The sequence below is a fragment of the Streptomyces sp. AK010 genome (genome assembly GCF_014207295.1).
GTDB classification, from domain to species: Bacteria; Actinomycetota; Actinomycetes; order Streptomycetales; family Streptomycetaceae; genus Streptomyces; species Streptomyces massasporeus.
Genome location: NZ_JACHCX010000035.1, coordinates 1 through 46,244 on the forward strand (window position 1 = coordinate 1; position 46,244 = coordinate 46,244).

42 protein-coding genes and 7 pseudogenes are annotated in these 46,244 nt (G+C 72.3%); 18 read left to right on the forward strand and 31 right to left on the reverse strand.

The genetic code is table 11. The features are described from left to right. Together HDC93_RS36060 and HDC93_RS36065 are read right to left on the reverse strand one after the other, a co-directional pair. Positions 1-624, reverse strand: a 624-nt coding sequence (locus tag HDC93_RS36060; protein ID WP_185015001.1) for a maltotransferase domain-containing protein, incomplete at its 3' end; no start/stop codon positions are given. Positions 625-698: 74 nt separating this feature from the next. Then, the gene (locus tag HDC93_RS36065; protein WP_185015002.1) at positions 699-1,067 is read right to left on the reverse strand and encodes a DUF5133 domain-containing protein; all 369 of its coding nucleotides are present in this window, start codon (positions 1,065-1,067) and stop codon (positions 699-701) included. 364 nt (positions 1,068-1,431) lie between these two features. On the opposite strand from HDC93_RS36065, the gene HDC93_RS36070 reads away from it, so the two are divergent. Continuing rightward, on the forward strand, positions 1,432-1,944 hold the full coding sequence (locus HDC93_RS36070; RefSeq protein WP_185015003.1) for a pep a2: 513 nt from the start codon (positions 1,432-1,434) through the stop codon (positions 1,942-1,944). Beyond that, complete coding sequence (glgX, locus tag HDC93_RS36075; protein WP_185015004.1) at positions 1,941-4,094, forward strand: glycogen debranching protein GlgX; 2,154 nt, start codon at positions 1,941-1,943, stop codon at positions 4,092-4,094. The genes HDC93_RS36070 and glgX overlap by 4 nt, the downstream gene beginning before the upstream one ends. Before the next feature lie 40 nt (positions 4,095-4,134). Here glgX and HDC93_RS36080 read toward each other — a convergent pair whose 3' ends face one another. Further along, a complete protein-coding gene (locus HDC93_RS36080; RefSeq protein ID WP_185015005.1) occupies positions 4,135-4,938 on the reverse strand; it encodes a VOC family protein in 804 nt (267 codons plus the stop codon). A gap of 246 nt (positions 4,939-5,184) precedes the next feature. On the opposite strand from HDC93_RS36080, the gene HDC93_RS36085 reads away from it, so the two are divergent. Then, on the forward strand, positions 5,185-5,505 hold the full coding sequence (locus HDC93_RS36085; RefSeq protein ID WP_185015006.1) for an ANTAR domain-containing protein: 321 nt from the start codon (positions 5,185-5,187) through the stop codon (positions 5,503-5,505). A gap of 18 nt (positions 5,506-5,523) precedes the next feature. Here HDC93_RS36085 and HDC93_RS36090 read toward each other — a convergent pair whose 3' ends face one another. After that, a complete protein-coding gene (locus HDC93_RS36090; RefSeq protein WP_185015007.1) occupies positions 5,524-6,315 on the reverse strand; it encodes an RNA polymerase sigma factor SigF in 792 nt (263 codons plus the stop codon). 254 nt (positions 6,316-6,569) lie between these two features. On the opposite strand from HDC93_RS36090, the pseudogene HDC93_RS36095 reads away from it, so the two are divergent. Together HDC93_RS36095 and HDC93_RS36100 are read left to right on the forward strand one after the other, a co-directional pair. After that, positions 6,570-6,934, forward strand: a pseudogene (locus HDC93_RS36095) (ABC transporter permease); the annotation flags it as partial. A 192-nt stretch (positions 6,935-7,126) separates the two neighbouring features. After that, positions 7,127-7,648, forward strand: coding sequence for a hypothetical protein (locus tag HDC93_RS36100; protein ID WP_185015008.1), 522 nt, complete (start codon positions 7,127-7,129; stop codon positions 7,646-7,648). A gap of 23 nt (positions 7,649-7,671) precedes the next feature. On the opposite strand, the gene hemC is transcribed toward HDC93_RS36100, so the two are convergent. The 3 genes from hemC to ligD form a co-directional block, all read right to left on the reverse strand. Further along, on the reverse strand, positions 7,672-8,607 hold the full coding sequence (hemC, locus tag HDC93_RS36105; protein WP_185015009.1) for a hydroxymethylbilane synthase: 936 nt from the start codon (positions 8,605-8,607) through the stop codon (positions 7,672-7,674). A gap of 139 nt (positions 8,608-8,746) precedes the next feature. After that, positions 8,747-9,520, reverse strand: coding sequence for an NPP1 family protein (locus HDC93_RS36110; protein ID WP_185015010.1), 774 nt, complete (start codon positions 9,518-9,520; stop codon positions 8,747-8,749). Positions 9,521-9,662: 142 nt separating this feature from the next. Next, positions 9,663-10,643: a non-homologous end-joining DNA ligase gene (gene ligD / locus HDC93_RS36115; RefSeq protein ID WP_185015038.1), complete on the reverse strand. Its 981-nt coding sequence runs from the start codon at positions 10,641-10,643 to the stop codon at positions 9,663-9,665. 116 nt (positions 10,644-10,759) lie between these two features. On the opposite strand from ligD, the gene HDC93_RS36120 reads away from it, so the two are divergent. After that, positions 10,760-11,275 carry a MarR family winged helix-turn-helix transcriptional regulator gene (locus HDC93_RS36120; RefSeq protein ID WP_185015011.1) on the forward strand — a complete coding sequence of 172 codons (516 nt, stop codon included), beginning with the start codon at positions 10,760-10,762 and terminating at the stop codon, positions 11,273-11,275. Positions 11,276-11,398: 123 nt separating this feature from the next. Here HDC93_RS36120 and HDC93_RS36125 read toward each other — a convergent pair. Next, positions 11,399-11,808 (reverse strand): annotated as a pseudogene (locus HDC93_RS36125) (MFS transporter); the annotation flags it as partial. Between the two features lies 1 nt (position 11,809). On the opposite strand from HDC93_RS36125, the pseudogene HDC93_RS36130 reads away from it, so the two are divergent. From HDC93_RS36130 to HDC93_RS36145, 4 genes and pseudogenes are all read left to right on the forward strand, one after another. After that, positions 11,810-12,064, forward strand: a pseudogene (locus tag HDC93_RS36130) (helix-turn-helix transcriptional regulator); the annotation flags it as partial. Positions 12,065-12,119: 55 nt separating this feature from the next. Next, positions 12,120-12,500, forward strand: coding sequence for a DoxX family protein (locus HDC93_RS36135; RefSeq protein ID WP_185015012.1), 381 nt, complete (start codon positions 12,120-12,122; stop codon positions 12,498-12,500). After that, positions 12,497-12,964, forward strand: a complete 468-nt coding sequence (locus HDC93_RS36140) for a peroxiredoxin (protein ID WP_311774724.1) — start codon at positions 12,497-12,499, stop codon at positions 12,962-12,964. Before HDC93_RS36135 ends, HDC93_RS36140 begins: the two co-directional genes overlap by 4 nt. Positions 12,965-12,977: 13 nt before the next feature. After that, positions 12,978-13,277, forward strand: a pseudogene (locus HDC93_RS36145) (ATP-binding protein); the annotation flags it as partial. 9 nt (positions 13,278-13,286) lie between these two features. Here the strand turns inward: HDC93_RS36145 and HDC93_RS36150 are convergent. Beyond that, positions 13,287-13,901: a DNA polymerase ligase N-terminal domain-containing protein gene (locus tag HDC93_RS36150; RefSeq protein WP_185015013.1), complete on the reverse strand. Its 615-nt coding sequence runs from the start codon at positions 13,899-13,901 to the stop codon at positions 13,287-13,289. A 38-nt stretch (positions 13,902-13,939) separates the two neighbouring features. Continuing rightward, complete coding sequence (locus HDC93_RS36155) at positions 13,940-14,770, reverse strand: aldo/keto reductase (protein ID WP_185015040.1); 831 nt, start codon at positions 14,768-14,770, stop codon at positions 13,940-13,942. Positions 14,771-14,866: 96 nt separating this feature from the next. Between HDC93_RS36155 and HDC93_RS36160 the strand changes: the two genes are divergently transcribed. Continuing rightward, on the forward strand, positions 14,867-15,931 hold the full coding sequence (locus HDC93_RS36160; RefSeq protein ID WP_185015014.1) for a LacI family DNA-binding transcriptional regulator: 1,065 nt from the start codon (positions 14,867-14,869) through the stop codon (positions 15,929-15,931). On the opposite strand, the gene HDC93_RS36165 is transcribed toward HDC93_RS36160, so the two are convergent. Genes HDC93_RS36165 through HDC93_RS36180 form a run of 4 tightly spaced genes read right to left on the reverse strand, consistent with a single transcriptional unit; the run spans position 15,894 to position 20,501 of the window. Further along, entirely contained in the window at positions 15,894-17,270 is a 1,377-nt protein-coding gene (locus HDC93_RS36165) for a glycoside hydrolase family 32 protein (RefSeq protein WP_185015015.1), read from the reverse strand. The two genes, HDC93_RS36160 and HDC93_RS36165, sit on opposite strands and share 38 nt — an antisense overlap. Then, positions 17,267-18,121 carry a carbohydrate ABC transporter permease gene (locus HDC93_RS36170; protein WP_185015016.1) on the reverse strand — a complete coding sequence of 285 codons (855 nt, stop codon included), beginning with the start codon at positions 18,119-18,121 and terminating at the stop codon, positions 17,267-17,269. Before HDC93_RS36170 ends, HDC93_RS36165 begins: the two co-directional genes overlap by 4 nt. Before the next feature lie 17 nt (positions 18,122-18,138). After that, a complete protein-coding gene (locus HDC93_RS36175; RefSeq protein ID WP_185015017.1) occupies positions 18,139-19,095 on the reverse strand; it encodes a carbohydrate ABC transporter permease in 957 nt (318 codons plus the stop codon). Further along, positions 19,092-20,501 carry an extracellular solute-binding protein gene (locus HDC93_RS36180; RefSeq protein WP_185015018.1) on the reverse strand — a complete coding sequence of 470 codons (1,410 nt, stop codon included), beginning with the start codon at positions 20,499-20,501 and terminating at the stop codon, positions 19,092-19,094. The genes HDC93_RS36175 and HDC93_RS36180 overlap by 4 nt, the downstream gene beginning before the upstream one ends. A 163-nt stretch (positions 20,502-20,664) precedes the next feature. Between HDC93_RS36180 and HDC93_RS36185 the strand changes: the two genes are divergently transcribed. After that, a complete protein-coding gene (locus tag HDC93_RS36185) occupies positions 20,665-22,206 on the forward strand; it encodes a glycoside hydrolase family 32 protein (protein WP_185015019.1) in 1,542 nt (513 codons plus the stop codon). Between the two features lie 239 nt (positions 22,207-22,445). Continuing rightward, positions 22,446-23,420, forward strand: a complete 975-nt coding sequence (locus HDC93_RS36190; protein ID WP_185015020.1) for a TauD/TfdA family dioxygenase — start codon at positions 22,446-22,448, stop codon at positions 23,418-23,420. 33 nt (positions 23,421-23,453) lie between these two features. On the opposite strand, the gene HDC93_RS36195 is transcribed toward HDC93_RS36190, so the two are convergent. From HDC93_RS36195 to HDC93_RS36215, 5 genes are all read right to left on the reverse strand, one after another. Beyond that, entirely contained in the window at positions 23,454-24,482 is a 1,029-nt protein-coding gene (locus tag HDC93_RS36195; protein WP_185015021.1) for an LLM class flavin-dependent oxidoreductase, read from the reverse strand. An 80-nt stretch (positions 24,483-24,562) separates the two neighbouring features. Continuing rightward, the gene (locus tag HDC93_RS36200; RefSeq protein WP_185015022.1) at positions 24,563-26,068 is read right to left on the reverse strand and encodes a metallophosphoesterase; all 1,506 of its coding nucleotides are present in this window, start codon (positions 26,066-26,068) and stop codon (positions 24,563-24,565) included. A gap of 47 nt (positions 26,069-26,115) precedes the next feature. Then, positions 26,116-26,949 (reverse strand): MHYT domain-containing protein, encoded by an 834-nt coding sequence (locus HDC93_RS36205; protein ID WP_185015023.1) that lies wholly within the window; start codon positions 26,947-26,949, stop codon positions 26,116-26,118. Positions 26,950-27,070: 121 nt separating this feature from the next. Beyond that, positions 27,071-27,826, reverse strand: coding sequence for a dienelactone hydrolase family protein (locus HDC93_RS36210; RefSeq protein ID WP_185015024.1), 756 nt, complete (start codon positions 27,824-27,826; stop codon positions 27,071-27,073). A 157-nt stretch (positions 27,827-27,983) separates the two neighbouring features. After that, the gene (locus HDC93_RS36215; protein WP_185015025.1) at positions 27,984-28,604 is read right to left on the reverse strand and encodes an L-threonylcarbamoyladenylate synthase; all 621 of its coding nucleotides are present in this window, start codon (positions 28,602-28,604) and stop codon (positions 27,984-27,986) included. Positions 28,605-28,776: 172 nt separating this feature from the next. Between HDC93_RS36215 and HDC93_RS36220 the strand changes: the two genes are divergently transcribed. Continuing rightward, positions 28,777-30,270, forward strand: a complete 1,494-nt coding sequence (locus tag HDC93_RS36220) for a helix-turn-helix domain-containing protein (RefSeq protein WP_185015026.1) — start codon at positions 28,777-28,779, stop codon at positions 30,268-30,270. A gap of 231 nt (positions 30,271-30,501) precedes the next feature. Here HDC93_RS36220 and HDC93_RS36225 read toward each other — a convergent pair whose 3' ends face one another. From HDC93_RS36225 to HDC93_RS36250, 6 genes are read right to left on the reverse strand one after another with little or no spacing between them, the layout of a single operon-like run. Beyond that, the gene (locus HDC93_RS36225) at positions 30,502-31,728 is read right to left on the reverse strand and encodes a cytochrome P450 (protein ID WP_185015027.1); all 1,227 of its coding nucleotides are present in this window, start codon (positions 31,726-31,728) and stop codon (positions 30,502-30,504) included. After that, positions 31,725-32,963 carry a cytochrome P450 gene (locus HDC93_RS36230; RefSeq protein ID WP_185015028.1) on the reverse strand — a complete coding sequence of 413 codons (1,239 nt, stop codon included), beginning with the start codon at positions 32,961-32,963 and terminating at the stop codon, positions 31,725-31,727. Before HDC93_RS36230 ends, HDC93_RS36225 begins: the two co-directional genes overlap by 4 nt. After that, positions 32,960-33,586 carry an ATP/GTP-binding protein gene (locus tag HDC93_RS36235; protein ID WP_185015029.1) on the reverse strand — a complete coding sequence of 209 codons (627 nt, stop codon included), beginning with the start codon at positions 33,584-33,586 and terminating at the stop codon, positions 32,960-32,962. The genes HDC93_RS36230 and HDC93_RS36235 overlap by 4 nt, the downstream gene beginning before the upstream one ends. Then, complete coding sequence (locus tag HDC93_RS36240; RefSeq protein ID WP_185015030.1) at positions 33,558-33,920, reverse strand: DUF742 domain-containing protein; 363 nt, start codon at positions 33,918-33,920, stop codon at positions 33,558-33,560. Before HDC93_RS36240 ends, HDC93_RS36235 begins: the two co-directional genes overlap by 29 nt. After that, on the reverse strand, positions 33,917-34,339 hold the full coding sequence (locus HDC93_RS36245; RefSeq protein ID WP_142166142.1) for a roadblock/LC7 domain-containing protein: 423 nt from the start codon (positions 34,337-34,339) through the stop codon (positions 33,917-33,919). The genes HDC93_RS36240 and HDC93_RS36245 overlap by 4 nt, the downstream gene beginning before the upstream one ends. Further along, entirely contained in the window at positions 34,336-36,036 is a 1,701-nt protein-coding gene (locus HDC93_RS36250; protein ID WP_185015031.1) for an ATP-binding protein, read from the reverse strand. Before HDC93_RS36250 ends, HDC93_RS36245 begins: the two co-directional genes overlap by 4 nt. 579 nt (positions 36,037-36,615) lie before the next feature. Here HDC93_RS36250 and HDC93_RS39080 point away from each other — a divergent pair. After that, entirely contained in the window at positions 36,616-37,260 is a 645-nt protein-coding gene (locus tag HDC93_RS39080) for a hypothetical protein (RefSeq protein ID WP_260419972.1), read from the forward strand. A gap of 204 nt (positions 37,261-37,464) precedes the next feature. Beyond that, positions 37,465-39,123 (forward strand): catalase, encoded by a 1,659-nt coding sequence (locus tag HDC93_RS36260; protein WP_185015032.1) that lies wholly within the window; start codon positions 37,465-37,467, stop codon positions 39,121-39,123. A gap of 4 nt (positions 39,124-39,127) precedes the next feature. Here the strand turns inward: HDC93_RS36260 and HDC93_RS36265 are convergent, their stop codons facing one another. Both HDC93_RS36265 and HDC93_RS36270 read right to left on the reverse strand, forming a co-directional pair. Beyond that, positions 39,128-39,982 (reverse strand): fructosamine kinase family protein, encoded by an 855-nt coding sequence (locus tag HDC93_RS36265; RefSeq protein ID WP_185015033.1) that lies wholly within the window; start codon positions 39,980-39,982, stop codon positions 39,128-39,130. A 56-nt stretch (positions 39,983-40,038) separates the two neighbouring features. After that, complete coding sequence (locus HDC93_RS36270; RefSeq protein WP_185015041.1) at positions 40,039-40,494, reverse strand: hypothetical protein; 456 nt, start codon at positions 40,492-40,494, stop codon at positions 40,039-40,041. A 215-nt stretch (positions 40,495-40,709) separates the two neighbouring features. On the opposite strand from HDC93_RS36270, the gene HDC93_RS36275 reads away from it, so the two are divergent. Next, the gene (locus HDC93_RS36275; RefSeq protein ID WP_185015034.1) at positions 40,710-41,033 is read left to right on the forward strand and encodes a hypothetical protein; all 324 of its coding nucleotides are present in this window, start codon (positions 40,710-40,712) and stop codon (positions 41,031-41,033) included. 15 nt (positions 41,034-41,048) lie between these two features. Here HDC93_RS36275 and HDC93_RS36280 read toward each other — a convergent pair. Together HDC93_RS36280 and HDC93_RS36285 are read right to left on the reverse strand one after the other, a co-directional pair. Further along, a pseudogene (locus HDC93_RS36280) lies at positions 41,049-41,582 on the reverse strand (hypothetical protein). After that, positions 41,579-42,211, reverse strand: a complete 633-nt coding sequence (locus tag HDC93_RS36285) for a hypothetical protein (RefSeq protein ID WP_185015035.1) — start codon at positions 42,209-42,211, stop codon at positions 41,579-41,581. Before HDC93_RS36285 ends, HDC93_RS36280 begins: the two are co-directional and overlap by 4 nt. 376 nt (positions 42,212-42,587) lie before the next feature. Between HDC93_RS36285 and HDC93_RS36290 the strand changes: the two are divergent. Then, a pseudogene (locus tag HDC93_RS36290) lies at positions 42,588-43,195 on the forward strand (serine hydrolase domain-containing protein); the annotation flags it as partial. Between the two features lie 61 nt (positions 43,196-43,256). Here the strand turns inward: HDC93_RS36290 and HDC93_RS36295 are convergent. Both HDC93_RS36295 and HDC93_RS36300 read right to left on the reverse strand, forming a co-directional pair. After that, complete coding sequence (locus HDC93_RS36295; RefSeq protein WP_185015037.1) at positions 43,257-44,624, reverse strand: alpha-lytic protease prodomain-containing protein; 1,368 nt, start codon at positions 44,622-44,624, stop codon at positions 43,257-43,259. 144 nt (positions 44,625-44,768) lie between these two features. Continuing rightward, positions 44,769-46,074 (reverse strand): annotated as a pseudogene (locus tag HDC93_RS36300) (alkaline phosphatase D family protein); the annotation flags it as partial. Between the last annotated feature and the right edge of the window lie 170 nt (positions 46,075-46,244).

The window sequence follows — 46,244 nt, forward strand, 5'->3', positions numbered from 1 at the left end:
CGGGAAGAACTCGTACCACGAGCCGTACAGCGCCCGCTCCCGCTCCACGAGAAGCGGCAGGGGCTCACTGCTGGTGACCAGATCCCGCAACGGATACCGCTCCAGGACCGCGTCCACCTCCGGCGTCAGCGCCGCCGCCAGACGAGCCGCCACGGGGCGGTCCTCGTCCCGCAGGGCCTCCGCGGCGGCGAGCAGCACATCGCGGCCGGCGTCCTTCGGCACGCCGGCCGCTGCCCGCTCGTGGAGTTCCGCGCCCTCCTCCAGGACCAGGCCCGGGTCGATGCCCGCCGGGATCTTTATGCCCGCCGTGTGGCGCCAGGTGGCCACCGGGTCGCTCCAGGCCTCCACCCGGTAAGACCAGCGGCCGACGGCGTTCGCGGTGACGTCGGCGCCCCAGCGGTCGCTGCCGGGGGCGAGCTCGCGCATCGGCGTCCACGGGCCCGGGCGGCCCTCGGGATCCTTCAGGACGACATTGGCGGCCACCGCGTCGTGCCCCTCCCGGAACACGGTGGCGGTGACCTCGAACGTCTCACCCACGACCGCCTTCGCCGGCCGGTTGCCGCTCTCCACGGCCGGGCGGACGTCCCGTACCGGGATACGGCCGATGGCCCGGGTCCTACTCATGGTCCTCACCTCCACCGTGCTCGAAAGCCGGGCGGCGGGGCCCGGTTCAGGGGACAAGAAGTGCGGGAAGGGTGCTACCTTCCCGCGGTGGATCTCCGCTCGGCGGCCGGGGATCTCCGCTCCGCCGCCGGCGGTCTGCGTCGGACGGCCGCGGCCGGACGAGGCCGTTCGACGGGTACCTGCAGACAGGTGACGTGCTGCTCCTGCAGGCAGGTGATCTGCTGATCCTCGAGATACGTGACCTGGTTCGTGCGCAGGTACCGCTCGGCCGCGTCCGCCGCCTCGCGTGCGCAGCGCTTGCCCATCAGCACGCAGAGCGTGTAGCCGGAGTCCTCGAACGTGGTCCGCACCGTGCGGTCGTTCGGTGCCGCGAGCATCACGCGTTCCCAGGCCCGGTAACGCCGCAACTGCCGGGCGACTTCGGCTTTGGCGGGTAGCAGCATGGCGCCGATCACCTTTCGGGGCTCGAGGGGCACGGTCTCCCGACGGTCGGACGGCGGCCGTGCGTACAGCGGCACGGGTCCGTAACGGCGATCGAGTTCTTCACACATGGTGCACGCGCGGCGACGCAGCGTCTTGTTGGATCTTCAACCAGTGGCCGCTCTTCTGCGCCGTTCCGGCCACCTCGACTCGCTCACTTGTGTGCCGTACCGCCTCAATCGTGCGCTCGTGTTGCACGAACGGGCTAGCGCCCTCAGGCTGAGGGTGACTCAGAAGCGATAGGCGCTCACGTTCCGTGTTCGGGGAACGTCCCGCAGACCGCGGGAGTGAGAAGGAACTGAGCCTCGCGGTGAGGAGAGCCGACCGATGAAGACCGCAGTGCCCTGCTACTACCACCTCGACGTGGAAGTCAGCCCGGAACGGGTGGGACAGGTCAGCCGCATTCTGGCCGCTCACCTGAAGTTCTGGGACCTGGACAACCTGGTCCAGCCCGTCTGCGGCGGTGCCGAGATGCTGCTCAACGCCATCGACGAGCACGCCACGGACAAGAAGACGTCGATCGAGATGTGGTGGAACCGGCAGCACCTGATCACCGCCATCGGGGACAACGACCGGGCCCTGCGCCCGGACCAGGAGCTGCGAGGCTGCCTGGAGCACATCGCGGCGATGAGCGACGGCTGGGGCTGCTGTGCGACCGAGACCGGCAGCAAGGTCATCTGGTTCTCGCAGCGCGCCCGCGCCGGCGAACGCGTCCCGCTGGTGCCGACCGCTCCCGCGCCGCGGGAGAGCGAGGGTCTCGACGTGCCCCGCGAGGAGCGCGTCGCGCAGCTGGCCGGACCGGCCAGCACGCCGGGCGATGTCCTGGAGGACGCCCGGTGACGCGCCGGCAGAATCGGAAAGGGGTGTCCGCCTGGAGCGGGCGCCCCTACCCGCTGGGTGCGGCCTACGACGGGGAGGGCACCAACTTCGCGCTCTTCAGCGAGGTCGCCGAACGTGTCGAGCTGGTCCTCGTGGACGACGACGGCACCCGCACACAGGTGCCGCTGAACGAGGTCGACGGCTTCGTGTGGCACGGCTACCTCCCCGGCGTCGGCCCCGGCCAGCGCTACGGCTACCGCGTGCACGGGCCGTGGGCCCCGGCCGCCGGGCACCGCTGCAACCCGGCGAAACTCCTGCTCGACCCGTACGCCCGTGCGGTGGACGGGCAGATCGACAACCACCCCTCGCTCTACGAACGCAACCCCGACGGCCCCGACCCGGCCGACAGCGCCGGGCACACCATGCTCGGCGTCGTGACCGACCCGGCCTTCGACTGGGGCGACGACGCCCGGCCCTGCCGGCCGTACGCCGACACCGTGATCTACGAGGCGCACGTCAAGGGCATGAGCCGCACCCACCCCGAGGTGCCCGAGGAATTGCGGGGCACCTACGCCGGGCTGGCGCACCCCGCGGTCGTCGACCACCTGACCTCCCTGGGCGTCACGGCCGTGGAGCTGATGCCGGTCCACCAGTTCGTCCACGACGGTGTGCTGCACGACCGCGGCCTGGCCAACTACTGGGGCTACAACACCATCGGCTTCTTCGCGCCCCACAACGGCTACGCCGCCCACGGCACACGCGGGGAGCAGGTCGCCGAGTTCAAGCAGATGGTGAAGACCCTGCACGCGGCCGGGCTCGAAGTAATCCTCGACGTGGTCTACAACCACACCGCCGAGGGCAACGAGCGGGGCCCCACGCTGTCCTTCCGCGGCATCGACAACTCCTCGTACTACCGCCTGGTCGACGGCGACTGGGAGCACTACTACGACACCACGGGCACCGGCAACAGCCTGCTGATGCGGCACCCCTACGTCCTTCAGCTGATCATGGACTCGCTGCGGTACTGGGTGACCGAGATGCATGTCGACGGCTTCCGCTTCGACCTCGCGGCGACGCTCGCCCGGCAGTTCCACGAGGTGGACCGGCTGTCGGCGTTCTTCGACCTCATTCAGCAGGACCCGGTGATCAGCCGCGTCAAACTGATCGCCGAGCCGTGGGACGTCGGCGAGGGCGGCTACCAGGTGGGCAACTTCCCGCCGCTGTGGTCGGAGTGGAACGGCATGTACCGCGACGCGGTCCGCGACTTCTGGCGCGGCGAGGACCACACCCTCGGCGAGCTCGCCTCCCGGCTCACGGGCTCCTCCGACCTGTACCAGCACAGCAGGCGCCGGCCCCGCGCCAGCGTCAACTTCGTCACCGCGCACGACGGCTTCACCCTGCGTGACCTCGTCTCGTACAACGACAAGCACAACGAGGGCAACGGCGAGGACAACCAGGACGGCGAGAGCACCAACCGCTCCTGGAACTGCGGCGCCGAGGGCGCGACCCGCGACCCGGCCGTGCGGGAGCTGCGCACGCGCCAGCAGCGCAACTTCCTCGCCACGCTGCTGCTGTCCCAGGGCATCCCCATGCTCTCCCACGGCGACGAGCTCGGGCGCACCCAGGGCGGCAACAACAACGCCTACTGCCAGGACAACGACATCTCCTGGATCGACTGGCGGCTCACCGAGGAGCAGCGCGACCTGGTGGAGTTCACCCGGTACCTCATCCGGCTGCGCACGGGACACCCCGTACTGCGCCGGCGCCGCTTCTTCCGCGGCGAGACCCTGACCCGCGCGGACCAGCCGCTGCCCGACCTGGTGTGGCTGGCGCCGGACGCCCGCGAGATGACCGACGACGACTGGCAGCGCGGCGACGCGCACTCCGTCGGCGTCTTCCTCAACGGCGACGCCATCGCCGAACCCGACCCGTGGGGCCGCCCGGTCGTCGACGACTCGTTCCTGCTGCTGCTCAACAGCCACTGGGAGCCGGTCGACTTCCGCCTCCCGAAGGCCTCCTACGGCGAACGGTGGACGGCCCTCATCGACACGGCCGACCCGGAGGGCACACCCGACGAGGCGGAGCACAAGGCGGGGACGGGCCTCACCGTCGACGCCCGCAGCCTGGTCCTGCTGTCCCGGCCGTCACGGGCGGCGCCTGGGAAGGAGTGAGGGGAGTGACACGGGCCGGTGCTCGTGGAGCGGGCCCGGGTCAGTGCTCGCGGCGCAAGGTCACCGTGAACTGCGCGCCGTCGTGGTCCCGCAGCACCGCCTCGTCGCTGCCCTTGGCCAGCACGCTGCCGCCGTGGAGCTCCGCCGCGCGGGCGCAGGCCTCCACGTCGTCGACGGAGAAGTGGACCTGCCAGTGCGGCCGGATCGCGGGGTCGGGGGCCGCTTCCAGGGCGCCGGACTCGATCCGGGCCACCACGTCCCCGCGGCTGCGCAGCACGACCTCGCCGCCCTCGTAGTGGACCTCGCAGCAGCCGGGCCGCTGCGTCGCCCATTCGAGGATCTCGCCGTAGAAGATCGCCGCGTCGAACGCGTCACGGGTGTGGAGCGTGATGAAGGCCGGCTGGGCGTTGCGCCACGTCTCCCAGTCGGTGAAGAGGTCGCCCTCCCAGATGCCGAACGTGGCCCCGTCCCGGTCGGCCAGCAGCGCCGCCCGCCCCGGCGGCAGGGAGATCGGACCGACCGCGACCGTGCCCATACGCTCCTGCACCCGCGCGACCGCATCGTCCGCGCTGCGCACCGCGAAGTACGGCGTCCACGCCACGGCCATCTGCCACATGGCCGCCACCCCCGCGATCCCGGCCACCGGCGAGCCGTCGACCAGCGCGATCCGGAACCGGTCGCCGAGTTTGGCCGGCCGCCACTGCCAGCCCAGCACGGCGCCGTAGAACTCCTCGGTCGCCTTGACGTCCCGGCTCGTCAGGCTCACCCAACAGGGCGCGCCGAACACGGAGTGTGATGCGACGACGTCCTTCGTGCCGGAGGAGGTGGGCATGTCGTGATTCATGGCAGTCGCGTCCTGATCTCGTCGGCCTGGCAGCCACCGGAGGATTGACACCAGTGTCCAACCGGAACCGCCTGGGGCGCCTGCCGAGTACCCCGGCGAGGGCGTCGAAACGGCGTCCGGCCCGGTCCGCCCCGGTGGCACCGGGCGGGCCGAGTGAGGACGATGGATGGGTCGGACACTGCGTCAAGGTACTCAAGCACCCGGTGGGACCTCGGGCGCAGCGGCGCACCGGACCCGGAGGTGACCATGCCCACGGACGGGGGCTCGGACCGGATCTTCGCGTTGCAGGAAGAGGTCCAGCAGCTGAAGGAGGCGGTCGTGTCCCACGCCGTCGTGGACCAGGCGATCGGCATGGTCGTCGCGCTCGGCCGGATCTCCCCCGACCAGGGGTGGGCCGTCCTGAAGGAGGTCTCCCAGCACACCAACATCAAGCTGCGCAACGTCGCGGAACTGATCCTCGTCTGGGGGCGCACGGGCGTGATGCCCGAGGAGATCCGGGCCGCCCTGGAAGATGCCCTCGACCGCGCCGGACCGACGCAGATCCCCGGCTCGCCGCCGGAGGGGTGATCCCCGGCGGCGCCCCCTTCACCGGGCCTCGGCCAGCAGTTCCTCACGCAGATGGGCGAAGCAGCTGCTCAGCAGGCGGGAGACGTGCATCTGCGAGATGCCGAGCTGCTCCGCGATGCGGCTCTGTGTCATGCCCTTGAAGAACCGCAGATAGAGAATGATCCGCTCGCGCTCGGGCAGCGCCTCGAGACAGGGCCTGACGGCGACGCGGTTGACGACGATGTCGAAGGCCGGGTCGGGCCCGCCGATCGCGTCCCCGAGGGCGTACCCGTCGGTCCCGGGCATTTCCGCCTCCAGCGACAGCGCGGTGAAGCACTCCAGGGCCTCCATGCCGGTGCGCACCTCACCCTCGGTGAGCTGGGTGTACTCGGCGATCTCGGTGACCGTGGGGGAGCGCCCCGGGGTGGTCTGCGACAGCTCCTTGGAGGCGTGCCGCACCCGGTTGCGCAGGTCCTGGACCCGGCGGGGCACGTGCAGTGTCCACATGTGGTCCCGGAAGTGGCGCTTGATCTCGCCGGTGACCGTCGGTACCGCGTACGCCTCGAAGGCGTTGCCGCGGGCCGGGTCGTAGTGGTCGACCGCCTTCACCAGGCCGAGAGCCGCCACCTGGTACAGGTCCTCGAGGGCCTCGCCACGGCCCCGGAAGCGGACGGCGATCCGCTCGGCCATCGGGAGCCAGGCCTCGACCAGTTCGTCCCGCAGGGCCTTGCGCTCGGGCCCCTCGGGCAGCCGCGCCAGTCGCGCGAACGCCGCGGCGGTGTCGGGGGCGTCGTCGTGGGGGTGCGTTCGGGTGCTGCCGGCGATACGCATGGTGCGTACCTCCCTGAGCAGGTGCTGAGTATGGACAGACACCGTGGGAAACGCGGCCTCGGACCTCATGGAAAAGCACCGGGGCCCGGTCGGCCGGCTCCCCACGCGCGTGCCTCCTGTCCGAAGCACTAACAATTCAGACAATACGGCATTTGGGGGACGCGGGCGCACTCAAGGTCGCGCTCAATTCGAGGGCGTCCCTCGACCTCGCTTGACCTCAGCTTGGGCCGGTTGCCTCTGTCGCAGAGCCGATCTCGACGTGGAACCCGCTCCAGCTGCTCGCCGTAGCCGCGATCGTCGTCCTCGGCTCGGCCTTCTTCTCCTGCCTGTCGGTGACCATGCCGGCATCGTCCTCAGCCGGGGCCGCCTCATGGGCATCGGGCAGGCGGTCGCCGTGCCGCTGTTCTTCGGCTCCAATGCCCTGTACCCGGTGTCCGTGATGCCCGGCTGGCTCCAGGCCGTCAGCAAGGCCAACCCGCTCAGCCACGAGGCCGACGCTCCGCGCGGGCTCCTGCTCGGCACCCCTCACCATCTGGCGTCCGACTTCGCGGTGCTGTTCGTCGCTGCCGCGCTCGGCGTCACCGCGGGCTCGGCCCCGCTGGGCCGTCTGGCCCGTTGATCTTCACTCGTGGAAGTGATGTGCGGCACGCCGTTGCAAGCGCTTTCTCCGGCTGTTTCCGGATAACTGCTGGGCACGGCTTGATCACCGATCAAAAGGGATGAACTGCCTGGCCACAGCGCATTCTGCTCATTTGACAGTGCGCTGAGACCACAGATAGGAAGCAGCTTCCAGAGGTCGAGAGGGTGCAGCGTGTACGAGCCGAACGTGGTCGGGGACTGGCAGGAGTACGACGAGCATGCCGGTCTGCGCGTCCGCGTCCACCGTCTGGAACTGGCCGAGCCGCCCCGCGGCAGGGACGACGCCGCCGACGGACTGACGTACTTCTGCCTCCGGGTGACGGTCGAGAACCGCGGCAACCGCCGGCTCGGCGTCCACCTCGAGGACGGCCAGATCGACGTCCGGCTCGGCCCGGACGGGGAGAGCGCCTTCATCGACTGGCGCAACTCGCAGTTCATCGAGGGCTTTGACGTCTATCCGCTGCGCCGGGCCACCGCCGTGCTGTACGCGGCCGGCGCCGAGGCCTTGTTGAGCCTCGTGGACGTTCAGGTGCAGTTGCGCGTCGAGGAGGAGTGGACCGGCCGCCGGCTGTGGGCGGGCGGCATCGGGGCGCACGAGGGAGCCGCCGGCGGCCAGCAGGGCGCGGTGCGGGACAGCCTGGCGCACCAGGTGAGTGTCTTCCTGCGGGACCAGGCGGAGGAAGGCACCGCCTGATCCGGCGTCAGGCGTCGCGGAGGTCAGTGCGGGATGCCGTCGATGATCTCGCGGGCACCCTGACGCAGCAGGGCCACGGCGACCGAGGTGCCGAGCGTGGCCGGGTCGAGGCGGCCCGCCCACTCGTGGGCGTTGAGGCGCGTCTTGCCGTCCGGGGTGAACACACAGGCCCGCAGGGACAGTTCGCCGCTGCGGTCCACCTGCGCGAACCCGGCGATGGGGCTGTTGCAGTGTCCCTGGAGCACATGCAGGAACATGCGCTCGGCGGTGGTCTCCCGGTGGGTGTCCGGGTCGCCGAGACCGCTCACCGCGTCGATCAGCGCGGCGTCGTCCTCGCGGCACTGCAGCGCCAGCACACCCGCGCCGATGGGCGGCATCATCGTCTCGGTCGAGAGGATCTCGGTGATCACGTCCTCGCGGCCGATGCGCTCCAGGCCGGACACCGCGAGCAGCAGGGCGTCCGCCTCCCCGGCGGCCAGTTTCGCCAGACGCCGGTTGGCGTTGCCGCGGAACGGCACGCACTCCAGGTGCGGATGCGTGGCGGCCAGCTGCGCCACCCGGCGCACCGAGGAGGTGCCGATCCGCGTCCCGGCCGGCAACTCGTCCAGGGTGAGTCCGCCCGGGTGGATCAGGGCGTCACGGATGTCGTCCCGCTTGAGGAACGCGGCGAACACCGTCCCCGCCGGGAGCGGCCGGTCGGCGGGCACGTCCTTCACGCAGTGCACGGCGAGGTCGGCCTCGCCGGCCAGCAGCGCCGCGTCGACCTCCTTGGTGAACGCGCCCTTGCCCTCGACCTGGGAGAGATCGCCCATCCACTTGTCGCCGGTGGTCTTCACCGGCACGACCTCGGTGCGCACTCCGGGATGGGCGGCGGCCAACTCGGCCCGGACGCGCTCCACCTGGGCGAGGGCCATGGGGGAGTCGCGGGAGACGATGCGAATCAGTTCGGGGACGGACATGCGGCCACGATAGACCCTTCCACGGGGGCGTTCGTGCCGTACCTCCTCCGACTGCCGGGTATCGGGCGTCAGTTCGGAACGAGTGGATCACGCGGCGGAGACCCGGCCCGGCCGGAGAGCCGGACCGGGTCCGCAGGCGTCAGGCGTACGGATCGAAGGAGATGCCGGAGGGCTTGGCCGACGCCAGGTGGTTGGTGAAGTTGGCGTCCTTCAGGCCGAAGTTGGCGCTGCCGAAGTCGTAGGACGTGAGCTTGTCGCGCACTCCGGCCGGGTAGCCGTTCCAGCCGACCAGCGCCGGGTACTGCCAGGTGCGCTTGTGGTTTTCCGGCGGCTCGTCGTTGGAGTTGGCCGCGCGGAAGCAGTGGGTTCTGATGCCGTCCTTGTGGTAGACGATCTTCGCGTGCGTGCCGTCGAAGCGGACCGAGGAAGCCGCGTGCACCGTGAACCCGCCGTGAGCGGACGTCGACACGTACTTCACCCGGTTGTCCTGCACGAACACCGCGACATGCTCGAAGTCGTGCCGGTGGCCGCCGATGCTGCTCCCGGCCACGGCCTGGTCCTTCTCGAAGTAGAGCGCGTACAGGATCGCGCACCAGCCGTTGTTGCACTTGGAGCGCGCGTAGCCGTTGGTGTTGTCGAGGTCCGAGGCGTCCCGGCAGTTGCCGTTCAGGGCACCGGTCGGGTTGAGCCCGCCGTTCACGGCGCCGTCCGGGCCGATGGCGGGGCTCGAGTAGCAGCCGTCGGTGTCATAGTCGTAGGCGGGCTGGTACGTCTGCTCCAGCGCGTCCGCGTTGGCGGGCAGCGCCGGCGGCGGGGCCGCGAAGGCCGTGGCCGGGAAGGCGAGGACGAGAGCGGCGGCACCGGCCGCTCCGGTGAGCCATCTCCTGCGGTGGGCGAACGTGCGTGACGACACTGCGTCCTCCTTGGTCCGGGCGCAGCCCAACGGCTGTGGGGGAAAGGGAGGTTCAGCTTCCAGGCTGAACGCGTCCATGCCAAGAGGGGTGGAGGATCTCCACGGTGAATCGCAGCCCAACAGTCGGCCGTCTGCCGCCGTTTCAGGCCGGGTCGTCCGGGATGTCCGCCGCTGCGTCCTCGGGCGCCAGGTCGGGCCGGAGTCGGAGCCAGGACGGCTGCCTCAGCAGCCCCTCCCGGGTGCGGGTGCTGTAGCGGACCTCACCGACCAGGCGGGGCAGGACCCAGTGCGCACCCGGGGCGCGCGGGGCGGGGTCGAAGGGGCAGACGTCGGTCGCGGCGGCCCGCAGCAGCCCCGCCAGTTCCGTGCGTTCGGCCTCGCTCCAGCCGGTGCCCACGCTGCCGACGTAGCGCAGCCGTCCGGCGGCACGCTGTCCGACCAGCACCGCGCCGGGCAGGCCGGTGAGCCGCCCCTTGCCGGGCTGCCAGCCGCCGACCAGGACGTCCTCGGTGCGCATGTTGCGGATCTTGATCCAGGCCCGGGAGCGGATGCCCGGTTCGTAGACCGAGTCCAGCCGTTTGCAGACCAGGCCCTCCAGGCCGTGCTCCCGGGTGGCGCGCAGGGCTTCGGCGCCGTGTCCGACGAGGGCGCGCGGGGTCGACCAGGAGGGGCCGGAGAGTCCGAGGTCCTCCAGCGCCGCGCGGCGTCGTGCGTAGGGGAGTCCGAGGAGGGAGTGGCCCTCCAGGTGCATCAGGTCGAACAGCACGAGATGGACCGGGACCTTCGCGGCCCGTCGCGCGGCCCTGGCGGGTGCGTGCGCCAGGCCCATCCGGGACTGGAGGAGCTGGAAGCTGGCGCGGCCCTGGTCGTCCAGGGCCATGATCTCGCCGTCCAGTACGGCGGGTGTGGTGCCGAGTGCGGTGCCCAGCGGCCGGAGTTCGGGGTAGGCCGCCGTGATGTCGTCCCCGGAGCGGGCGCGCAGCAGTACGCTGCCGTCCCCGGGCAGGTAGACCACCACGCGCTGGCCGTCCTGCTTGGTCTCGTAGGCCCAGCGCGTGTCCTGAGCGGCGGGCGGCAGGGTGCCGGACGTGGCGAGCATGGGCGGGATCAGCGGCAGGTCCACGGGTGAGGTGTCGACGAGCCGCCCGGCGCTCACGCGTGTTCGCGGCCTCTTTCCCCTGAACGGCGCCCCGGGCTCGATTTAGTTGAGTTACGCAATGAGATGGTAGTTTGATGCTCATGTCCACACCACCGCTCCCCGACGTCCCCTCCCTGGAAGTGATCGAGATCGAGCGCGCGCTCACCCGCGTCACCTACCTGAGCACGCGCGCCCGTCAGCACGACCGGCTGATGGCCCTGGCGGGGGTGCCGCTCGACCGTGCCGCTGTCGCGCTGCTCCGTCAGATCGCCGACTCCGAACCATTGCGGCCCGGGGAGCTCGCCGTCCGGCTGGGCGTGGAGGCCTCGCACGTCACGCGCACGGTGCAGCAGTTGCACAGGTCCGGGTACGTCACCCGCGTCCCCGACCCGGACGACCGCCGCGCCCAGCGCATCGAGCTCACCGACGCCGGCGGCGAGGCCATCGCCAAGGTCCGCGACGCCGGGGTCCGCGGCATGCAGATGGCCCTCTCGGACTGGTCGCCCGAGGAGCTGCGCCACCTCGCGACGCTCTTCCACCGCATGGTCGACGATTTCCTCGCCCACTGTGTCGACGAGGAGGGCGAACCTCAGTCGGCCCGAGCCGGCGCGGCGTGAGCCCCGGCCGGTCCCCTCGACCGGTCCGTCATGTCCCGGCGGGGAAGAGCCCGGCCGGGCGCCGCCGGAGTTCCGCTCCCGGTCGGATGACGCCGGCAGGCCGTCCCTGAGCCCCTCACCCCTTCACCGGGCCACCGGCTCCTGCGGATCCGCCCGCTCGGGCACCGCGGCCCCCGGTGGCACCGGCTCGCGCAGCCCGTACAGCAGCAGTCGGCCCGCGCGGGCAGTGCGACGAGCGCCAGCAGGGCCGTGCGGAGGGACGTCGCGTCGGCCAGGGCGCCGAGCGCGGGGGCCGCGAGGCCGCCGACGCTCACCGTCAGGCCCAGCGTGACCCCGCTCGCGGTGCCCACGCGCCGGGGCAGGAAGTCCTGGCCCAGCGTGATGTGCAGTGAGAACGGCACGTACAAGCCCGCCGACGTCAATGCCACGAACAGGTACACCGGCGGCCCGGGCACCAGGACCAGCCAGGCCACGGCCAGGACCGTCAGGGCGTACGACCGGCGCACCACCGCCGTCCGCCCGTGACGCTCCGCCGAACTCGGGGCCGCGACCTGCGTGGGGGAGCGGACCCTCAGCCGGCTCTTCCGCGGCGAGTTCGGCATGACGTTCCCGCGGTGGCGCACCCGGTCGCGGCTCTACCACGCCCTGCGGATGCTGGCCGACGGCCTGCCCGTCACGGCCGTGGCCCACCGCTGCGGCTGGTCCTCCGCCAGCGCGTTCATCGACGTCTTCCGCCGGTCCCTCGGCTACACGCCCGGCAGTCACCACCGGAACACCGGGGCCCGGTGAACCGACCTTTGTACCGACCGGCAATAATGCGCGGCAGGCCATCAGAGGAGGAACCGTGTCCCGGTCCGAACGCTCGCCCCTGCTGCTCGCCGGCCTCCTGGCCACCGCGGGCGTCGCCCACTTCGCCCGCCCACGCCCGTTCGACGCGACCATCCCGCGCGGCCTGCCCGGCACGCCGAGGGCCTGGACCTACGCGAGCGGCGCCGCCGAGCTCGCCCTCGCCGCCGGTCTGGCGCTGCCGCGCACCCGCAAGGCCGCCGCGCTCGCCACGGCGGCCTTCTTCGTCGGGGTGTTCCCCGCCAACGTCAAGATGGCCGCCGACTGGCGCGACCGTCCCACTCCGCAGAAGGCCGCCGCCTTCGGGCGCCTGCCCCTGCAGGTGCCCCTCGTGCTCTGGGCCCGCGGCGTCGCCCGGAACGCGGAGGGCAGGTCGTGACCGCGCGCGTGGAGACCGGGGACAAGGTCGAGGACTTCGCCCTGCCCGACGAGACCGGCACCGTCCGCAGCCTGTCCGAGCTGCTCGCCGGGGGCCCCGTCGTGCTCTTCTTCTACCCGGCCGCCCTGACCCCCGGCTGCACCGCCCAGGCCTGCCACTTCCGTGACCTCGCCGCCGAGTTCGCCGCCGTGGGGGCACGCCCCGTGGGTATCAGCGGCGACGACGTCGAGCGCCAGCAGGAGTTCGCCGGACGGCACGGCCTCGGCATGCCGCTGCTGTCGGACGCCGACGGCGCGGTCCGCGAACGGTTCGGGGTGAAGCGCGGCTTCTCCCTGGCGCCCACCAAGCGCGCCACGTTCGTCATCGCCCAGGACCGCACCGTCCTCGACGTCGTCCGCAGCGAACTGCGCATGAACGCACACGCCGACCGGGCGCTCACCGCGCTGCGCGCCCACCGGGCCTGACAGCGTCACGATGGCGGCGTCGCGGTTGATAGCGGGGGATGAAGTCACCGAACTCGTCGTCAGCGAACCGGTCACCAACGCCATCCGGTACGGCGCCCCGCCCATCCAGCTCCGCCTGATCCGGGACCGGACCCTCATCTGCGAGGTGTCCGACGGCAGTTCGGCCTCCCCGCACCTGTGACGGGCCCACCAGGACGACGAGGGCGGCCGCGGACTGCTGCTGGTCGCCCAGCTCACCCAGCGCTGGGGCAGCCGGCAGACCACCCGGGGCACGACGATCTGGTGCGAACAGTCCCTCACACCGCTGTTCTGACCGGTCGGCTCACTCCTCGGACGCGTCCGAGGCGACCTGGGCGAGCGTGCGGCCGGACGTGACCGAGCGGGCCCGGCGGGGATCGGGAGCCCCGTGCGTACGGGCCGAGCCCCCGGCCCGCTTCACCAGCAGCCAGGCCTCCTCGCCGTCGCCGTCCCGACCGCCGCGGAACCGGGTCAGGGCGTACTCGCCGTGCAGCTTGGAACCGCTCAGCCGGAACGTGGCGTGCCCGCGCTCCAGCGACTCCGCGAAGTCGACGGGCCGGCCTGCGTGGTCGTGGCTCAGTGGCTCGTACGTGCCGTGGTCCCAGACGATCACCGTGCCTCCGCCGTACTCGCCGCGGGGGATCACGCCCTCGAACTCCACGTACTCCAGCGGATGGTCCTCCGTGGGCACGGCGAGCCGCTTGTCCTTCGGGTCGGCCGAGGGGCCCTTCGGGACCGACCAGGACTTCAGCACGTCGTCCACCTGCAACCGGAAGTCGAAGTGCATCGTGCTCGCGTCGTGGATCTGCACCACGAACCGGGGCCCGTCGCCGCCGGACGCACCGCGTCCCCGGGGCTCGCCGGTCCGGTCGAAGTCGCGCTCGCCGCGGTGGTCCCGCAGCCGGTCCCGCTCGGCCACCTGCGGCTCCTTCCTGACTCGGGTGCCCCGGGTACCCGTCAGAACTCCTCGTGCACCTCGGGGTCCCCGCCGACTCTCCGCTGCGGCCTGTCCGCGACGGCCCGCATCTCGTCCTCGCTCAGCTCGAAGCCGAAGACGTCGAGGTTGGCGCGCTGCCGCTCGGGGTTCGCCGACTTCGGGATCGGTACCGCGCCCAGCCGCGTGTGCCAGCGCAGCACGACCTGCCCCGGCGACACCCCGTGCGCCTCGGCGATCCGCGCCACGGCGTGATCCTCCAGCAGGGGCGTACCCGGCCGCAGCGGGCTCCAGCTCTCGGTGACGATGCCCTTGCCCGCGTGGAAGGCACGCAGCTCGTCCTGCGGCAGCAGCGGGTGCAGCTCGATCTGATTGACCGAGGGCAGCACCCCCGTCTCCTTCTCCAGCCGCTCGATGTGCCCGGCCGTGAAGTTGGAGACGCCGATCGACCGGACGAGCCCCTCCTCGCGCAGCTTGATCATGGCCTTCCAGGAGTCGACGTACCGGTCCACACGTGGCAGCGGCCAGTGGATCAGGTACAGGTCGACGTACTCCAGACCCAGGCGGGCCCGCGACTCCTCGAAGGACGCGAGGGTCTCCTCGTAACCGTGGTGCCGGCCCGGGAGCTTCGTCGTCACGACGACCTCCTCGCGCGGCACCACGCCGGAGGCCACACCGCGGCCGACCCCCGTCTCGTTGCGGTAGTTCGTCGCCGTGTCGATCAGGCGGCAGCCCGCCTCCAGGGCCGAGAGCACCGCCTGCTGCGCCTCGTCGTCGCCGAGCGGCCAGGTCCCCAGACCCAGGGCGGGGAGCGTCGTACCGTCGTTGAGCGTGTGTGTCGGGATGCCGATCACCATCGGACCTTCCCGTGGACCGTGTCGTCCCTCCAGCGCACGGATAGGGTGAGCAGTGATCAACCGGACGGGTGGGGGATGAAGGCGGCGGACGGCATGGGAAGCGCCGAGGAGAAGCCGGCGACGGGATCGGGACGACCCACCTCGCGAGACGTCGCACGGCTCGCCGGCGTGTCGCACACCGCCGTGTCCTTCGTGTTCAACGGCCGGGCCGCCGGCAACCTCTCGCCCGCCACCCAGGAACGCATCCGGCAGGCCGCCACCCAGCTGGGCTACCGGCCCGACCCCGTCGCCCGCGGCCTGCGCCGCAGCCGTACGGCCGTGATCGGCCTGGTCACCGACGAGATCGCCTCCTCCCCGTTCGCCGGACGGCTGCTGCGCGGCGCCATGGACACGGCCTGGGCGGGCGAGCACCTGGTCCTCACCATCGACTCCGGCGGCGACCCGGACAAGGAGGACGCCGCGGTCGCCGAGCTCCTCGACCGGCGCGTCGACGGCATCATCTACGCCGCAATGTCGCTGCGCCGCGTCCGTGTCCCGGAGGGCCTGCACCGCACCCTCTCCGTCCTCGCCAACTGCCTGCCTGAGGACGACTCGCTGCCCGCCGTCATCCCCGCCGAGCGCGCCGGCGGCCGTACGGCGGCCCGGCTGCTCCTGGAGCAGGGGCACCGGCGGGTCGCGCTCGTCGGCGGGCAGGACGACATCGCCTCCGCGGAGCGGCTGCGCGGCTTCCGCGACACGCTGCGCGCCGAGGGCATCACCGTGCCGCGCGACTGGGTGGTCCGCACCGGAGGGGAGATCTCCGCCGGCTACGAGGGCGCCACACGCCTTTTCGACAACGCCGCGCCCGAGCTCAGGCCCACCGGGATCTTCGCCTACAACGACCGGGTCGCGGCGGGCGTCCTGCACGCCGCGACCCGGCTCGGCATCACCGTCCCCGGCGATCTGTCGGTGGTGGGCTACGACGACCAGGAGCACATGGCCGCCCACCTCGCGCCGCCCCTCACCACGGTCGCGCTGCCCCACCGGGCGATGGGGGAGGCCGCCGCGCGGCTGCTCCTCGACTCCCTCGCCACGGGCCGGACGCCGCCCGCCACGGTGCGGCGCCTGGCCTGCCCGGTGATCAGCCGCTCGTCGGTGGGACCAGCGCCCATCCGGTGACGGACGCGCCGGACGTCACGCTCAACTCCCTGCTGTCGTCCGCGCGTGCGTAGACGCGCTCGGTGACCGTGGCCCGGTCGCCGACGAACAGTTCGTACAGCGAGCCGTCGACGAGGACGCGCAGGGTGAGCTCCTCGCCCGGCGGCACCGGGACGACGACCGGTGCCGCGGCCTCCGCGCGGGGCCACCCGTCCCGGTTCACTGTCACCGTGCCCGCGTCCGGGTCCAGGCAGACCGTCAGCTCATCGCCCGCGGCCGACCTCAGCAGACCGACCGTGGTGCGGACGCGGGCGCTGACCGTCAGGTCGTAGGCCGCCGGCAGCGCGGCCCGGCCCGGGGCGGTGACGAACGGCTCGGCGGCCCGCAGCCGGTGCAGCTCCGGCGCCGGGGACACCCGCAGCGCCCCGTCCGGATGGACGTCGACGACACGGGGAGCGGTGAGGACACCGGCCCAGTCGGCCTCGCCCTGCTCCCGGGCCTCCCACGACCAGCCCCACATCAGAGCCCGGTCCGGCTCCTGGAGCACGGCGGGGGCGTAGAAGTCACGGCCGTGGTCGAGCAGGCCGCCCGTGCGGGCGGTGAAGCGCAGGTCCGTGTCCAGGCGGCCCGTGAGGTAGCCCGTGGTCCACGGGTTGCCGTCCCACAGGGACACCACCAGCACCCACGCGCCGTCCCGCGCGGCGTACAGCTGCGGGCACTCCCAGCCGGTGGCCCGGCCGCCGAACGCGGCCCGGGCGGCCGGGTCGTGCCCGTCCAGGAGCACCCCCGCGAACCGCCAGTCGGTGAGGTCGTCGCAGTCGTAGAGGAGGACCGACGGGGTGCCGTCGGCGTGCCCGGCGCCGACCAGCGCCCGGCGCCGGCCCTCGTGCCGGAAGACGAACGGGTCGCGGAACATCACCACGTCCAGACCCTCGGGCGGGCCCGTGACCACCGGGACGGGCAACGGCGTCCACTCGGCCAGCGCGGGGTCGTCCGGGTCCGCCGCCCGGGCCAGGCAGATCGTGCCGAGCCCGGTGTGGTCGTGGTCGACCCCGGTGTAGACGGCCGTCGGCACGCCCCCGTCGTCGACCACGCACCCCGACCAGCAGCCCGCCTCGTCCGGGCCGCCCGGGGTGGGGGTGAGCGCGATCGGATGGTGCTCCCAGTGCGCGAGGTCGGCGCTGGAGGCATGGCCCCAGTGGACGTTGGCGTGCACCGGGGCGTCCGGGTTGTGCTGGTAGAAGAGGTGATGGCGGCCGCGCCAGCGGAAGGGACCGTTGGGGTCGTTCATCCAGTTGGCGGGCGGGCGGACCCGGAAGCGCGGGGCGTGCGGGTCGTGCGGGGGAGCGGCGAGGCTCAACGGTTGACTCCAGCGGACGTGATGCCCTCGCGCAGAGGGCGCTGGCCGACGACGAACACGGCGACGGCGGGGATCATGGACAGGACGACACCGGCGAGCACCACGGAGATGGAGCCGGTGCCGAGGTTGCCCTGGAGGGAGACCAGCCCCAGCGGCAGCGTGTAGTTCTGGCCCGACGTCTCGAGGATCAGCGGGCGGAAGAACTCGTTCCAGTGGTAGTTGAAGGCCAGGACACCGACGATCGCGAGGCCGGGCGCGGCCAGCGGGGCGTACACCGACCGGAAGGTCCGCCAGGGTCCGGCCCCGTCCAGCATCGCCGCCTCGCCCAGGTCCTTGGGCATGCCGAGGAAGTACTGGCGCATCAGGAACGTGCCGAACGCGGTCGGGAAGGCCGGGATGATCAGCCCGAGCAGGGTGTCGGTCAGGCTCATCGACTTCAGCACCAGGAACACCGGCACGATGGTGACCTGCAACGGCACCATCATCGTCGCCAGCACCAGGCCGAACAGCGGCTTCTTGAAGCGGAACTCCAGCCGGGCGAAGGCGTATCCGGCCAGGCCCGCCGTGATCATCTGGCCGACGGCGATCAGGGCCGTGACCAGCGTGGAGTTCAACGCCAGCAGCCAGACGTCGATCTGGTCGAAGACCCCGCGGTAGGCCTCGGTGGAGGGGTTCGACGGGATGAGCTGCGGCGGGAGGTCGAAGGCCTCGGCGGGGGTGCGCAGCGAGGTGGACACCGTCCACACCACCGGGCCCAGGGTGAGCAGCGCGCACACGGCCAGGCCGGCGATCCGCGCCCACGGTGCGAGCCCGTGCCGCACACGGCTGTGGGAGAGGGTTGCTTGGCTCATGGGAGGACTCACCCGGCTCACTGGTAGTGGACGAAACGCCGGCTGAGCCGGAACTGGAGGGCGGTGACCGCCATGATCAGCACGAACAGCAGCACACCCACCGCGGACGCCTCACCGAAGCGCAGCTGCTCGAACGCCGTCTCGTAGATGACCATCACGACCGTGCGGGTGGAGTCGCCGGGGCCGCCGTTGGTGAGGACGTACGGCTGCTCGAAGACCTGGAGGGCGTTGATGATGCCGACGACCGAGGCGACCAGCAGCGTCGGCGAGAGCAGCGGCAGTGTGACGGTCAGGTGCTTGCGCAGGCCCGTCGCGCCGTCGAGGGCGGCCGCCTCGTGGATCTCCTTCGGAATGTTGTTCAGCCCGCCGACGAACAGCAGGAACGAGAAGCCGAACTGCTGCCAGACGTAGACCAGGACCACCGTCGCCATCGCCGCGTTCTCCGACGTCAGCCACGGCACCGGCGCGATCCCGACGAAGCCGAGCAGCCAGTTGATCACCCCGAAGTCCTGGTTGAACAGGTACTTCATCACCACCGAGATCGACGCGGCGGACAGCACCAGAGGGAAGAAGAACGCCGAGCGGAACACCGACCGCAGCCACACCGGCATCCGCCCGTTGATCGTCAGCGCGAGGGCCAGCGCGACGAGGAGTTGCAGCGCCACGGCGAGCACCATGAACACCAGCGTGTTGCGGAAGGAGACCAGCACGGTCTCGTCGCCGAACACCTCGCCGTAGTTGGAGAGCCCGGCGTAGGACGGCGAGTCGATGACGTTCCAGTGGAACAGGCTCAGGATCACCGAGCCGGCGATGGGCACGGCCGTGAAGACCACGATCCCGACGATCGTCGGGGTCAGGAACAGTGTGGCCAGCAGCCTCGTGCCGCGGTCACGGGCCGAGGGACCCTCCGGCGCCGGGGCGGGCGGGGCCGCGGGGCGTTCGGCTCGCGCGGGCGGTATCCGGGTGTTCGTCATACGTCACGCTCCATGGCCTTCTCCAGATCGCCCTGCATCCGGCGCAGCGCGGGACGCACCGAACGCGCGGAGGCCAGGGCCGTGCCGGTGTGCTTCAGCAGCACCTGCTCGACCTCGGCGACCTGCGGCGGCGCCGGGATGGGGCCCGTGTCCGGGAACCGGTCGAGGGTGTCGTAGAAGACCGGCCAGTGGGCCGGGCCGGTCTTCGCGTAGCGGCCGGCGGTCAGCAGCGAGCGGCGGGCCGGGGTGGTCTGGTTCGTGGCGAACAGCCGCTCCAGGGTGTCCTTGCGGGCGGCGTACTTGATGAACTCCCACGCCTCGTCCTGCATCGTCGAGGTGCGCAGCAGGGCGTAGCCCGCCGCGCCGTACTGCATGCGCTGGGTGCGCCAGCGCGGGAAGTACTGCACGTCGAAACCGTCCCGCTCCATGCCGGCCAGGTGCAGTCCGCCCGCCCAGAAGCCGCCCGCCGGGGTGACGCCGACCCGGCCGGTGGAGAACACGCCGATGAGGTTCTGTCCGTTGCCGCCCTCGGGGCGGGTGCACAGGCCGTCCTGGATGAGGGAGGCGAGATAGTCGTAGACCTCCTCCACCCGGTCGTGGGTGGCCTGCGGTGTCGTCCAGCGGAAGCCTCCGCCGCGGCCCTTGCGCTGCCCGGCGGGGTAGAAGCCGTCCCACAGCCAGTCGCCTCCGGGCGCCTTGGACTCGGCGAGCAGATTGGTGTCGTTCGCGAACAGCCAGGGCACCACACCGCCCCAGAGCCGGTTGGTCCAGAAGTACGGCGTGAAGCGGGAGCCGCTCGACCTCTTCATGTCCCGCAGCAGCGCCGTGAAGTCGTCGCGGGTCCAGTCGGCCGGCGGGAACCGCGCGCCCGCCCGCCTCAGCACCTGCTTGTTGAAGTACATGTCGGCCGCGTTGAACTCCACGGGGAGCTGGTGGAGGCTGCCCTCGTACATCATCGACTCCACCAGCGAGGGGTGGACGTCGGCGAAGTACTCCTTCAGCTCGGCCGCGTCCCGCTTGACCCACTTGTCCAGGGCCACCCCGAGGCGCTGCGCGAACAGCTGCACGCCCTCGGTGGCGACATAGACGAGGTCGGGGGCGGTGCCCGCGGCGACCTGCGTGAGGATCTTCGCGAAGAAGTCCGACCAGTCGACGGCCTGGACCGCGTTGATCCGGAGCCTGATGTCGGGGTGCATCTCGGCGAAGCCCTCGCGGAGCGTGCGGATGGCCTCCGGCCCGTAGGCGGGGCCCAGCGTGGCGACGACGAGGGAGCCGTCGTCCCGGCCGGGGATGTCGGCTCCGGTGAGCCGGTCCCAGCTCGCGGTGGTGCCGGCGAGGGCGGCGGCGCCCGCGCCGTAGGCGCCGTACCGCAGCAGGGCGCGGCGGGTGAGGTGCGAGTCGGTCATCGTGTGTGGGGCCTAACTCGTGTTAGCCGTGGGTTGATGCCCCAGATGATGTGAGCGCGGAAGGACCCTGTCAAGGCGTGCGAGTGCTTGACCTTTAACGAGTTAGGTCCGAAAGTCCTGATCCCATGAGCCGCAGTTTCCGAGGAAAAGGACGAGGTGTGTGATGCGCGGGATGACCAGGAGAGCTCTGTTCGCCGGGTCGGCCGTGGGCGCGGCCGGCGCTCTGCTGCCGACGGCGGGTCCGGCGGTAGCCGGGCCCCGGGCGGCCCGCGCGAGCTACCGCGCCGGGTACCACTTCACCGTCCCCGAGCAGTGGAAGAACGACCCGCAGAGGCCTGTCTGGATCGACGGCAGCTATCACTACTACTACCTGCACAACGCCGACTACCTCGCCGGTGAGATCGGCACCGCCTGGCGCCTGGCCACCAGCACCGACCTGGTCTCCTTCACGGACCGGGGGATCGCCGTGCCCAAGGAGACCACGCCGGGCGGCGACGTCTGGTCGGGGTCGGCGGTGGTGGACACGCACGACACGGCCGGCTTCGGGGCGGGCGCCGTCGTCGTGCTGGCCACGATGTCACCGCACGACGGTCCCGCCGACCAGGCCCAGTACCTGTACTACTCCACCGACGGCGGCCGCACCTTCACCCCGCACGGCACCGACCCGGTGCTGCCCAACCCCGGCGTGCGCGACTTCCGCGACCCGAAGGTGATCCGCGACGAGGAACGCGACCGGTGGGTGATGACCCTGGCCGAGAACGACAAGGTCGGCTTCTACCACTCCGCCGACCTCAAGTCCTGGACGTACGTGAGCGGTTTCGTCCGGGGCGGCATCGGCGTGCTGGAGTGCCCCGACCTGTTCCGGATCCGCGCCGGGGACGGCACGCCGACGTGGGTGCTCGGGGTGAGCGCCAACGGCAAGGGGGCAGGGCTGCCCCATACGTACGCGTACTGGACGGGCTCCTTCGACGGCACCGCCTTCACCGCCGACACGACCGATCCCCAGTGGCTCGACCACGGCTGGGACTGGTACGGGGCGGTCACCTTCGACAAGCGCGGCACCGACGGCACCCTCGACGAGGGGACCCGCTATGCCATCGGGTGGCTGAACAACTGGGACTACGCCCACATCACGCCCACGATCGACAGCGACGGCTTCAACGGCACCGACTCGATCGTCCGCGAGATCACGCTGAAGCGCGGGGGCGACGGCAGGTACTTCCTGGCGTCCCGGCCGGTCGCCGCGCTCGACGGGTACGTCTCCCGCACGGTGACGCTGGGCGACCTGGAGGTCGAGGGCACGCGCCTGCTCGACTACCGGGGCACCGCCTATGAACTGACCTGCGAGATCACCTGGGACCAGCTCACGGGTGCGGGGGTGCAGCTGCGGCGCTCCCCGGACGGCGTCCGGCACATCGACGCGGGTGTCCACCGCGACTACGCCTACCTCAACCGCCGCCCCACCGTGTCGCCCGACATGACGGGCCGGTGGCAGGAGAGCCACAGCCCCTTCGACCCGGGCCGGCGGGCGGTGCGGCTGCGCATCCTGGTCGACCGCACCTCCGTGGAGATGTTCGTGGACGACGGCCGGTACGTGCACTCGTCGGCGGCCTTCCCCTACCTGGTCGACACGGGGATCGCGCTCTTCACGGTCGAGGGGAAGGCGGTGTTCCGGAACACCGTGATCCGCGAGTTCAGGGTGTAGGCGGGGCCGGGGTGCGGGGCCGGTCAGTGTGGGGCGGGTGGGCCGGCGCGGGACGGGTTTTCCCGCCCGGCCCGCGCGTCCGAGCCGGTAGGGCGTCACCTCCCGCCGGAGCATGCCCAGTTGGCACCGGAATCCCTTGGGGCAGCGAGCACTCCTCTCGCGACCTGGTCGCCCTCCGCGGAGATCACTGTCACGATCTTCGGAAAGGCCGGACCACGCCCACGACCAGCGGAGCGCTCATGACGACGGACAGCGGGATGACGGACGAGGCGGCGCGCGAGGCCGGGTTGGAGGTGAAACCGGCCGCCGGGTACATCGGGGCCGAGATCGGCGGGGTCGATCTGGCCGGGGATCTCGACGACGCCGTGATCGCCGCGATCCGGGCGGCGGTGCTGCGGTGGAAGGTGGTCTTCTTCCGGGGGCAACGGCTGGACCACGCCGGGCACGTGGCGTTCGCGCGCCGGTTCGGCGCGATCGTGGAGCTGCCCCGGCGCGGCAAGGCCTCGCCCCCGGACTTCCCCGGGATCGAGACGACCGCCGACCGGCTGGAGCTGGGCGGGCGGTTCGGCATGGAGCACGACGAGTGGCTGCGGCGCCGCCGTCACACCCTGCTGCGCGGCTGGCACTGCGACCACGGCGCCCGCGTCGACCCGCCCGCCGCGACGATCCTGCGCGCCGAGACCGTACCGCCCTACGGCGGCGACACCACCTGGTCGAACCTGGCGGCGGCGTACGCCGGGCTCTCCGCGCCGCTGCGGCGGTTCGTCGACGGGCTGCGGGCCGAGCACCGTCTCGGCGTCGGCTACCAGCCGCGTCCCGGCGACGACGCGTACGTCCGCCACCTGCTCGACCGTCAGGTCGCCTCCCTGCACCCCCTGGTGCGCGTCCACCCGGAGACGGGGGAGCGGATCCTGTACGTCAACGGCTACTACGTCGAGCAGATCGCCGGCCTCTCCCGGCCCGAGAGCGCCGCGATCCTGGAGATGCTGCTGGAGCAGGCGGTCCGGCCCGAGTACACGGTCCGCTTCCGCTGGGAGCCGGGCTGCGTGGCGTTCTGGGACAACCGCGCCACCATGCATCTGGCCCCGGGCGACACGTCCCGGCTCGACCATCCGCGCATCATGCACCGGGTGATGCTCGCGGGGGACGTGCCCGTGGGGGTGGACGGCACGGCGTCGGAGCCGATCACGGGGAGCAGCCCGGGCCACTGGTGACCCGGGGGAGGTCTGAGTGCCCGGTCTGCAGGTCTACGTGCCCGGTTGCCACCCCAGGGCCGGGCCCAGCCTGGTCGCCATGTCGGTGAGGATCTGTTCGTGGTCCTCGTGCTCGAAGGTGAAGGGCAGCGCGAACGCCACCTCGTCCACCTCCCGGAACGCGGCGTGCGCGTGCAGTCGTTCGGCGATCTGCGCCGACGCGCCCACGAGGTCCGGTGCGAAGAGCAGCCGTCCCGGACCCTGGGGCGAGGCCGTCCGGGGGGTGCGCCGGTCGGCGTGGGCCTCGTAGCGTGCGCGCTGCTCGGGCGAGGCGGAGTCCGTGGGGATGACGACCAGGCCCTGCGAGACCCGGGCGGCCTCGCCGTCGGGGTGGGCGGCGCGGAAGGCTCGGATCTGGGCGAGCTGGATCTCCGCGAAGTCGTAGGGGACCTCGGGCTCTTCGGCCTTGACGACACTGCTGGTGAGGAGGTTCATGCCGTGCTCACCGGCCCACCGGGCCGACCGCAGGCTGCCGCCGCCGTACCAGAGGCGGCGGCCCAGGCCCAGGGAGTGCGGCTGCACCCGGTCGGAGAAGGCATCGAAGCCCTCGACCCCGCTGGAGTCCGTCGCCGCCTCGCCCCGCACGAAGTCCAGCAGCCGCTCCACCCGCCCGTAGCCGAAGTCCTCGGCGTCGGCCGTGTCCGGGTAGAGCGCCCCCTTGACCTGGTCGAAGTGCATCGGCGGGCCCACGCTCACGCCTGGGTTGAGCCGGCCCCCGGACAGCAGGTCGACCGTGGCCAGGTCCTCCGCCAGCCGCAGCGGGTTCTCCCAGCCGGGCGGGATGACCGCCGTGCCGAGTTCGATGCGGCGGGTGCGCTGGGAGGCGGCGGACAGGACGGCGACGGGGGAGGAGATGCCGTATTGCAGGTGCCGGTGGCGCGCCCACGCGCTGTCGAAGCCGAGCCGCTCCCCGAGCTCGATGATCTCCAGCGTCGGCTCGTGGCCCCGGCGCGGATCGGCCTCGTCGAACAGCCCGATGGTCAGGAAACCCAGCTTGCGCAGCGGTCGTGGGGTCGGCGGCACGAGTCCTCCAGCACGGAACCTTCAACGGCCTGCGGAGGTGCCAACCCGGCGGCGGCCCGTGCTGTTCCCGTTCCGCCCGGTCAGCGCAGCGGGATCGTCACCTCGTCCTCGACCGGCGGGGCGACTTCCTGGGCGCGGTTGCCGGTGGCGGCGTGGCAGCGCAGCCGGACCGCCTCCGGGGAGACGTCCAGACGCAGGAAGCACTTGAAGAACGGCGGACTGTACGTCGCCGAGCTCGGCGAGAACAGAGACGTGTAGATCTTCCGCACCGGCAGCCGGAAGCGCCTGGCCTTGTCGGGGCGGCGGCCGGTGCCGAGCAGTCCGGCGACCAGGCGGACGCGCCGGGTGATACGGGTCGGGGCGCCCGGGGCGCGGGTGGGCTTGATGCCGAGGCGCTCGGCGATCACGGCCGTCGCCTCGGCCTCGGTGAGCGTGAGGAAGCGGCGCAACCGCAGCCGCCGGCCGTAGAGGCGGCTGTAGAAGGCCAGGGAGTCGCCGCGCAGCGGGTAGCAGCGGAAGTCCTGCTCGGTGACGCCCGCGACGTTGACCCGGGGGATGGTGTGGGTGGCGTGCATGAACGCGCCGCCCCCGCCCGCGACCACGTACTGGAGCGTGCGCCCGTCGTCCAGCCGCACCGGGTAGCGCTGGTAGTTGTGGATGTCGCCGCCGATCGCCGCCACGTAGTGGTGGTCCGGGTCGCGGACGATGTCGTCGACGGTGCCGCCCCCTTCGATGGCGCAGGGCTGGCGCCGGCCGTCCACGTACAGGGGTGAGCCGGTGACGAGGATCTTCGGGCGGGGGCCCCGGGAGATTTCGCGCAGCCAGGCGCCCTGCTCGGCGTCGAGGGTGCCGAGCAGACCCGTGTCGATGCCGATGATCCGCACCGGACCGGCGTCGATCGCCCAGTACGGGCCCGGCTGGACGGCCTGTTGCTCGGGGGCGGAGCGCAACTTGCGTGCCTCGGCGAGGTGTTGCCCCGCCTCCGGGCGCGGCCGGTGCCACAGCAGTGAGCGCAGCCAGGCCCGGGTGAGCGGGCGCGGCCGGGGCTCGGGCGGCGGGGGCGGGGCGTCGTCGCAGAAGACGCGCATGAAGCCGCCGAGGTCCTCGTACCAGTCGTGGTTGCCGGGTATCGCGTAGATCGGCGCCCGGTAGTCCTGGTACGGGCGGAAGAACTTGGTGTCGTAGTCGTCCGCGCTGCCCACCGGGTAGATCACGTCGCTGGCCAGCACGGCGAACCGGGTGTCCTGACCGGTCTTCAGAAAGCCCGGCACGACGGCGTACTGCGGGTCGTCGCCCTCACCGGTGTCGCCGATCACCAGGAACGAGAACCGGTCCGGGTCGTCGCGGCGGATCACCTTGTCGGCCGGTGCGCCGGAAGCCGCCCGCTGAGCCACCCACCGGCTGCGCGTCCGGCCCGTCGGATCCCCGAACCACGAGGCCAGCACGCCGTTGCGCGCGACCCACAGCATCTTCGGATCCAGCCAGGAGATCTTCTCGGCCTTCGGCGGCATCAACCGCCGGTACGCGCCCCGTTCGCTGGTACCCCAGCCGGCGCCTTCGGCGGTATCGCGTGAGGAGTCAGACACCGGTGCACCGTAACAATCGATTCAGGCCCGGTCCGCAGGCGGGCAGCTCACCACTTGCGCGTGGATGAGGCCGACGCGCGCCATGAAGGGCGTTTCGGGGCCGGCGAGTCGGCGGCAGGAGCGTGCGGCCGGGGCGCCGGCGACCGCTCGCCCAGCACCAGCAGGGGATCGAACATCACCACGACCCCGGCCAGCAGCAGGAAGACCACCGGTCCCAGCAGCATCGGCAGCAGCAGGGAGGTGGGTGAGTCGCCCGCCCATGTCCCGCCGGTCGAGTCGTGCACATGGACGCTGACGGCGGCCATGCCCGTGTAGTGCATCCCGGACACCGCCACGCCCATCACCAGGCTCGCCCCGAGGCTCGTCAGGAAGCCGCGGATGGTGACGGCCGACCACAGTGCGGCGGTCGCGGCGCCGATGGCGATCAGTACGGACAGCGCGACACCGACCGGGTCGTAGCCGACCTCGCCGTTCAGCCGCATCGCCGCCATGCCCAGGTAGTGCATGCCCGCCACGCCCAGTCCGGTGATCGCGCCGGCGGCCGCCAGCGTGACGCCGCCCGTGCCGCGGTGACCGACGATGAACACGCCGACGCCCACCACGACGACGGCCACGACGAGACTGAGCACCGTCGTGGCCGCGTCGTACCGGATCCGGGTCTCCTCCACATGGAAGCCGATCATGGCGATGAAGTGCATCGTCCAGATGCCGCATCCGATGGAGGCGGCGCCTAACGCCAGCCATCCCGCCTTCCAGGACTGCGCGTCGAGCAGCGAGCGCACGATGCACCGCAGCCCCAGCGCCCCTCCCAAACAGGCCATCAGATAGGCCGCCACCGGGGTCACCGCACCGTAGCGGAACCCGTCGACCGTGCCGTCCATGAGCCAACTCCCCCCAGAGTCCTGGCTGGTTTTCAGCAAGGTCTACGCGCTCGGATCACGGGAAAGCAAGCCCTTACCGTCGGTAGGCCGTCAACGCGCGTTCCCAAGCGGTCGATTGGCGTCAGAATGTGCGCTTCAGCAGGTCGAGCAGCACCGACCAGTGCCGCTCGTCGCCCTCCTGGTGGTACGACGCGGTGTCGGCCTGCGTGAAACCGTGGGGCGCGCCCGTGTACACCTCGCACCGGTGGCGGACGCCGGCGGCCGTCAGGGCGTCCTCCAGGCGCTCGATCTGCTCCTCGGGCAGGGAGGGGTCCTGGTCGGCGTGGCCGAAGTACAGCTCGGCGGTGACCTTGCCGGCCACCAGGTGAGGGCTGTCCGGGGTGTCCGTGGCCAGCCGCCCGCCGTGGAATCCGGCCGCGGCGGCGACCCGCTCCGGGTAGGTGCCGGCGGTGAACAGCGAGAGGCGGGCGCCCATGCAGTAGCCGGTCAGCGCGACCGGGCCGTCGGCCACGGCCGGGTGCCCGTCCAGCCAGCCCAGATACGCGCCGGCGTCCCGCATCGCCAGGTCGGGCGTCAGGGTCTGCATGACCGGGACGATGCGCTCGAATATCTCCGGGCGGGCCCCCGGGTCGATGAACTCGGGCAGGTCGAACAGCGGGGCGCGACCGTGCCGGTGGAACAGGTTCGGCACCAGCACCGTGTAGCCCTCGGCGGCCAGCCGGTCGGCCATGGACCGCAGTTGCGGGCGCAGTCCGAAGGCGTCCATGAAGACCAGGACCGCCGGGTGGGCGGCCCCGTCGTCGGGGTGGGCCAGATACGCGTCGGCGGTGCCGTCCGCGGTGGGGATGTCGACGGCGGTTCCCTGTACGGCGGTCATGGCTGGGTTGCCTCTCTGCGGGGGTGGGGGCCAGGAACCCGTCCGCGTGCGTGACCGGGCGGATCACGCTCATCGTGGCACGCCCGTTCCGGGGGCATTTCGCCCACCCCCGGCACGTGGTTCAACTATGAACGACCCTTGGTTCCCGCTTTACCGTCTACTCGAACCGTGAGGCGTCCCCCGCGCCGTACCGCACGATCTCGGCCTCTCCGCCGGAGAAGTCGACGACCGTCGTCGGTTCGGTACCGCAGTCACCGGAGTCGACCACCCCGTCCAGCACGTGGTCGAGCAGGTCCTTGATCTCCCAGCCCTGCGTCATCGGCTCCTCCTCGCCGGGCAGCAGCAGGGTGCTGGACAGCAGCGGCTCGCCGAGCTCCGCGAGCAGGGCCTGGGTGACGACATGGTCGGGGATGCGCACGCCGACCGTCTTCTTCCTGGGGTGCTGCAGCATGCGCGGCACCTCCTTCGTCGCGGGCAGGATGAACGTGTAGCTGCCGGGCGTCGACGCCTTGATCGCGCGGAACACGTCGTTGTCGATCCGCACGAACTGGCCGAGCTGCGCGAAGTCCTGGCACACCAGGGTGAAGTGATGCCGGTCGTCCAGCTTGCGGATCGTACGGATCCGGTCGATGCCGTCCCGGCTCCCGAGGCGGCAGCCCAGTGCGTAGCAGGAGTCCGTCGGGTAGGCGACAAGAGCGTCGGCACGGATGCTGTCGGCGATCTGGCCGATGGTGCGGGGCTGGGGGTTGTCGGGGTGCACGTCGTAGTACTTCGCCATCCGCCGAGCTTATGCCGCCGGTGCGGGTCGGCGGCGCAGGAGGGGGGCCGGGCCCGGGGAAGCGGGACCCCCCCGGTCCGCGCGTCCGGTCGGGGCGAGGGCCTCAGGGACGTGAGGTAACGTCCCCGACCGGTGCGCCGGAGGCGGTGCGAGGAGCGAGGGGAAGGCCGAGGTGACAGGCCGAGAGGACGACAACCGGCAGCGGGAGACGCAGGCCGGCACGGATCCGGCATGGGCGGAGGAACTGCTCGAGCATCTGCGGCCGGCGGGGCGCGACGTCCGCAGGGTCGTCGCCTGGCTCGCCGGCACCGTGGGCGCGACCGTGGCCTTGCAGGACGCCGCCGGGAACCTCGTCGCCGGACACCGGCTGCCCCTGGACGAGGACTTGGTCACGGACATCACCGCCGGCCGGCTCGCCTCCGCTGCCTGGGAGAGCCGGGAGCGCCACCTGCGTCTGGTCGGGGTGGAGCACCCGTCCCACACCTGCGTGCTGGCCGTCTCCCGGCAGGACCCCTTCGACCGGCGGGCCTCCGAGGTCGTCACGCACACCGCCCAGGTGATCGAACTGCTCCTGGCGGCGGGCGAGTCGACCGCGGCGGGGCAGCGGCTGCGCCGGGCCACCGCCGACCTGCGTCTGGCGATCCTGCAACTGCTGATGGTCGAGGACACCATCGCCGCCCGCCGCGTCGCCGCCGGACTCTGGCCCGGCCTGCTCGACGCCGAGACGGCGTGCGTGTACGTCGTCGAGTCCGCTCCCGCCGAACGCGACCGCGTCGCCGAGGAGTGCCTGGACAGCACCCGGGAGGACGCCCTGGTCGTGCGCTGCCCCGCCATGGACGGGCACGTGATCGTCGTCAGCCCCCGGGAGGCCACGGGGGACGCCCTGCGGTCCCTGGTGGGACGGCATCCGGACCTCTTCCTCGGCGGCAGCGTCCGGCAGAGCCTCGCCCGGACCGCCACCGCCTACGGGCAGGCCGTCAGCGCCCTGGCCGTCGCGCACTTCCGGCCCGACAAGACGGCCGTCTACGCCGAGCGCACCCACCCCGAGCGCCTCATGGACCCGGTGGCGCTGCGCGGCTGGACGTCCCGGGTGCTGCGCCCGCTCGACACTCTGCCGCACCACACCCGCGCCGAACTCCTCGCCACCAACCGGCTCGGCCTGGAGTTCACCGCCGTCAACGCCGCCAAGGTCCTCGGAGTCAGCCGCAACACCGTCCGCGCCCGTATGGAACGCGTCGAGACGCTGCTCGGCACGGACTTCGCCGACCTCACGGTCCGGGCGGTCGTCCACCTGGCGCTCAACACCCAGATCGGCCTGCCTGACGCCCGGCCCGACGACGGCACCGACGACCCGGGGCTGCGGCTCGCCGACCTGCTGTCCGGCCCTGGCGTCCGCACCTGGGCGCAGGACCTGCTGAGCCGGCTGGACGCCGACATCAGGAACCCGCGCCGGACGCTGCGCACCTGGATCGCCGCCGGCGGAAACGCCGAGCGGGCCGCGCAGGCCCTCGGTGTGCACGCCCAGACCGTGCGCGAACACGTCCGCAGCGCCGAACCCGTCCTGGAGCGCCAGTTGCTCGCCGCGGGCACCGATCTCTACGAGGTCGTGCTGGCCCACCTGGCCGTGGGTGACCTCGACGTGCCGGATTTCCATCGTCCCGGGTGAGGCTGTTTTGCCTCTCGGGCAATCGGTCGGCCCGGTCCGGGCGGGACGAAACCGGGCCATCCGGACTCGGCTGTGCACGGGTGAGCCCTGCTGAGCGTGTAGCGGGCATCGACACGGTTCACAAGGGCTCGGCCATGGACGTAAGTTCAACTACCGCGGGGGCACGACCGGAACGGGGGACCGGTCGCGCTCCCGTGCGCCGCCCTGTGAGGCGGCGTGCCCCCGGTGGCGTCAGCCCCGCAGCCGCACCGGGATCTCCTGCCAGCCGAACGCGATGAACGACGGCACCTGCCGCAGGCCCCCGTCCCCCTCGGCCAGGCGCAGGCCGGGGAACCGTTCTAACAGCGCGGGCAGCGCGGTGAGGGCCTCCAGCCGGGCCAGTGGTGCCCCGATGCAGCGGTGGACGCCGATCCCGAACGACAGATGGTCGTCGGCGGCGCGCGCGGCGTCGAACCGGTCGGCGTCCTGCCCGTAGTGCTCGGGGTCGAGACCTGCGGCGGCGTAGGTGGTGATGATGGCGTCGCCCGCCGGGATCGTGACGTCCCCGACGGTGAGGTCGGTGACGGCGAACCGCAGCGGCAGCGACGCGATCGACGGGTGGGCGCGCAGTGTCTCGTCCACGACGGCGTCCCAGCCGATCTTCCCGGCGCGAACGGCGGCCAGCTGCTCGGGATGGCGCAGCAGGGCCACGACCGCGTTGCCGATGAGGTTCACGGTGGTCTCGAACCCGGCGCCGATCACCAGCAGCAGCGTGTACAGCAGCTCCTCGTCGCTCAGCCGGTCGCCGTCCTCGTCGCGGACCCGGATCAGCTCGGTCGTGATGTCGTCCCCGGGGTGCTCGGCCCGGTGGGCGATCAGCGCGGGCAGCACCGTCCCGATCTGCCGCTGCACGGACGCCGCGTGCTCCGGGCTCGGATCGGAGGTGTCCATGATGGCCGCGATGAGCCGGCCGGTGTCCTCCCACAACGCGTCCGGCACACCCATCAGTTCACAGATCATCCGCATCGGCAGCGGATGGGCGAGGCCCGCCTTCACGTCCACGACCTCGCCGTCGGCCGCCTCCAGCGCGGCCAGCAGCTCCGACGTGATCGCCTCCACCCGGGGCCGCATCGCCTCGGTGCGCCGGTGCGTGAAGCTGGGAGCGACCAGCTTGCGCAGCCGGGTGTGGTCCGGGCCGTAGGTGGAGAGCATGTTGACCACGCCGACCCAGCCGAGGATCCAGCCCCAGGAGGGATGTTCGCCGATCTCGGGCCACAGCCGCCAGTGCAGCCGCGGGTCCCTGCTGACCCGGGGGTCGAGGATGAGCTCCTTCAGCGTGCCGTAGCGCGTGGGCGCCCAGGCGGGGATGCCGCCGGGCAGCTCCACGGGCACGATCGGCCCGAGGGCGCGCAGCCGGGCGCTCTCGGCGGCGATGTCGGCGCCGAACGGGTCCAGAGCGATGCGGTCGGTGACGGTCACGGTCGTCCTCCTGGCTGGTCGGGGGAGCGGGGGCTGAAACGGACGGGCAGCGCCGTCAGAGAGCGGTGGAACGGACCGGGCCGCCACGTCAGGCGCTCGCGGGGCAGCACGGGTTCGAGGTCGGGCAGCCACTGGGTGAGCCGTTCGATCGCCTCGGTGGCGATGAGCAGCGTGTGCTGCTTGACCGGACAGGCGTGCGGGCCCGCCGACCAGGACAGGTGAGAGGCGTCGGACGGGTGGCGGTCCGTGCCGCGCTCCTGCTCGGCGGCCTGCGCGAGCGCCCCGTAGGAGATCACCACCGGCACCGCGGCCCTGATCCACACGCCGTGGAAGGTGACGGGCGTACGGGCGTAGTGGATGCCGTAGTTGGCGAGCGGCGTCTCGTGGTGCAGGACCTCCAGCACCGCGTCCGTCACGGGGCGGGCGCCGCTGGTCAGCGTCGAGTAGTAGGCCGGGTTGCCGAGGATCCGGGAGAGCGCGTTGGACACCAGGTTGGCCGTCGGCTCGTGCCCCGCGCCGAGGGTGAGGAACACCTGCCAGGTGACCTCCTCGGGGGTCAGCCCCGCCGGATGGTCCAGCAGCCAGCTCGGCAGGTCGTCGCCCCGCTGCTCGCTCTTGGCGGCGATGAGCTCCAGCACGTAACCGCCGAACTCGGCCTCGCCCCGGGCGGCCTGGGCACCGCCCTCGATCAGTTTGCCCAGCGCGGCGTCGAGCCGCTCGCTCGCGCTGTCCGGCAGCCCGAACAGGCTGTTGAACACCAGCGCCATCAGCGGCCGGGTGAAGTCGCCCACCAGGTCGGCCTCGCCGCGCGGCCCGATCCGGCTCACCAGCAGGTGCACCGCCCGGTGCACCCTGGCCCGCAGATCGTGCGGTTCCACCAGGTCGAAGGCGTCGATCAGCGAGGTGCGGTAGCGCAGGTGGGCGCCCCCGTCCGCGAACAGGGTGTTGGGCCGCCAGCGCATCATGCCGAGCACCGGCGAGTCGTCGGGGACGGTCGCCTCCCACGGCCGGGGATCGTGCGAGAACGTCTCCGTGTCGTGCAGCAGCTCCAGCGCCGCCCGCCGGTCGGTGACGACGTACGCCGGGACACCGGGGGCGAGTTCCGCCCAGCCGACCGGGCCGTGGGCGCGCAGGGCGGCGTAGTAGGGGTGGGGGTCGCGGGCGAATCCGTCCTCCCACAGGCGGACGGGCGCCGCGAGGGAGAAGGCATGCTCGGCGGGGGACGGGTGGGTCACCGGGGCTCCGGGGGGTGGTGGTCGATCAGGTGCTGCACCAGCGCGAGCAGGGCGTCGATCGAGGAGTTCGCCTCCCGCGCGTCGCAGGTCACCATCGGGGTCGTGGGCTCCAGGTCGAGGGCGGCGCGCAACTGCTCGGGCGTGTGGTGGCGGGGTGCGTCCGGGAAGGTGTTGAAGGCGACGGCGTACGGCAGCCCGGTCTCCTCCACCAGCCCCAGCACGTCGAACGAGGCGTCGATCCGGCGGGCGTCCACCAGGACGAGCGCGCCGAGCGCCCCGTAGGCGATGTCGTCCCACAGGGACCGGAACCGCTCCTGGCCGGGCGTGCCGAACAGGTACAGCACGACGTCGCCCGGCAGGCTGATCCGGCCGAAGTCGATGGCGACCGTGGTGGTCGACTTGTCCCGTACGCCGGCGAGATCGTCGACCTGCGCGGACGCCTCGGTGAGCTGCTCCTCCGTGTGCAGCGGGCGGATCTCGGAGACCGAGCGGATCAGGGTGGTCTTGCCCACCCCGAACGGCCCGGTGACCAGGATCTTCACCAAGTCCCGGGCGGTGTCGGGAAGGTGGATGTCCGTGGCGCCGGGAAGGTCGTCAACGGTGCTTGAGGTCGCGGAGGCCATCGGCCACTCTCTTCAGCAGGTCGGGGTCGAATCGGCGGGCGGGCGGGATCGGCGCGCGGGCCAGTACCAGGTCGCGGTCGAGGAGGTCGGCGGCCAGCACGAGCACCGCGGAGACCGGCAGCCGCAGCAGGGCCGCGGCCTCCTGCACCGTCAGCGACCCGTACTCCAGCTCCTCCAGCAGGGCCGCCTGGGCGGCGGGCAGTTCCGCGGGGGCCTGCTCACCGCTGCCGGTGAGTACCGACAGCCGCTCCAGATGGGCACGGCTGGGCCGCGCCACCCCGCCGGTCGACAGGTACGCGGGAACCAGGGGACGGCCGCCTCGGCGGCCGGTCATGCCGGCGTGTCGCCGTCGGCACCCCGGGGCCCGGCGGCCATGGCCTTCTCGCCCAGCCGTGCCACCTGCGAGTGCACCCGGTGGGCGAGCAGGTCGAGCCGCACCTCGGGGTCACCGTAGGCGGCGACGCAGGTGCCGTGGTCCGTCGGCACGATGAGCACATAGCCGTGGTCCGACTCGATGACGACCTGCCGGATGTCGGCCCGGTCGGTGTCGGCGAACGCGGCCGCCGCGGTACGGCAGGCACCCTGCACGGTGCTGGTGATGGCCGCGACCCGCTCGGCCGACGGCCGCGACAGCGCGTCGGTGTAGCCGGTGACGAGCCCGTCCCGGGTGAGCAGGACGGCGGCCACGACGTGCGGCACCTCCAGGACCGGTTCGAGCACCCATGCCGTGTCCCCCGCTGCGCGGCTGGTCATCGAGCCGTTCCCCCTTCGTGGTCGTTGCTGTCGGTGTCCTCGCACGCCCCGTCGGCCGTGGTCGCGGCCGGCGCACCGTCAGATACGGCTGGGACGGCTGTGGTGTTCGGCCCGGCGGCGGTACGCGCCGCGGCGGTGCCGGACTGGAGGGCGCCGAGGGCGGCGGCGGACTCCTCGGGGCGGCGGGGACGGCGCTGTGGTGCCGCTTCGGCCGCGGGACGGGCAGATGCCGCGGGCTCGGCCGCGGCGGTGCCGCTGGAGTTCGTGGCGCGGCCGCGGCGACGCCGCTGAGGGAGGCCGCCGCTCTCCCGCGGGCCGTGGTGACCGGGGACCGGGGTGTCGTCGCCGGCGTCCTGCTCCGAGCCGTAGCCGTGATCGTGCTCCTGGCTCGCGGTGGCGGTGGCGGCGGTGGGGGGCGGTTCGGGACTCCCGGGCTCGGCGGCCGGCCGGGAGCCGTCGGACTCGGTGGCCGGGGCGGATTCGGGCTCGTGCGGCGGGGCGACGGATTCGGGCTCGTGCGCTGGGGTGGCGGGGACGGGCCGGGGCGCGGGGGGCGTCCCGGGCAGGGCGGCGCCCGCACCCCTCGGTGTGCCGGAACCGCTTCCCGAGCCCCGCACCACCGCCTTACGGGTCGAACGCGGGGCGCTGGCCGCCGGGGGCAGTTCCTCGGGGTCGATGCGCGTCAGCAGGTGACTGTCGACCCGCAGCACCGCCCGCACCCCGCCGTACGGCGACGGGGACGACACGTCCACGGACAGATCGAACTGCCGGGTCAGCTGGCCGATGGCCGCGAGCCCCATGCGCGGCGGATCACCGAGCTCGGTCAGCAGGATCGGATCCGAACCGGCGACCATCCGCTGGGCCCGGGCCCGCTCGTCCTGCGTCATACCCAGACCGGCGTCGTCGACGGTGACACAGACACCGTGGTGGACCGCCTCGAGATTGACCACGACGTCCGTGTCGGGCGCGGAGTGCCGCAGCGCGTTGTCGAGGAGCTCGGCGACGATGATGGCGACCGGCTCGACGGCGTGGGAGACCAGGGCCGTACCGGAGTCCAGGTGGTTGGCGACCCGGACGCGCCGGTAGCCCGCGAGCCGGGCCTGGCCACCCGTGACCGCGTCCACCAGGTGGGATTCCTCCCGGGCGAGCCCCACCCAGGCCCCGCACACCACGGCGGCGATCTGCGCGCGCCGCAGCGACTGCTCGTTCTCGTGGTCGAGCTCGAACAGCGTCTGCGCCAACTCGGGATCGTCGTAGCGCTGTTGCAGTCCGCGCAGGGCGTCCTGCAGCCGGTACAGGGCCGCCTGGATCTCCCGGGTGGCCCCGCGCATCCCGGCCTGTGCCGCGGCGTCGATCCGGGTGCGCTGCGCGGCCAACTCGGCGTGCAGCCCGTTCAGGACCTGGTCCAGGGCGAAACCCAGGGGCGAACCGGCCAGTTGCGGGTTCAGCGGGCCCGGCACGGTGACGTGGGAATGGGCGGCCTGCCGGGCCGCGGCGGGCAGCCGCCGCGCCGCCAGATGCTCGACCTCGGAAGTGAACGTCCGTGAGGTGCCGTCGAGTTGCGCCCGCAGCGCGGCCGTCTTGGCGCGCTGCGCGGCCAGGTGCCGTCGTGAGCGCAGCAGCCCGCCGCCGAGGGCGAACGCGGACAGTGTGCCGAGGGCGAGGGCGCCGACGGCCAGGTCCGGTACTTCGATCATCGAGTCGATTCCAGGAGGGAGTCGGGCAGGGCTGGGTCCGAGGGGCTCTGGCGAGCCACCCGCAGCACAGTACACACCGTCATCGACCGGTCTCGCACGGTGGAGTGCCACTTCGTTCCGAAAGTGATCGGTGTCTGTGGGCATCCGAGGCAAGTGTCTGAATTGCCATACAGAGGAGGGGAGTTGGTGGTGCGTGGGAGTCTGACCGACCGGCACGGCGCCGTGCCGGGGTGGGTGCTGCACGTGACGGGCGTACCTCCTGCAGTTCTGGCCCGCCCCGCCCGAGCCGGACCGCGTCCTGAAGGAGACCTCGCGGACCGCCGCCTACTGGCACCGCTACGCCCGGACGCCGCCACCCCCTCCCACCCCTGCCGAGCGTGCCGAAACCGCACGCCGGGAGCGCCTCGCGCGAAAGACGGAGGAGCGGGAGCAACAACTCGCCCTCGAACGCCGGCAGTGGGGCGGACGCCTGCCGAGTGACGCGCTGCACACGGTCGGCGGCCACGTCAGCGGGCTGCGCGACTTCGACCCCGCCCTGCTCCACGCCATCGACGCCGGGGCCCCGCCGCCCAGCGCGCGGTGGCCCGGTTCGCCGCCCGCCGGGCCTGCGAGGCGGCCGGACTCACCGCCCTCGGCCGGGTCGCCCACGCGCTCACGGCCCTGGCCGAAGACCTCCCGCTGCCCCCGCCCTTCGACGACGACGCCCGCATGTGGCACGCCCTCGCCTCCGACCCGGACGTCCCGGACCGCACCGTCGGCCGGGCCGTCCCGCCCGAACGGCCGCCCTCCGAGTCCGCCGACTCCGCGCTCACGTCCGGGCTGTTCCAGACGGCGGCACCGTTCGTGGTGGGCCTCGCGGCGGCCTTCGAGGAGCCGCGCGACCCGTCGCCGCCGGACCGCGCGACCCGTCGCTGCCGGACGAGGAGCCGCGCGACCCGTCGCCGCCCGACAAGGAGGGGCAGGACCCGCCGCCGTCGGACCCCGTCTCGAGCCCGCTCGTCGCGATGCTCACCGTCGGCCGCCCGGACCCGTCCCTCCGCATCTCGCAGCCGCACATGGCCCTGCCCGCCGTGCCCGCCGCCGACCCCGACCCGCTCGGCGGCTCTCGACGCCGTCTACGCGGCCGTAGTCACCTACGGCGAGGACCATCCGGCCCTCCTCGCGGAGGTCCGGTCCTTCTGCGAGGAGCGGCCCGCGCCACCGGTGCCCCGGTTCACGCCCTGACCATTCCGGCAGGCCCCAGGTGTGACGGAGCGTAGCGACGGTGCCGTCCCCGGCTCGGGGGAGGGCACCGCCGTCCGACGAAATCCGTGGCACGTGAGTGACTCCGCCTCTTCGGGTACCCGGCCCGTCCCGCCGGGACCGGCCGGGCGCCGCTCGCGGCGGCGCCCGGCCGGCCGCGGCCCCGAGCCGAAGGAGCCCCCACACATGACGGATGTATCCGGCACCGGCCCCGCACCGGGCGACGACCGCGAGGTACTCACCAACCGCCAGGGCCATCCGGTCCACGACAACCAGAACCAGCGCACCGTCGGCGCCCGCGGCCCGGCCACGCTGGAGAACTACCAGTTCCTCGAGAAGATCAGCCACTTCGACCGGGAACGCATCCCTGAACGCGTCGTGCACGCCCGCGGCGTCCTGGCCTACGGCCACTTCGAGGCCTACGGCACCTGGGGCGACGAGCCGATCAGCCGCTACACCCGGGCCAAGCTGTTCCAGGAGCGGGGCAAGCGCACGGACGTCGCCGTCCGCTTCTCCACCGTGATCGGCGGCCGCGACTCCTCGGAGGCCGCCCGCGACCCGCGTGGTTTCGCCGTGAAGTTCTACACCGAGGACGGCAACTGGGACCTGGTCGGCAACAACCTGGGCGTCTTCTTCATCCGCGACGCCATCAAGTTCCCGGACGTCATCCACGCCCTCAAGCCGGACCCGGTGACCTTCGAGCAGCGGCCGGGCCGCATCTTCGACTTCATGTCGCAGACGCCCGAGGCCATGCACATGCTGGTCAACCTGTTCAGCCCGCGCGGCATCCCCGCCGACTACCGCCACATGCAGGGCTTCGGCGTCAACACGTACAAATGGGTGAACGCCCAGGGCGAGACCAAGCTGGTCAAGTACCACTGGATGCCCAAGCAGGGTGTGCGCAGCATGACCGAGGAGGACGCGGCCAACGTCCAGGCCGACACCCTCGGCCACGCCACCAAGGACCTGTACGAGGCCGTCGCCCGCGGTGACCATCCGGAATGGGAATTGCTCGTCCAGATGATGGACGACCACGACCACCCCGAGCTCGACTTCGACCCGCTGGACGACACCAAGACCTGGCCCGAGCAGGACTTCCCGCCGCGACCGGTGGGCCGGATGGTGCTCGACCGGATGCCGGAGAACTTCTTCGCCGAGAACGAGCAGATCTCCTTCGGCACCGGTGTCCTCGTCGACGGCCTGGACTTCTCCGACGACAAGATGCTCGTCGGCCGTACCTTCTCCTACAGCGACACCCAGCGCTACCGGGTCGGACCGAACTATCTCCAGCTCCCCGTCAACCAGGCCAAGAACGCGAAGGTGCACACCAACCAGCGCGACGGCCAGATGGCCTACCACGTGGACGGCGGAGGCGAGAACCCCCAGGTCAACTACGAGCCGTCCATCACCGGTGGCCTGCGCGAGGCCCGCTACCCGACCCACGACGAGCAGGGCCCCGATATCCACGGCCGGCTGACCCGCAAGCGCATCCCCCGCACCAACGACTACCTCCAGGCCGGTCAGCGCTACCAGCTGCTGGAGGACTGGGAGCGCGACGACCTGGTGAAGAACTTCATCGGTCAACTGTCAGCGTGCGACCGGGCGATCCAGGAGCGCATGGTCTGGCACTTCCTGCTGGTCGACAACGACCTCGGCCTGCGGGTCGGGGAAGGGCTCGGCATCGGACCGGAGGACGTGACCTCGCTGGAGCCGCTGGCGAGCCAGGACCTCACGGACGACGACCGCGAACGCCTCGCCGACCTGGGCAGGAACAAGCCGCGCGACGTCGAGGGCCTCACCATGACCCACTGCGTCCCCGACACGCGGCACGTCGTGACCCGCTGACCGCTCACCCCGCCAGAACCGTACGGGCCACCGCGAGGGCCTGTTCCGCGTAGCCCCGGCCGAACAGCACGGCGTGCACCAGCAGCGGAAACAGCTGGTGCACGCCGACGCGCTCCGTCCAGCCACCGGCGAGCGGTGCCTCCTCCTGGTAGCCGTCCAGCACCTGGTCCAGATGCGGACAGCCGAAGAGGCGCAGCATCGCCAGATCGGTCTCGCGATGCCCGCCGTGCGCGGCCGGGTCGATCAGCCACACCTGCCCGTCGGCCGCCCACAGCACGTTGCCGCTCCACAGATCGCCGTGCAGCCGCGCGGGCGGCTCCGCGGGCCCCGCCAGCCCCGGAAGCCGCTCGCACAGACGCTCCACGACGACCGCCTCGCCGGCTCGCACGGTGCCCTCGTCGACCGCCCGTCGCAGATAGGGCAGCACGCGCTGCTCGGCGTACCAGCGCGGCCAGTCGGCCGCGGGCTCGTTGCGCATCGGCGCGAGCCCGATGAACGCCTCCACCGGCCCCTCCGGCGGGGGCGCGCCGAACGCGGGTGCCCCGGCGGCGTGCAGCGTGGCGAGGTCCCGGCCGAACCGCACCGCCGCCTCCGGGCCCGGACGCCCCTGCGGAACCCGCTCGACGACGAGCCAGCCCTCCTCGTGGCCGTGCACCCTCGGCACCCGCACACTTCCCGCGGCGGCCAGCCAGCGCAGCCCCGCCGCCTCGGCCCGCGCCGCCCCCGGCGCGTCGGACCGCTTGACGACCACGGCCCGCCCGTCGTCGAGGGTGACTTCGGCGAGAGCCCCCGACAGCGGCCTCTCGTCCCTGACGGCCCGGCCGGTGTGCCGGGCCACGACCTCCGCACGGGCGGCCATACGTACTCCCTTTCAGCGCCGTGCCCGACCGGCACCCAGAGTACGACGACGGCTGCTCAGCCCTCGGACCCGCACTCCACGTCGAGCAACTGGATCGGGCGCGTGGCGTCGAGGTCGACGTACGCGGTGAAGTCGGCCTTGTCGGAGCCGCCGTTCCAGTACGTGCTGACCGTCGCCCAGCCGACCCGCGCCGACTGGGCCGTCGTGACCGGGCCGATGTCGATGGACGCCGGGATGTTCTGCGCGCACAGCAGGACGTCGAACTCCGGGTTGTCGGCTACCTTCTCCTTGAGCTGCGGCGAGATGCCGTAGGTGCGGGCGAAGTCGCCGGGGCCGTGCTCCCCGTAGAAGTCCTCCAGGAACGTGTGGATCTCCTGCGCGGTGTAGCGGTCGTTGCTGTCGGTGGCCGGCGCGGCGGCGGCCGGAACCGCGGCGGCCGCGATGCCGAGGGCGGCGACACAGCCCACGGCGACGACACTCCAGTGGTTCGGGCGTGAGGCGTTGCGGAACATTCTCGATACCCCCGTGGTGGTCACTTCTCCGTGCTCCCCGGGCCGTTCGCCCGGCGAGCCGATCGCAGGAGCAGACCTCTCGCCCCCGGCACCCGTTGCACCGCCCCCGAGGGCTGTTTCGAACCCCGGACATTCGCCACCCGCCGGTCACGCGGGGCGGTGAAATCCCGCCGCCGGCCGACAGAACCGGCCTTCGCCGGGGAAGCAGTGGGGTCATGACAAGCTCACCGTTCCAGCGCACCATCGCCCTGCCCGCCCCCGTGTGCGAACAGGCCGCACAGCATCTGGAGCAGGCCGCGCACCGGGCCATCGACGGCGTCGCGATCCCCCTGAAGGCGTTCCGCACGGCCGCCGACAACGACTTCACCCTGCCCGTCTCGGTCGTCGAGCAGGCGGCGGCCTGTCTGCTGGTCCTCGCCACCGAGACCGCCCAGACCGTCCGTCCGTCCGCCCTGCGCGCCACCATCAGTGTCGCGCTTCGGCTGCGCGACGCGGTGCAACTGGCCCATCAGCCCGCCCTCAGCAGCAGGTTCTGGTGAACCGGGGCCGGTCTCTCAGGCTCCGCGGAAGGCGACCTCGACCTGCCTGTGGCGCAGCCCCTCCAACGTGGTGTGCTGCCGCCGGGCACGTTCGATGAGGTCGTCGAGCTGTCGCGGGTCGAGACGCATGTCCGTGGCGGCCAGATCGCGGAGCGTCTCCCAGCCCGCCGGCTCGCCCTCCACTCCCAGCGCCAGCGCCTCCAGCTGCCACAGCATGCTCAGCGGGGACCGCCGTACCAGGCTGCCGTTGCTCTTCGGCCGCCCCACCTGCTCGGCGGCGCGGCCCGCGTAGACCTTGTAGCGGCGCACCGGCACGTCCAGGCGCCGCATGATGTGCAGCAGACTCGTCCGGTCCTCGGCGATCCCGGCGGCCACCGGGGCCAGCGCGTCGGCGAGCGGGGTGCCACCGCACGACCGCAGCAGGTAGCGCACCCGCGCGGTCCCGGCGGTGGCGCCGGCGAGATGGTCGTTGAGTTAGATGCCCAGCAGGGACATGTCGGTGGCCGGGGCACGCCGGGCGTCCGGGGAATCCGCTCGCTGTTCCGTCATGACGCAGCTCCTGTGGTACTCCGGTCCTGCCCCACGGTCACCGTCGTGGTGACCCGTACGAGGCAGGGACGGCGGGGTGTCGAGCCGGATCCGAAGCGCACCGGAGGCTGGACCGGGGCGAGAGCACCGAGGTCGTCGGCCCCGAAGGTGACGGTGGCCGAGGTGACCGGGTGCAGATCCCGGGCGCCGTACCACTGGTGCCGTCCGGTCCGGGCACTGGCATGGGTGTGTGCTCCCAGCAGCAGTCGGGCGGGCCGGTCCCACAGCGCGATCCAGCCCGGGCGGGTGGCGAGCGCGCCCGGCACCGCCCGCAGCGCGAGGCCCGGCAGGCTCCTGCGGCCGGTCCCGAACCGCAGGTGGAGCGGCGGGGCGGTGACGGTCCAGTGGCGGCGGTCGGCGACCCGCACCTCGACCGGTACGACCCGCACCTCGTCGAAGACATAGGTGCCGGCGACGAAGTCGGCCGTCTCGCGCGTCGGCGCCAGCAGCAGCCGGCGTCCGTCGGCCTCCTCGACCATCACGTCACTGAAGGGCCCGAACGGCGAACGTGGCCAGTGGCCGAGCACCACGCGGGCCCCGGACGTCGTGCCGATCCCGGCGATCCAGCCGTCGAAACGCAGCGCCCGCACCGGCGACCGGCTGCTCGCACGCGGGGCCGGACCTGCGGATTCGGGTCGGTGAGAGGACACGCGGGCCGAGTGCCCGGCGCGTCTGTGGCGAAACGGACGGCGACGCCGCGCGCGGCGCCCGGGGGGCGGGGTGCCGGTCCTCCCGCTCGGCGCCGCGGGTCGGTGCGGGTGCCTGTGCTCGGTCGACGTTCTGCTCGGTCGACGTTCGCTCTCAGGGGTCCTTTCACTATGAGCGTCCGATCAGGGCGCGTGGTCTGGTGCCGTGCGTGGCAAGGCGCCGGGAAGCCCTCGTAGCGGAGCTACTAGGGCTTTTCGGCAACGCGGCGAGGTGCGGTGCCAGGCCGCGCGACCCGGACGGGCATAGTGAAAGGACCCCTTAGTCGACGCCTGCCTGCGCCACCGGCAGCGGCACCGCCCGGCACCCGCTGGCGCTACTCCGACTACGGCGTCGCCGTCCTCGGACACGCCCTGGCCGCCGCGACCGGCACACCGTGGGAGGACCTCGTCACCGACCGGGTGCTGCGCTCGCTCGGCCTCGACGGCACGACCCTGCGCGCGGACGACTCGGGACTCGACGCCGTCGGGCACGGCAGGGACGGCGAGACACCCGTGCCCCCCTTCCACGCGAGCGGCTTCCAGGCGGCCGGCGCCGTACGCGCCACGCCGCAGGACCTGCTCGCCTTCCTGGAGGCGCATCTGTACCCGGGCGAGGCACCACCGGAGCTCGCGCCCGCCCTGCGCACGGTGCGCCGCCCCGTGCTCCGCAGAGGCCTGACGCACCGGCACGCGCACGCCGTCGCCTGGTTCCGTCACCCCACCGACGGCGGACCGCTGTACTTCCACAGCGGCGCGCCCCAGGGCCAGCAGGCGTTCCTCGGTTTCCGCCCCGACACCGGCACGGCACTGGCCGCCGTCTGCACCCGCCGCTTCGGCGCCCACGACCCGTTCGTCGCCACCGCGTACGCGTTGCTGGCCGGGGAGTGACCGGGCCCGCCCGGCGCCGGCGGCACAGGCCGCTCCGGCGCCGGACAGCCCTGACCCTTCGTCACACCCGCTGCCACAGGGCAGGAGTGCCGGCGGGCGCCCAGGGGCCCTGGGCCTGGTGGGTCTGCAGGCACTGGTAGCGCACACCCGCGTGCGTCACCGTGACCCCGGCCTCGTACACGCGGCCCGCGGCCCAGGTCTGCGCGACGTTGCCCTGCGGCGCCGGGGTCTCGGCCTCGGCGGTCTTCAGAGTGAGGCCGAAATCGCTGAGCAGCGTATTGATCGGCTGGTAGTACGTGGTGCCGCCGGTCGTGCAGTCGCCGGAGCCGCCGGACGTCACGCCCTGCGCCTGGACGCCCGCGACGTACGGCCCGCCCGAGTCGCCCGGCTCGGCGCACACCGTCGTCCGGGTCAGCCCGTCCACCCTGCCCTCGACGTAGCTGACACTCGTGTCGTGCTGCTCGACCTTGCCGCAGTGCCACTCCGTGGCGGAGCCCGATCGGCAGACGGCCGCCCCGACGAGCGCCTGGACCGAGCCGGTGATCTCCACCGTCTGCCCACCCTCGCCCTTCACGTTGGGCGTGGCCTGCCACGGGTCGCTGACGGCCACCCACGACATGTCCTTGCCGGGGAAGGTGGAGGCCTGGAAGGTGCCCTGCGCCGCCTGGTTGTACCCGGTGGTCTTGGCGCCCTGCTTGCCGCAGTGGCCCGCCGAGGCGAAGCCCTCCTGCTCGCCCTTGGTGACGGAGAAGCCGACGGAGCAGCGGGCGGTGCCGTCGATGTAGTAGGCGTCGCCGCCGGTGAGATCCTCCATGAGCCGCGGCCGGTTCTTCGTGACCTTCACGCTCACGCTCTTGCCGTCGAGGCCGGCGGCCTTGACGAACGCGGCCGCGGCGGCCTTGCTCCCGGCCTCCACCACAACACGGTTGGCCGGGATGTCGACGTACCACAGGGGCGTCTCGCGGGTGCTGACCCGGGCGGCCGCCGCGTCCAGCTTCTGCTTGGCTGCCCGCAGGTCGGCCAGCGGCTTCCTCACGACGGCCGCCTTCGCGCCCTGCGCCTTGATGGCGGGCACGTCCGTGGCGTCCGTGGTCGCCACCATGAGCTCCTGCGACGTCGTGCCGCGCAGCCAGGCTCCCGCGAAACGGTCACCCAGGGCGTTGCGCAGACGCCCCGCCCGGGTGCCCGCCTCCGCCTCGCTGACCAGCCGCCGGGACGCCTGAGCCGGTGTCAGCCCGAGGTCGCGTTCCAAGGCGCGCAGCATCGGGGCCGACGGCCGGTCGGCGCCGAGGGTCTGGGCGGCCGAGGGCAGAGGGCCCGCAGCGGGGGTCGGCTCGGCCGCCACGGCGGCCGGGATCCCGGTGGCGACGAGCGCGCCGAGCGCGGCCAGCGCCACCCGGCGGCCGGTCACGGCATGTCTGTGGACCATGCGATGCGTCTCCTTCGATCACAGCGTTCGATACGGGTCTCGATACGCATGGCCTAGCCGGAACGGCCCGGTGTGATGTCCCGGCCCGTCCCGGTTCGCGCTTTGGTGCGGGCAGGCGGCGCCATGTGCAGTACGGCAAACGCCTCAAGCGGACTTCAGGCCGGGCGGACCCACCTCCGTGACGAAGGGCGCGGTCGTCGAGATGCCGCCCCCGGGCGTCGTGGTGGCCGGCACGGTCCGGAAGTCGACCTGCGAGAGCTCGCGGTCCATGTCCACGCGGACGTTATCCGCGCCGGCCGTCGAATTGCTTGATGTGGGGGTTGGCCTTCATGTACGTGTCCCACTCGGCGGGCTCGCTGTGTCGTTGCCGCCACTGGCGACGGAGGTGCAGGTGAAGACCGTGCTGACCGTCTTGGAGGCCGGGTCGTCGAGGTTCTCCTTGATGTCGAAGGCGTATCCGATGTGGACGTCGCCGGTGAGGACCATGAGGTTGGAGATGCCCGCGGCCTTCGCGCCCGCCATGACGCGGCCGCGGGAGGCCCGGTAGCCGTCCCAGGCGTCCATGGAGACCCGGGCCGGTTCGGTCAGGTCGAACTTGCGCCGGGAAGAAGCACACCTGCTGGGGCAGCACGTGCCACAGCGCGGTCGACTTCTGCCAGCCGTCCAGCGGCCAGCGCTCCTGATCGGCACCGGTGAGGGTGCGTGCCGGATCGTCGGACTCGGGGCCCGGTGCGTGCGGCCGGTCGTTGCAGTCCTGGTCGGAGCGGTACTGGCGGGTGTCGAGGATGGCGAACTGGGCAAGCGAACCCCAGGTCAGCCGCCGGTAGGGCCGGGCGTCGGGACCGTTCGGCAACTGCTCGGCGCGCAGCGGCTGGTTCTCCCCGTACGCCCGGCAGGCCGCGGCCCGCCGCACCAGGAAGTCCTCCGGGGCGCTGCCTTTCTCGTCGTAGGCGCCCGCGTAGTTGTTCTCCGTCCCGTGGTCGTCCCAGGTGACGACGGACGGGTGCGGGGCGTGCGCGGCCTGGAGGTCCGCGTCGCTCTTGTAGAGCGAGTAGCGCATCCGGTAGTCCGCGAGCGTGGTCGCCTCGCGGTTGAACACGTCGGGCAGCTTGCGGTCGGTGTAGCGGCGGGCCCCGCCGGCGGAGTCGACGGCGTACTCGTACAGGTGGTCGCCGAGGAAGAAGACCACGTCGACGTCTTCCTGCGCCAGATGCCGGTAAGCGGGGTAGTAGCCGTCCTGGTAGGCCTGGTCGGCGACGGCGGCCAGCCGCGGGCTGTCGGCCTCGCTGCCCGGGGCCGGGGCGGTGCGGGTGCGGCCCACGGAGCTGATCCAGGCGCCCACCCGGAAGCGGTAGTAGTACTCGCTGTCCGATCGCAGGCCTTTGACGTCGACGTGCGCGCTGCGGGCGTACTCGGGGTGGTGGGCCGCGGCCGTGCCCTCCTGCTCGACAGGACGAACCACTAGTCCCAAGGCCGTTCAGTTTGCGGTTGGGGGAGGTTGTCAAGGGCCTGCGGGTGCGAGGACTTCGATGCCGGTGGTGGCTTTGTAGCTGGTCCGGTCGATGTGGGGGCCTCGGGCCTGGTACTTGGAGATGGCGCGTTTGACGATGCGGGGGCTGA

Excerpts from the sequence above, each read along its gene's own strand:
- HDC93_RS36175 (WP_185015017.1), bottom strand. The coding sequence starts at position 19,095 with ATGACGAACACCCGGATACCGCCCGCGCGAGCCGAACGCCCCGCGGCC.
- HDC93_RS36160 (WP_185015014.1), top strand. The coding sequence starts at position 14,867 with ATGGGAAGCGCCGAGGAGAAGCCGGCGACGGGATCGGGACGACCCACC.
- HDC93_RS36265 (WP_185015033.1), bottom strand. The coding sequence starts at position 39,982 with ATGGCCGCCCGTGCGGAGGTCGTGGCCCGGCACACCGGCCGGGCCGTC.
- HDC93_RS36065 (WP_185015002.1), bottom strand. The coding sequence starts at position 1,067 with ATGCTGCTACCCGCCAAAGCCGAAGTCGCCCGGCAGTTGCGGCGTTAC.
- HDC93_RS36170 (WP_185015016.1), bottom strand. The coding sequence starts at position 18,121 with ATGAGCCAAGCAACCCTCTCCCACAGCCGTGTGCGGCACGGGCTCGCA.
- HDC93_RS36250 (WP_185015031.1), bottom strand. The coding sequence starts at position 36,036 with ATGATCGAAGTACCGGACCTGGCCGTCGGCGCCCTCGCCCTCGGCACA.
- HDC93_RS36120 (WP_185015011.1), top strand. The coding sequence starts at position 10,760 with ATGTCCACACCACCGCTCCCCGACGTCCCCTCCCTGGAAGTGATCGAG.
- HDC93_RS36180 (WP_185015018.1), bottom strand. The coding sequence starts at position 20,501 with ATGACCGACTCGCACCTCACCCGCCGCGCCCTGCTGCGGTACGGCGCC.
- HDC93_RS36190 (WP_185015020.1), top strand. The coding sequence starts at position 22,446 with ATGACGACGGACAGCGGGATGACGGACGAGGCGGCGCGCGAGGCCGGG.
- HDC93_RS36085 (WP_185015006.1), top strand. The coding sequence starts at position 5,185 with ATGCCCACGGACGGGGGCTCGGACCGGATCTTCGCGTTGCAGGAAGAG.
- HDC93_RS36215 (WP_185015025.1), bottom strand. The coding sequence starts at position 28,604 with ATGGCGAAGTACTACGACGTGCACCCCGACAACCCCCAGCCCCGCACC.
- HDC93_RS36210 (WP_185015024.1), bottom strand. The coding sequence starts at position 27,826 with ATGACCGCCGTACAGGGAACCGCCGTCGACATCCCCACCGCGGACGGC.
- hemC (WP_185015009.1), bottom strand. The coding sequence starts at position 8,607 with ATGTCCGTCCCCGAACTGATTCGCATCGTCTCCCGCGACTCCCCCATG.
- HDC93_RS36245 (WP_142166142.1), bottom strand. The coding sequence starts at position 34,339 with ATGACCAGCCGCGCAGCGGGGGACACGGCATGGGTGCTCGAACCGGTC.
- HDC93_RS36205 (WP_185015023.1), bottom strand. The coding sequence starts at position 26,949 with ATGGACGGCACGGTCGACGGGTTCCGCTACGGTGCGGTGACCCCGGTG.
- HDC93_RS36240 (WP_185015030.1), bottom strand. The coding sequence starts at position 33,920 with ATGACCGGCCGCCGAGGCGGCCGTCCCCTGGTTCCCGCGTACCTGTCG.
- HDC93_RS36185 (WP_185015019.1), top strand. The coding sequence starts at position 20,665 with ATGCGCGGGATGACCAGGAGAGCTCTGTTCGCCGGGTCGGCCGTGGGC.
- HDC93_RS36090 (WP_185015007.1), bottom strand. The coding sequence starts at position 6,315 with ATGCGTATCGCCGGCAGCACCCGAACGCACCCCCACGACGACGCCCCC.
- HDC93_RS36270 (WP_185015041.1), bottom strand. The coding sequence starts at position 40,494 with ATGTTCCGCAACGCCTCACGCCCGAACCACTGGAGTGTCGTCGCCGTG.
- HDC93_RS36070 (WP_185015003.1), top strand. The coding sequence starts at position 1,432 with ATGAAGACCGCAGTGCCCTGCTACTACCACCTCGACGTGGAAGTCAGC.
- HDC93_RS36235 (WP_185015029.1), bottom strand. The coding sequence starts at position 33,586 with ATGGCCTCCGCGACCTCAAGCACCGTTGACGACCTTCCCGGCGCCACG.
- HDC93_RS36295 (WP_185015037.1), bottom strand. The coding sequence starts at position 44,624 with ATGGTCCACAGACATGCCGTGACCGGCCGCCGGGTGGCGCTGGCCGCG.
- HDC93_RS36275 (WP_185015034.1), top strand. The coding sequence starts at position 40,710 with ATGACAAGCTCACCGTTCCAGCGCACCATCGCCCTGCCCGCCCCCGTG.
- HDC93_RS36080 (WP_185015005.1), bottom strand. The coding sequence starts at position 4,938 with ATGAATCACGACATGCCCACCTCCTCCGGCACGAAGGACGTCGTCGCA.
- HDC93_RS36260 (WP_185015032.1), top strand. The coding sequence starts at position 37,465 with ATGACGGATGTATCCGGCACCGGCCCCGCACCGGGCGACGACCGCGAG.